The organism is Enterococcus hulanensis (assembly GCF_005405485.1).
GTDB classification, from domain to species: Bacteria; Bacillota; Bacilli; order Lactobacillales; family Enterococcaceae; genus Enterococcus_A; species Enterococcus_A hulanensis.
Genome location: NZ_BJED01000021.1, coordinates 1 through 57,671, shown reverse-complemented (window position 1 = coordinate 57,671; position 57,671 = coordinate 1). Strand labels below are relative to the sequence as shown.

58 protein-coding genes, 2 pseudogenes and 1 other annotated feature (1 of these 61 running past the window's edge) are annotated in these 57,671 nt (G+C 39.4%); of the genes and pseudogenes, 40 read left to right on the top strand and 20 right to left on the bottom strand.

Features of this window, described 5'->3' with window-relative positions:
* A protein-coding gene (locus FFR60_RS19265) for a DEAD/DEAH box helicase (RefSeq protein ID WP_137665400.1) crosses the window boundary here: on the top strand, positions 1-1,800 show its 3' portion. The gene continues 1,380 nt to the left of window position 1, outside the view; only the last 1,800 of its 3,180 coding nucleotides appear in the window; its start codon lies beyond the left edge, outside the window; its stop codon occupies positions 1,798-1,800.
* Positions 1,801-1,829: 29 nt separating this feature from the next.
* On the opposite strand, the gene FFR60_RS19260 is transcribed toward FFR60_RS19265, so the two are convergent.
* A complete protein-coding gene (locus FFR60_RS19260; RefSeq protein WP_137665399.1) occupies positions 1,830-2,549 on the bottom strand; it encodes an HAD family hydrolase in 720 nt (239 codons plus the stop codon).
* A gap of 780 nt (positions 2,550-3,329) precedes the next feature.
* Here FFR60_RS19260 and spxA point away from each other — a divergent pair.
* Both spxA and FFR60_RS19250 read left to right on the top strand, forming a co-directional pair.
* Positions 3,330-3,728 carry a transcriptional regulator SpxA gene (gene spxA / locus FFR60_RS19255; RefSeq protein WP_137665398.1) on the top strand — a complete coding sequence of 133 codons (399 nt, stop codon included), beginning with the start codon at positions 3,330-3,332 and terminating at the stop codon, positions 3,726-3,728.
* Positions 3,729-3,859: 131 nt separating this feature from the next.
* A pseudogene (locus tag FFR60_RS19250) lies at positions 3,860-4,267 on the top strand (transposase zinc-binding domain-containing protein); the annotation flags it as partial.
* 1 nt (position 4,268) lies between these two features.
* Here the strand turns inward: FFR60_RS19250 and FFR60_RS19245 are convergent.
* The gene (locus tag FFR60_RS19245; protein ID WP_137665397.1) at positions 4,269-4,874 is read right to left on the bottom strand and encodes an HAD family hydrolase; all 606 of its coding nucleotides are present in this window, start codon (positions 4,872-4,874) and stop codon (positions 4,269-4,271) included.
* 262 nt (positions 4,875-5,136) lie between these two features.
* Here FFR60_RS19245 and FFR60_RS19240 point away from each other — a divergent pair, with 262 nt between their 5' ends.
* The 5 genes from FFR60_RS19240 to FFR60_RS19220 all read left to right on the top strand — a co-directional run bounded on the left by FFR60_RS19240 (position 5,137) and on the right by FFR60_RS19220 (position 11,533).
* Complete coding sequence (locus FFR60_RS19240) at positions 5,137-5,781, top strand: adaptor protein MecA (protein ID WP_088932046.1); 645 nt, start codon at positions 5,137-5,139, stop codon at positions 5,779-5,781.
* 105 nt (positions 5,782-5,886) lie between these two features.
* Positions 5,887-6,885 carry a competence protein CoiA gene (locus tag FFR60_RS19235; RefSeq protein WP_137665396.1) on the top strand — a complete coding sequence of 333 codons (999 nt, stop codon included), beginning with the start codon at positions 5,887-5,889 and terminating at the stop codon, positions 6,883-6,885.
* A gap of 152 nt (positions 6,886-7,037) precedes the next feature.
* Positions 7,038-8,855: an oligoendopeptidase F gene (gene pepF, locus FFR60_RS19230; RefSeq protein ID WP_137665395.1), complete on the top strand. Its 1,818-nt coding sequence runs from the start codon at positions 7,038-7,040 to the stop codon at positions 8,853-8,855.
* A gap of 319 nt (positions 8,856-9,174) precedes the next feature.
* Positions 9,175-10,353, top strand: coding sequence for a class C sortase (locus FFR60_RS19225; protein ID WP_137665394.1), 1,179 nt, complete (start codon positions 9,175-9,177; stop codon positions 10,351-10,353).
* Position 10,354: 1 nt separating this feature from the next.
* Entirely contained in the window at positions 10,355-11,533 is a 1,179-nt protein-coding gene (locus FFR60_RS19220; protein ID WP_137665393.1) for a class C sortase, read from the top strand.
* Positions 11,534-11,564: 31 nt separating this feature from the next.
* Here FFR60_RS19220 and FFR60_RS19215 read toward each other — a convergent pair whose 3' ends face one another.
* Both FFR60_RS19215 and FFR60_RS19210 read right to left on the bottom strand, forming a co-directional pair.
* Positions 11,565-12,212, bottom strand: a complete 648-nt coding sequence (locus FFR60_RS19215) for a DsbA family protein (protein ID WP_088932051.1) — start codon at positions 12,210-12,212, stop codon at positions 11,565-11,567.
* Positions 12,209-12,817, bottom strand: a complete 609-nt coding sequence (locus tag FFR60_RS19210) for a CYTH domain-containing protein (RefSeq protein WP_137665392.1) — start codon at positions 12,815-12,817, stop codon at positions 12,209-12,211. Before FFR60_RS19210 ends, FFR60_RS19215 begins: the two co-directional genes overlap by 4 nt.
* Before the next feature lie 205 nt (positions 12,818-13,022).
* On the opposite strand from FFR60_RS19210, the gene yjbM reads away from it, so the two are divergent.
* From yjbM to FFR60_RS19185, 5 genes are all read left to right on the top strand, one after another.
* Positions 13,023-13,688, top strand: coding sequence for a GTP diphosphokinase (gene yjbM / locus FFR60_RS19205; RefSeq protein ID WP_088932053.1), 666 nt, complete (start codon positions 13,023-13,025; stop codon positions 13,686-13,688).
* Entirely contained in the window at positions 13,660-14,463 is an 804-nt protein-coding gene (locus tag FFR60_RS19200) for an NAD kinase (protein WP_137665391.1), read from the top strand. Before yjbM ends, FFR60_RS19200 begins: the two co-directional genes overlap by 29 nt.
* A 4-nt stretch (positions 14,464-14,467) precedes the next feature.
* Positions 14,468-15,361, top strand: coding sequence for an RluA family pseudouridine synthase (locus tag FFR60_RS19195; RefSeq protein WP_137665390.1), 894 nt, complete (start codon positions 14,468-14,470; stop codon positions 15,359-15,361).
* Between the two features lie 408 nt (positions 15,362-15,769).
* Complete coding sequence (mgtE, locus tag FFR60_RS19190; protein ID WP_088932056.1) at positions 15,770-17,140, top strand: magnesium transporter; 1,371 nt, start codon at positions 15,770-15,772, stop codon at positions 17,138-17,140.
* 42 nt (positions 17,141-17,182) lie between these two features.
* Positions 17,183-17,626: an NUDIX hydrolase gene (locus tag FFR60_RS19185; RefSeq protein ID WP_088932057.1), complete on the top strand. Its 444-nt coding sequence runs from the start codon at positions 17,183-17,185 to the stop codon at positions 17,624-17,626.
* Positions 17,627-17,707: 81 nt separating this feature from the next.
* On the opposite strand, the gene FFR60_RS19180 is transcribed toward FFR60_RS19185, so the two are convergent.
* The gene (locus FFR60_RS19180; protein WP_137665389.1) at positions 17,708-18,343 is read right to left on the bottom strand and encodes a copper homeostasis protein CutC; all 636 of its coding nucleotides are present in this window, start codon (positions 18,341-18,343) and stop codon (positions 17,708-17,710) included.
* 195 nt (positions 18,344-18,538) lie between these two features.
* On the opposite strand from FFR60_RS19180, the gene FFR60_RS19175 reads away from it, so the two are divergent.
* From FFR60_RS19175 to recD2, 4 genes are all read left to right on the top strand, one after another.
* Positions 18,539-19,366 carry a methyltransferase domain-containing protein gene (locus tag FFR60_RS19175; RefSeq protein ID WP_137665388.1) on the top strand — a complete coding sequence of 276 codons (828 nt, stop codon included), beginning with the start codon at positions 18,539-18,541 and terminating at the stop codon, positions 19,364-19,366.
* Positions 19,367-19,595: 229 nt separating this feature from the next.
* Entirely contained in the window at positions 19,596-20,102 is a 507-nt protein-coding gene (trmL, locus tag FFR60_RS19170) for a tRNA (uridine(34)/cytosine(34)/5-carboxymethylaminomethyluridine(34)-2'-O)-methyltransferase TrmL (protein ID WP_137665387.1), read from the top strand.
* Positions 20,103-20,129: 27 nt separating this feature from the next.
* Positions 20,130-20,786 (top strand): histidine phosphatase family protein, encoded by a 657-nt coding sequence (locus FFR60_RS19165; RefSeq protein ID WP_137665386.1) that lies wholly within the window; start codon positions 20,130-20,132, stop codon positions 20,784-20,786.
* 17 nt (positions 20,787-20,803) lie between these two features.
* Positions 20,804-23,206: an SF1B family DNA helicase RecD2 gene (gene recD2 / locus FFR60_RS19160; protein ID WP_137665385.1), complete on the top strand. Its 2,403-nt coding sequence runs from the start codon at positions 20,804-20,806 to the stop codon at positions 23,204-23,206.
* Between the two features lie 34 nt (positions 23,207-23,240).
* On the opposite strand, the gene FFR60_RS19155 is transcribed toward recD2, so the two are convergent.
* Both FFR60_RS19155 and FFR60_RS19150 read right to left on the bottom strand, forming a co-directional pair.
* The gene (locus FFR60_RS19155; RefSeq protein ID WP_137665384.1) at positions 23,241-24,230 is read right to left on the bottom strand and encodes a diacylglycerol/lipid kinase family protein; all 990 of its coding nucleotides are present in this window, start codon (positions 24,228-24,230) and stop codon (positions 23,241-23,243) included.
* A 135-nt stretch (positions 24,231-24,365) separates the two neighbouring features.
* Positions 24,366-24,665 (bottom strand): hypothetical protein, encoded by a 300-nt coding sequence (locus tag FFR60_RS19150; protein WP_137665383.1) that lies wholly within the window; start codon positions 24,663-24,665, stop codon positions 24,366-24,368.
* A 193-nt stretch (positions 24,666-24,858) separates the two neighbouring features.
* Between FFR60_RS19150 and FFR60_RS19145 the strand changes: the two genes are divergently transcribed.
* Positions 24,859-25,362 carry a QueT transporter family protein gene (locus tag FFR60_RS19145; protein WP_371853789.1) on the top strand — a complete coding sequence of 168 codons (504 nt, stop codon included), beginning with the start codon at positions 24,859-24,861 and terminating at the stop codon, positions 25,360-25,362.
* A gap of 47 nt (positions 25,363-25,409) precedes the next feature.
* Here the strand turns inward: FFR60_RS19145 and cbpA are convergent, their stop codons facing one another.
* Positions 25,410-26,051, bottom strand: a complete 642-nt coding sequence (gene cbpA, locus FFR60_RS19140) for a cyclic di-AMP binding protein CbpA (protein WP_088932066.1) — start codon at positions 26,049-26,051, stop codon at positions 25,410-25,412.
* Between the two features lie 296 nt (positions 26,052-26,347).
* Between cbpA and rpmG the strand changes: the two genes are divergently transcribed.
* The 8 genes from rpmG to efaA all read left to right on the top strand — a co-directional run bounded on the left by rpmG (position 26,348) and on the right by efaA (position 32,289).
* The gene (gene rpmG / locus FFR60_RS19135; protein WP_010739830.1) at positions 26,348-26,500 is read left to right on the top strand and encodes a 50S ribosomal protein L33; all 153 of its coding nucleotides are present in this window, start codon (positions 26,348-26,350) and stop codon (positions 26,498-26,500) included.
* A 24-nt stretch (positions 26,501-26,524) separates the two neighbouring features.
* The gene (gene secE / locus FFR60_RS19130; protein ID WP_010746478.1) at positions 26,525-26,695 is read left to right on the top strand and encodes a preprotein translocase subunit SecE; all 171 of its coding nucleotides are present in this window, start codon (positions 26,525-26,527) and stop codon (positions 26,693-26,695) included.
* A 96-nt stretch (positions 26,696-26,791) separates the two neighbouring features.
* Positions 26,792-27,334 carry a transcription termination/antitermination protein NusG gene (gene nusG, locus FFR60_RS19125; RefSeq protein WP_088934600.1) on the top strand — a complete coding sequence of 181 codons (543 nt, stop codon included), beginning with the start codon at positions 26,792-26,794 and terminating at the stop codon, positions 27,332-27,334.
* A 209-nt stretch (positions 27,335-27,543) separates the two neighbouring features.
* Positions 27,544-28,413, top strand: coding sequence for an alpha/beta fold hydrolase (locus tag FFR60_RS19120; protein ID WP_137665382.1), 870 nt, complete (start codon positions 27,544-27,546; stop codon positions 28,411-28,413).
* 122 nt (positions 28,414-28,535) lie between these two features.
* The gene (locus FFR60_RS19115; protein ID WP_137665381.1) at positions 28,536-29,636 is read left to right on the top strand and encodes a lactate oxidase; all 1,101 of its coding nucleotides are present in this window, start codon (positions 28,536-28,538) and stop codon (positions 29,634-29,636) included.
* Positions 29,637-29,776: 140 nt separating this feature from the next.
* Positions 29,777-30,526 (top strand): metal ABC transporter ATP-binding protein, encoded by a 750-nt coding sequence (locus tag FFR60_RS19110; protein WP_137665380.1) that lies wholly within the window; start codon positions 29,777-29,779, stop codon positions 30,524-30,526.
* Positions 30,516-31,370 carry a metal ABC transporter permease gene (locus tag FFR60_RS19105; protein ID WP_088932070.1) on the top strand — a complete coding sequence of 285 codons (855 nt, stop codon included), beginning with the start codon at positions 30,516-30,518 and terminating at the stop codon, positions 31,368-31,370. The genes FFR60_RS19110 and FFR60_RS19105 overlap by 11 nt, the downstream gene beginning before the upstream one ends.
* Complete coding sequence (efaA, locus tag FFR60_RS19100; RefSeq protein WP_137665379.1) at positions 31,360-32,289, top strand: Mn/Fe ABC transporter substrate-binding lipoprotein EfaA; 930 nt, start codon at positions 31,360-31,362, stop codon at positions 32,287-32,289. Before FFR60_RS19105 ends, efaA begins: the two co-directional genes overlap by 11 nt.
* Positions 32,290-32,330: 41 nt before the next feature.
* Here the strand turns inward: efaA and sdaAA are convergent, their stop codons facing one another.
* Positions 32,331-33,215: an L-serine ammonia-lyase, iron-sulfur-dependent, subunit alpha gene (gene sdaAA, locus FFR60_RS19095; RefSeq protein WP_137665378.1), complete on the bottom strand. Its 885-nt coding sequence runs from the start codon at positions 33,213-33,215 to the stop codon at positions 32,331-32,333.
* Positions 33,216-33,288: 73 nt separating this feature from the next.
* Positions 33,289-33,963, bottom strand: coding sequence for an L-serine ammonia-lyase, iron-sulfur-dependent subunit beta (gene sdaAB / locus FFR60_RS19090; RefSeq protein WP_088932073.1), 675 nt, complete (start codon positions 33,961-33,963; stop codon positions 33,289-33,291).
* Positions 33,964-34,259: 296 nt separating this feature from the next.
* On the opposite strand from sdaAB, the gene rplK reads away from it, so the two are divergent.
* The 4 genes from rplK (at position 34,260) to rplL (ending at position 36,634) form a co-directional block, all read left to right on the top strand.
* A complete protein-coding gene (rplK, locus tag FFR60_RS19085; RefSeq protein ID WP_088932074.1) occupies positions 34,260-34,682 on the top strand; it encodes a 50S ribosomal protein L11 in 423 nt (140 codons plus the stop codon).
* A 112-nt stretch (positions 34,683-34,794) separates the two neighbouring features.
* Positions 34,795-35,484, top strand: coding sequence for a 50S ribosomal protein L1 (gene rplA, locus FFR60_RS19080; RefSeq protein ID WP_088932075.1), 690 nt, complete (start codon positions 34,795-34,797; stop codon positions 35,482-35,484).
* A gap of 55 nt (positions 35,485-35,539) precedes the next feature.
* Positions 35,540-35,666: a sequence feature (ribosomal protein L10 leader region), on the top strand.
* A gap of 42 nt (positions 35,667-35,708) precedes the next feature.
* Positions 35,709-36,209, top strand: a complete 501-nt coding sequence (rplJ, locus tag FFR60_RS19075) for a 50S ribosomal protein L10 (RefSeq protein WP_088932076.1) — start codon at positions 35,709-35,711, stop codon at positions 36,207-36,209.
* A 56-nt stretch (positions 36,210-36,265) separates the two neighbouring features.
* Positions 36,266-36,634: a 50S ribosomal protein L7/L12 gene (rplL, locus tag FFR60_RS19070; protein WP_016181529.1), complete on the top strand. Its 369-nt coding sequence runs from the start codon at positions 36,266-36,268 to the stop codon at positions 36,632-36,634.
* A 112-nt stretch (positions 36,635-36,746) separates the two neighbouring features.
* Here rplL and FFR60_RS19065 read toward each other — a convergent pair whose 3' ends face one another.
* Entirely contained in the window at positions 36,747-37,370 is a 624-nt protein-coding gene (locus FFR60_RS19065) for a hypothetical protein (protein WP_137665377.1), read from the bottom strand.
* A gap of 192 nt (positions 37,371-37,562) precedes the next feature.
* Here FFR60_RS19065 and FFR60_RS19060 point away from each other — a divergent pair, with 192 nt between their 5' ends.
* Positions 37,563-37,964, top strand: coding sequence for an organic hydroperoxide resistance protein (locus tag FFR60_RS19060; RefSeq protein ID WP_137665376.1), 402 nt, complete (start codon positions 37,563-37,565; stop codon positions 37,962-37,964).
* Between the two features lie 224 nt (positions 37,965-38,188).
* On the top strand, positions 38,189-38,842 hold the full coding sequence (locus FFR60_RS19055; RefSeq protein ID WP_371853787.1) for an MIP/aquaporin family protein: 654 nt from the start codon (positions 38,189-38,191) through the stop codon (positions 38,840-38,842).
* 98 nt (positions 38,843-38,940) lie between these two features.
* Here the strand turns inward: FFR60_RS19055 and FFR60_RS19050 are convergent, their stop codons facing one another.
* The 3 genes from FFR60_RS19050 to FFR60_RS19040 form a co-directional block, all read right to left on the bottom strand.
* A complete protein-coding gene (locus FFR60_RS19050; protein WP_137665375.1) occupies positions 38,941-39,369 on the bottom strand; it encodes a hypothetical protein in 429 nt (142 codons plus the stop codon).
* A gap of 2 nt (positions 39,370-39,371) precedes the next feature.
* Positions 39,372-39,569: a helix-turn-helix transcriptional regulator gene (locus FFR60_RS19045; protein ID WP_088932080.1), complete on the bottom strand. Its 198-nt coding sequence runs from the start codon at positions 39,567-39,569 to the stop codon at positions 39,372-39,374.
* 139 nt (positions 39,570-39,708) lie between these two features.
* Positions 39,709-41,043, bottom strand: a complete 1,335-nt coding sequence (locus FFR60_RS19040) for an amino acid permease (protein WP_137665374.1) — start codon at positions 41,041-41,043, stop codon at positions 39,709-39,711.
* Positions 41,044-41,499: 456 nt separating this feature from the next.
* Between FFR60_RS19040 and FFR60_RS19035 the strand changes: the two genes are divergently transcribed.
* Positions 41,500-41,742 (top strand): GlsB/YeaQ/YmgE family stress response membrane protein, encoded by a 243-nt coding sequence (locus FFR60_RS19035; RefSeq protein ID WP_137665373.1) that lies wholly within the window; start codon positions 41,500-41,502, stop codon positions 41,740-41,742.
* Positions 41,743-41,852: 110 nt separating this feature from the next.
* Here FFR60_RS19035 and FFR60_RS19030 read toward each other — a convergent pair whose 3' ends face one another.
* Positions 41,853-42,794, bottom strand: coding sequence for a 2-dehydropantoate 2-reductase (locus FFR60_RS19030; RefSeq protein ID WP_137665372.1), 942 nt, complete (start codon positions 42,792-42,794; stop codon positions 41,853-41,855).
* A 301-nt stretch (positions 42,795-43,095) separates the two neighbouring features.
* Here FFR60_RS19030 and FFR60_RS19025 point away from each other — a divergent pair, with 301 nt between their 5' ends.
* The 4 genes and pseudogenes from FFR60_RS19025 (at position 43,096) to FFR60_RS19010 (ending at position 47,439) form a co-directional block, all read left to right on the top strand.
* Positions 43,096-44,148: a DUF871 domain-containing protein gene (locus tag FFR60_RS19025; protein WP_137665371.1), complete on the top strand. Its 1,053-nt coding sequence runs from the start codon at positions 43,096-43,098 to the stop codon at positions 44,146-44,148.
* Complete coding sequence (murQ, locus tag FFR60_RS19020; protein WP_137665370.1) at positions 44,148-45,038, top strand: N-acetylmuramic acid 6-phosphate etherase; 891 nt, start codon at positions 44,148-44,150, stop codon at positions 45,036-45,038. The genes FFR60_RS19025 and murQ overlap by 1 nt, the downstream gene beginning before the upstream one ends.
* Positions 45,039-45,050: 12 nt before the next feature.
* Positions 45,051-46,993 (top strand): annotated as a pseudogene (locus FFR60_RS19015) (glucose PTS transporter subunit IIA).
* Positions 46,994-47,121: 128 nt separating this feature from the next.
* The gene (locus FFR60_RS19010; RefSeq protein WP_212741910.1) at positions 47,122-47,439 is read left to right on the top strand and encodes a DUF1905 domain-containing protein; all 318 of its coding nucleotides are present in this window, start codon (positions 47,122-47,124) and stop codon (positions 47,437-47,439) included.
* A gap of 44 nt (positions 47,440-47,483) precedes the next feature.
* On the opposite strand, the gene FFR60_RS19005 is transcribed toward FFR60_RS19010, so the two are convergent.
* Positions 47,484-48,335 (bottom strand): MurR/RpiR family transcriptional regulator, encoded by an 852-nt coding sequence (locus tag FFR60_RS19005; RefSeq protein WP_088932087.1) that lies wholly within the window; start codon positions 48,333-48,335, stop codon positions 47,484-47,486.
* Between the two features lie 145 nt (positions 48,336-48,480).
* On the opposite strand from FFR60_RS19005, the gene FFR60_RS19000 reads away from it, so the two are divergent.
* Entirely contained in the window at positions 48,481-49,116 is a 636-nt protein-coding gene (locus FFR60_RS19000) for a VTT domain-containing protein (RefSeq protein ID WP_137665369.1), read from the top strand.
* A gap of 48 nt (positions 49,117-49,164) precedes the next feature.
* Here FFR60_RS19000 and FFR60_RS18995 read toward each other — a convergent pair whose 3' ends face one another.
* From FFR60_RS18995 to mdxK, 4 genes are all read right to left on the bottom strand, one after another.
* On the bottom strand, positions 49,165-49,959 hold the full coding sequence (locus tag FFR60_RS18995; protein WP_137665368.1) for a metallophosphoesterase: 795 nt from the start codon (positions 49,957-49,959) through the stop codon (positions 49,165-49,167).
* 85 nt (positions 49,960-50,044) lie between these two features.
* Positions 50,045-51,052, bottom strand: a complete 1,008-nt coding sequence (locus FFR60_RS18990; RefSeq protein WP_088932090.1) for a LacI family DNA-binding transcriptional regulator — start codon at positions 51,050-51,052, stop codon at positions 50,045-50,047.
* Between the two features lie 24 nt (positions 51,053-51,076).
* Positions 51,077-51,736, bottom strand: a complete 660-nt coding sequence (gene pgmB, locus FFR60_RS18985; protein ID WP_137665367.1) for a beta-phosphoglucomutase — start codon at positions 51,734-51,736, stop codon at positions 51,077-51,079.
* A complete protein-coding gene (gene mdxK / locus FFR60_RS18980; RefSeq protein ID WP_137665366.1) occupies positions 51,729-54,014 on the bottom strand; it encodes a maltose phosphorylase MdxK in 2,286 nt (761 codons plus the stop codon). The genes pgmB and mdxK overlap by 8 nt, the downstream gene beginning before the upstream one ends.
* A 231-nt stretch (positions 54,015-54,245) precedes the next feature.
* On the opposite strand from mdxK, the gene FFR60_RS18975 reads away from it, so the two are divergent.
* A complete protein-coding gene (locus tag FFR60_RS18975) occupies positions 54,246-56,420 on the top strand; it encodes a PTS transporter subunit IIBC (RefSeq protein WP_137665417.1) in 2,175 nt (724 codons plus the stop codon).
* Positions 56,421-56,468: 48 nt separating this feature from the next.
* Positions 56,469-57,260 carry an endonuclease/exonuclease/phosphatase family protein gene (locus tag FFR60_RS18970; protein WP_171004980.1) on the top strand — a complete coding sequence of 264 codons (792 nt, stop codon included), beginning with the start codon at positions 56,469-56,471 and terminating at the stop codon, positions 57,258-57,260.
* Positions 57,261-57,671 lie beyond the last annotated feature (411 nt).

Here is a 57,671-nt window from a genome sequence, read left to right as displayed (position 1 = left end):
TTCAGACGCTATGCCGAAGTACGGATGGGCAAAAAACTGCGCCAGCTATTTTTAGACGGAGAAGAATTCCAGCCAACCCTTGAAGTTAATCAAGAGGGCTCGTGGCTGGATATCAAATTTGATGTTACAGGCATCAAGGATAATGAGATCGATCAAGTACTGAACAGCCTACTGCGAAAAGATCGCTTCTACACTTTGGAAAACGGGGAAGTCCTCTCGCTTGATTCAGAGGTCTTTCAGCAAACTAGCGAGATGATCAGCCAGCTGCGGGAAAAAATCAGTGCCAAAGACGGCTTGATTCGTTTGCCGAAAAGCCAAGGAATTATGCTGGAACAGCGGCTAAAGGACAATCCGCAAGCGCAGTTCAGCGAAAGCTTCACTACGATGGTAGAAGATTTGACCCACCCCGAAGACTATCAGGCGGAGATGCCGGACAATCTTCAGGCAACATTGCGGCCTTATCAGGAGGCCGGCTTCCGCTGGTTGAAAATGTTGAGTGATTATGGCTTCGGCGGAATTTTAGCGGATGAGATGGGGCTTGGGAAAACGATCCAGGTCATCACCTTCTTATTAGCTGAAAAGGTACAACAGCCGATCAAAGCGGTGATCGTCACTCCTGCGAGTCTGGTTTATAACTGGCAGGCTGAGATCAAGAAATTTGCTCCAAGTCTGGAAGCTGTCGTTATTTCTGGAAATCGCAGCGAACGCGAGCAACTTCTTGCAGATGCTGGAGAAATCGTGATTACATCTTATGCCAGCCTGCGACAAGACATTGATCTGCATGAAGAAATGGGCTATCAATACATGATTCTTGATGAAGCGCAGATGGTGAAAAATGCTTCGACTAAGACATCCAGCGCTCTAAGGAATTTATTGATTCCGCATCGTTTTGCATTAAGCGGTACACCAATCGAAAATAATTTGGAAGAGCTGTGGTCACTGTTCCAAACAGTAATGCCGGGCTTTTTCCCGCCGATCGGACGCTTCCGTCAAATGGCCGTCTCAGAGATCGCCAAGATGATTCAGCCGTTTGTGTTGCGTCGCGATAAGGATACGGTCTTGCAGGAATTACCGGAACGAATCGAATCCAACGTGTTAAGCAGCTTAACGGAAGAACAAAAAACTGTTTACCTAGCGTATCTTAAACGAATGCGTCAAGAGGTCGATCAAATGGATTCTGCGACATTCCGGAAGCAGCGTGTGAGCATCTTAGCCGGACTGACTCGCTTGCGTCAAATCTGTGATGATCCGCGTCTCTTTATTGATGGCTACGAAGGCGGTTCAGGGAAATTGGAACAAGTAAAGGATTTGATTCATGCAGCGAAGGAAAACGGAAGACGCGTTCTGCTGTTCTCCCAATTCACCAGCATGCTGTCAATCATTGAAGAAGAATTTGCGGAAGAAGGAATTACCAGCTTCTACCTGCGAGGCAGTACGAAAGTCTCAGATCGTCTGAAAATGGTCGATGCCTTCAATGAAGGTGAAAAGGATGTCTTTTTGATTTCGCTAAAAGCCGGCGGAACAGGTCTAAACTTAACCGGAGCAGATACGGTCATTTTGTATGACTTGTGGTGGAATCCGGCAGTGGAGGAACAAGCAGCCGGACGAGCTCATCGAATCGGTCAGAAGAAGGTCGTCGAAGTTTGGCGTATGATCGCTGAAGGAACGATCGAGGAACGAATGAATCAACTACAGCAAGAAAAACGTGAACTGTTCCAAAAGGTTATCCAAGGAAATGAAGAACAAACAAGTAAACTTACGGAAGAAGATATTCGCTTGATCTTGAGTTTAGGCGAATAGAATCTCAAAGCAAAAAAAGTTTGCAGCGCTTAGCGTTGCAAACTTTTTTCGTTAGTCAGAGCAGTATTCAGAGCAGTAAAACTAGTAATTTCTTTTTCAAAAAGCGCTGTTTGACCAGCCGGAATTTCTCTGGCCTGATGGTTGAACCACCAGACGGACCAGCCAGCGGCCTTGGCACCAACTACATCATTGTCAAAGCTGTCTCCGATGTACAAAAGTGATTCGGCAGATAAATCTAACCGTTCTTCCATTAGCTTGAAAATTCGCGGATCAGGTTTTTGAATCTGAACACCATCAGAGATCAAAATCTTTTCTGGTGCAATCCAACGCGTCAATTGCAGTGCCTCAAGCTTATCAGTCTGACGCTCCACGGGTCCATTCGTAATAATGCCCAGCGGAATCTCCTGCTGGACTAATGAGTCTAACGCGGTACTAATTTCGACAGGCAGTGTGATCGTCTGCAATGCTCGGTCATACGCTGTCTGAAACGCATCTAAGTCAGCATCGGCTGGGGCAAAATCAAAGTCTGCCAATGCTAGCCGAATTCGCTCGTAGCGCATTTTCTCCAAAGACCATTCACCAGTGATCGATTTCATGTAGTGGAAATCGCTATAGTAGCGAAAACGAATGAATAATGCGTTCATCTTATCAGCTGGAAAGGTTGGAAAGAGTGTGTTGATTGCGGCTGCAAAGGGGGCTTGCTGTTCATATAGGGTGTCATCTAAATCAAATACAATTCCTTGGATCATCGGCTCACTCCTAAATTATGGATGGATTCATTATACCAAAAAAGATAAATTTTTATCTGCAATGAGCAAAATAATAGCATATTTAGATAATTCTTGTTATGTTATCCTAACGTTGTCAAATTGAAAAAAACACGATTGTCAATCAATCAAAAATATTCACGCAAAAAAAAATAATGATTGAAACGAGAAAAAGGCGCGAGTTTTTAAGGTTCACCATTTTTTGAAAAGTCTATAAAAATTTTGGTATTTTTTGCTTTTTTGAAAGCTGTATCTGTTTGATGAGATTATTTTAGTCGGAAAATTTGATACAGAAGAGCGCTTTAGAAGGCAGGATAAAATAACTATAATATAATATGCAATATATTTTATTGAATCAACTATTTTAAAATAATTCTAAAAAAGGCTTGTAAAATAGAGTTCCAGTGATACCATTTTTAAATATAAAAACAGAATTTAAATGATTTGATACAATAAAAAAATATTTTACACAAAAAAACTTCAAATTTTTTATAGAATACACATGCGTACTAGTACAGTTTTTACGATTGTTATAACACTGTGTAAAATGAGAGTTAAGCCACGGTTCTCTCATCTTAATAAGTCAGTATTGTCGTGACACCTTCTATTGCGTCGGAATAAATTAAATAACATTAATATTTGTAAAGAAATTGTGGAGCTCCTCTTTTTTTTGTTACCTTTTTTTTGTATAATAGAAACAGATAGCAGGAAGCTAGTTTTACCTGTTACAAAATTTGAGAGTCAAGAAAAGGAGTGATATGCATGTTAACACTATATACTTACCCTAGTTGTACATCATGTCGGAAAGCACGTGCTTGGCTACAGGAACATGAGATTCCTTATGTTGAACGAAATATCTTTTCTGAGCCATTGAACATTGATGAGTTGAAGGCCATTTTACAAATGACTGAGGACGGAACTGAAGAGATTATTTCTACTCGTTCGAAAGTTTTCCAAAAGTTGAACATGGATTTAGATGAATTGTCACTGAAAGAATTGTTGGACTTAGTGAAAGAAAACCCTGGATTGTTGCGTCGTCCGATCATGATCGATGAGAAACGTCTGCAGGTTGGTTTTAATGAAGATGAAATTCGTCGCTTTTTACCTCGTGACGTTCGCCAATATGAATTACGCCAAGCCCAATTAATGGCTGGATTATAGAATAAGTACCCCGCTTACGCGGGGTATTTTTTTGACATTAAAGGAAGTATAAAATTTTAAGCGGCCAAAGAATTGATGTATCAATCTTTTAGACGCTTTTCAATTGGTCCTTTTCCTATTAAACTAGAGACATGAAACCCAATATTTTACACGCTATTTTCTTTGATGAATATCAGAACTGGGAGAAGTTCAATCAAAGGTACACGAGAAGGATTCGATCCGTTGTGAAAAGAGAAGTGAAGAAGTTTCGCGATTGTGGTGACCTAAAAAAAGGCTACCGTCTATTTGTCTGTGAAGGATGCCATGATGTAAAGAAAGTCGCTTTTCGCTGTAAAGGAAAATTTTGTCCAACTTGTGCAACCGGAGAAAGCCAAAGATGGGCAGAGATCGTGGCGAATGATCTGTTTACAGTGACGCATCGACACGTCATCTTCACGATTGATGAAGGCTTGCGGGAGATTTTTCTGAAGGACAACTATCGTAAGGAGCTTTTAAAAGGGTTAATGGATGAAGCAGCCCGAATCCTATTAGATTTTTTTATTATGGAAGTTTAAACTGTGATAATTCTTTATTCAATGAGTCAAAATTTTTCTTAAAATGAAAGCCTCGCATTCCAGTTTCTTCGGCTGCTAGAATATTTGCTGCATTATCGTCAATAAAGTAGCACTCGGCCGGATTCAATCGAAAGTGGCTATAAAAAGTGCGAAAAATCTCATGTTCGGGCTTAGCAAGCTTCCAATCTGAGGAGATAAAGATACCGTCGAAAGAGTGATGACTAGGTACTTTGTCTTCATATAAGTAATAATCTTGAGGCGCATTAGAAAGAATATAAAGGTTGAAGCCTTTTTCCTTCAGTTGTTGTGGCAGTTCAGCCATTTGCGGCAAAGGGTGCAAATCATTGTACCAAGTTGCCAGTAAATCATCAGCGATCATATGCAAATCTTCCGGCAGGCGAGCTTTTACGGCCAAGGCCAGCTCATCTCTGGTCATCGTACCTTTATCAAAGCGCAGCCAATCTACTGAACCAAAAATTTCCGATCTAAGCAGTTCCTGCTGCTGGTCATTTACGTTTTTTTCACGAACAAAGCGCACGGGATCAAAATCGACTAAAACGTTACCTAAATCAAACACAATATTCTTGATCATCAAAAAACCTCCTTAAGTCAAATTATACTTTAGTCTATCACTCAAACAAGAGGGCGTTCATTTTATTTATACATAAACAAAATATGATGGACGGTAATTTCGCCTCTTCAAAGGAGAAAAAAAGAGCTTGATTCTTCGGTTAGAGGGCAAGGTTGTCTGCATTGTTTATAGGAATTTAATAAAATTCGTCGGCTTTCTTTACTTTTAAACGGAATCAGTTACAATGAACATATAATCTATCTTTAAAGTGAGGTGTGCCAAGATGGAGATGGAACACATCAATGAGAATACGATCCGCGTCATCATCGAGAATGAAGATCTAGCTGAACGGGGAATTACTTTTTTAGATCTGCTGGGAAATCATCGGGAAATCGAATCTTTCTTCTATAGTATTTTAGAGGAAGTCGATATTGAAGATGAGTTCAAGAGCAGTGAGGCTGTCACTTTCCAAGTACTTCCAAAAAATGACGGATTGGAACTATTTATTAGTAAGAACCTGACGCCTGAGGATATCAATAAAATGAACAACTCAACAGATTTTGAAACCAATGATTTCGATCAATTGATTCGTCAGCAGATTTTAGCTAATTCTGAGAATCTGGAAGATGATGGAAAAGTAAATCGCTTAAGAGTTTTTCAATTAAATAGTTTTGAAGACATGATTGAATTAGCGAGCTATCACTTTTTAGATGAAGCCTGGTGTGATTTATACCTATTGGATGAGACATATTATTTACAAGTTTATTTTGACCCTGAGGTTTTCGGTGAGTTTGGCTTAGCCGACGTCATCGCTGAAATTTTAGAATATGCTCAAGATTCCGCTGTTTCTACAGAAATGTTGGAAGAGTATGGAAAGCTTCTGATGCATCGTGATGCAATCGAAATTACGCGTGCTCATTTTAATTAGCGTGTTCAATACCACCGTTCGTTGGAATGGTGGTATTTTTTTGCCTTGCGGGGCTTATTCAATAAATATTAAGCAAATTGCGTATTTTCTTTCGAGGTGAGGAAAATGCTGTTTGCTTATACAAATAAAAAAGAAATGATCAGCGCTTCTGAGGTCAATAACGATGAGAACTATTTTTGTCCAGATTGCGGCGAGCAACTGATCAGAAAAGCGGGGAAAATAAAAATTCCCCATTTTGCACATAGCACCAATGGGAATTGTTTTGGCTTAAGTGAAGGAGAGACACCGGAGCATCTTCAACTAAAGCAGCTTATTTTCAAGTGGGGAAATCAATTTGAAGGAGACTGGAAAATGGAAGCTCCTCTGCCAGACTTAGCACAGCGACCGGATCTACTGCATGATCGGTTAGCCGTAGAGATTCAGTGTTCATCCATCAAGGGAGGACGACTAGCTGAACGAATAGCAGGTTATTCTCAGCAGAATTATCAAGACTGGTGGCTGTTAGGAAAGAAATTATGGCCCACAGAAAAAATCACTCAGCTGCAAAAACAATTTTGTTCCTTTGATAAGGAGAAAGGAATTCACCTGTGGCTATTGGAAAGTGAACAGATACGTTTGCTTTATCACATCCACGAACTTGATCGCTTGGTCTATTGTGAAGAACGCTGGCCTAAGGGGTCTCTGTCATTGAGTGAGATTCTCAAAACATCCGTAACTAAACGACCGCCCCATCTTTTTCCTACTATAGAAAGTGTGAATGAACGCAAACTATCCCTGAGTCTTAAACTCGTCCAAAGCAATCGTAAAATCCGCGGCCTGCAGCATTACTTTTATCAAGAGCGAAGACATCTCCTGTACTTGCCGGATTGGATGTATTTTCCAAGTCGTTATTTCTTTTTCTATCAAGAGGATTTATTGGTCTTTCGTTATTTGTTTCAAAAAGAGGCGAAAAATGCTTCGTTGATTTTTGAGAAGTTCTTGGACTATCGAGCAGCAAATCAGCGAGAATGGTTCTTCCATCGAATTGATCAGCGAGAAATCTTGGAGCGGCTTTACCTTGAAGCGATCTTTTGTCAAAGAAAGGCTAAAGTTTCGTCAGCCTAACAGCTTTTGAAAATACTTTTTGCTAATTTATGGTAAGATTGAGGATGATTAATAGATGAGCAGTCATTTTTTCTTTCTATTTTTTAAATGAACTAGATGTGGTTCATTTGTTTGGAAAGAGAAATACCTCAAAACAAGTTAGGAGTGTTTTTATGAGTGAACCAAAGCAATTGCCAAAACGGCAGGAAGTACCCACTGAACTGACTTGGGACTTAACTAAAATTTTTACTGATGACGCTGCCTTTGAAGAAAAATTTCAAGCTTTATCTGCTGAATTAACTGAAGTGGATAAAATCAAAGGAAGTTTAGGCCGAGGCGCAGCAGAATTTTTAACAGCGATCGAATATGTCTTAGATATTTATCGCAAAGCGGAAGTCATTTACGTCTATGCCCATTTGAAAAATGATGAAGATACCGCAAATACAACGAATCAAGCACTATATGCACGTGCATCCAGCTTGATCGCACAGGTCAGCGAGGCTGTTAGCTGGTTCGAACCAGAAATGCTGCAGCTTTCAGATGATGAGATTTGGGCGTTTTTCGAGACAGAGCCGAAACTAGAATTGTATCGTCATTTCGTTGAACAGATCATTTCTGAAAGAGCGCACGTTTTACCGGCTGAACAAGAAGCGTTATTGGCTGGAGCTAGTGAAATTTTCGGAAGCTCTGCTGATACCTTTTCAGTCATGAACAACGCGGATTTGAAATTCCCAGTAGTAAAAAATGAAGCCGGAGAAGATGTTCAATTAACCCATGGCGTCTACGGACAATTATTGGAAAGTACGGATCGAAATGTCCGAGAACAAGCTTTCAAGGCTTTGTACTCTGTCTATCATCAGTTCCGAAATACATTTGCTTCCACATTAAGTACTCATATCAAGAGTCATAACTATAAGGCCAAAATTCGCGGTTATGCATCCGCACGGGCAGCTGCCTTGAGCGGAAACCATATTCCAGAAGATGTTTATGAAACATTGACTTTAGTAGTCAACCAATATTTACCACTGCTGCATCGTTACGTGGAATTACGTAAAGAATTATTGGGCCTAAATGAATTGCATATGTATGATCTTTATACACCGCTATTGGCGGAAGCTCCAGTTAAATTCACTTACGAAGAAGCACAAGCTAAAGCGTTGGAAGCATTGAAGCCATTAGGCGAAGAATATTTAGATGTTGTGAAAAAAGCTTTTGCCGAACGCTGGATTGATGTAGTAGAGAATCAGGGCAAGCGCAGTGGCGCTTATTCTTCTGGTGCTTATGACACGCAGCCATATATTTTACTGAACTGGCACGATCGCCTAGATGAACTTTATACGTTGGTTCATGAAATGGGCCACAGTGTTCACAGCTACTTTACTCGTCATACGCAGCCCTATGTTTACGGTGATTATTCGATCTTTTTAGCTGAGATTGCTTCGACGACGAACGAAAATCTTTTAACCAGCTACTTACTAGAAACTGAAAAAGATCCTAAGATTCGCGCATATATCATCAATCATTTTCTTGATGGCTTCAAGGGGACGATTTTCCGTCAAACACAATTTGCTGAGTTTGAACATTTTATCCATACAGAAGATGCCGCAGGAAATCCATTGACGAGCGAACACTTAAGCAAGTTTTATGGCGAGCTGAATGCGAAATATTACGGACCAATCGTGATTAACGATGAAGAAATCAAAGATGAATGGTCAAGAATTCCGCATTTCTACTATAATTACTATGTTTATCAATACGCGACCGGCTTCTCAGCAGCGAGCGCTTTAGCAAAACGGATCGTTGAGGGAGAACCAGATGCATTAGAAAAATATCTAGCTTACTTGAAATCCGGCAGCAGTGATTATCCGATCGAAGTCATGAAGAAGGCCGGAGTTGATATGACGCAACCGACGTATATTGAAGACGCGATGGAGATTTTCGCTTTACGTTTAGATGAGTTGGAACAATTGGTCGAAGATTTAAAAGCTTAATTGATGAAAAGACAGGAGCTAAGGCTGCTGTCTTTTTTTTGCTCAATAACGGGAGCAAAAATCATAAGAGCTCAGAGCTTATAAACAATGAAGAAAATATTTATTTTTATTAAAGATTGGATTCTTTTTAACTTCTTTATGAAACAAGCGAGGCACTAAACATGAAATTTAATAATTAGGTTTAGCCTTGGTGTTATGCAGAAAACTCTACATTTACCTGATTTTTTAATTCAAATATTTGAAAGAAATTATACAATTGGAATTTCTCTTTTATTAATTATTGTGCGAGAATTAGCATAAGTAGAGGGGGTGGATCATAATGACTAAACCAAATAAAAGGGACAAAATTGATTTGTTCTTAAAATTATCAATTGCTGTTATGTTTATTACCGGTTTTTTGATTTTTATGTATCCATTCGTAGTTGATTCAATCAATAATTATGTCGATCAGCAACGCCTCGAGGAAGTCCAAGAAAAAATGGAGGCCCGTTCTGAGGCGGATAAGAAAAAACGACTCGAAAAGCTTGAAAAAGAAAATAAAAAATTAAAAACAATTATTCCGGGTGCAGGAAGCTTTGATGATCCTTTCGAATCTTCTTTGCGAGGGACGAAAAGTCCTAAAAAGGAATATTATGAAAAGCATATGATCGGCGCTGTCTTTATTCCCAAAATAAAGGTCAGCTTGCCGGTTTACGATGAGACCAATGACTTTTTATTGGACAAGGGAGCGACAGTTTTGCAGGGAACCTCTTTTCCGGTAGGAGGAAAGGGCACACATTCAGTCATTACTGGTCATACCGGGCTACCAGAAAAAAAGCTGTTTACAGATTTAGAGCTGCTTAAAAAGAGGGATAAGTTTTACTTACATATAGAAGGAAAAAAATTAGCTTATCAGGTTGATCGCATAAAAAAGGTTGAACCTGATAAGTTTGACGCGCTTAAAATTGAATTGGATCGTGACTTAGTAACACTGTTGACATGTACACCGTATGGGGTAAACAGTCATCGTCTGTTAGTCACGGGTCACCGAGTCGCTTATCCTGTAGAAGCAGCGAAGAAAATCAAAGAAACCGAAAAATACCATCGTCGACGTGTGTACTATCTAGTTGACGGCTGTCTATTCTTCGCACTGATTTTTGGTTACTTCGTGTGGCGCAAGATCATTCTTTATCAATCGAAGAAGCGCGATTACAATTTTGTCTTCTATCTATATGTGAACGGTGAGCCGTTGCCGGGAGTACGTGCGCTACTTACTCAAAAGAGAGATGTTGTACGGATCGACGGCAAACTAGTTCATACAGTTAGTGATGCTTATGGGAAAATTGAGTTCAAACAAATCCCCGGCGGTGTTTATCGTGTAGAAACTGAAAACGGATTGAGTGTAAAAGGCAAAGTATGGCGGCTGAAAGATCGAAAATTCAAGATTCTTAAACGCCGCGGCTACAAGAATATCAAACAAAAGATCAAGCATTTTATTATTGAAAGTAAGGTGAACTAGTGTGAAGAGGTCGCCTAAACCAAGAAGTGCCAAACGACAAATGATCAGCAAGATTTTTATGATCTTAGTCTTTTTGGCCGGGGTACTTGTCATGATGTATCCTTTTTATATCAATGCGGTCAATGACTTTGTTGATCAAAAAAGAATGGAGGAAGTTCAAGAGCAAAATAAACGACAAAATAAAGAACAAGTTCGCAAAGCAAAGGAACGAATGAAAAAGCGCAATGAAGAATTGAAAAAAAATGGTCTGGTACCAAAGGCGCCTAAGTTCACGAATGACAATGAGCGTAAGATCGTCAGTGATGACTATATCCGCAAACATTTGATCGGAGCTATCAGTATTCCGACGATCGAAGTTACACTGCCGCTATTTGATACAACCAATGAAAAGCTTTTACAAGAAGGGGCGACGGTTTTACAAGGCACATCTTTTCCAACCGGAGGAATCAATACTCACTCAGTTATTTCTGCCCATAGCGGCCTGCCTGAGAAAAAGCTTTTTACTGATTTAGAGGATGTAAAAAAAGGTGAGATCTTTGTGATAACGTTGTTTGAGAAAAAATTGGCTTACGAAGTGGAAAAGATTGATGTGGTCGAACCTCGAGATACCTCAGTAATCAATATTGAGCCTGGCCGTGACATTGTTACTTTATTGACTTGTACTCCATACATGATCAATAGCCATCGCTTATTAGTGACCGGACACCGAGTGCCATACACAGAAGATATGGCAAAGGCAATAAAAAAGGCGGACGATTCGCGTAAATTAAAAGAGATATTAATTCTAGTCGGGGTTGTTCTAGCTGTATTGCTTTTACTATTTGGAATTTATCGTGCGATTCACACGTATCTTTTGAGAAAGCGTCTGTTCAATCTAAATATTCTGAGAACCGACCAAGCGGGAAATGCTATAGCAGGAAGAGAAATAGCCATGTACACTAAAAATGGCAAACAGCCAGTTCAACGAAAAGGCATTCCATTAATGGCAGTGACGGATGAAGAAGGTCGAGCACGTTTCGAGAATATTCCCGGCGGTGTTTACTGTATCAAAGATAGTGAAGAACTTGGCTTTAAAGTCGGCATTAAGAAATTGCGTCAAGATAAAATAAATCTCTATTTAACCAAACAACAGAAAGCTTACATCTTTACGAAGGATAATGCTGTTCAAATCAAAAAATAAAGCGTCATTGCCTCACGGCAATGACGCTTTATTAGATTAGCGACAAGTGATTATCCATATCTGATTGTCTGATCGGAGTATTTTTACTTTGCGATTCTAAGAATGCTATCAAGGATTCTTTAGTATTATATGTATCTAAAATGTGATGGATCGTTTCACAGCCTTCAATCCGAATGCCAGCGTCACAATCACTGCCATAATTATAAATCACAGCGGAAGGGTGTGAAGTAATCTCCATTTCATGGGCGATCTGCTGATCGGTTAGAAAGGCTTCTTGGACAAATGCCGATTGACGGTCTTCCAGGAACATTTCTAAATCACCGCCAACTTTGGTAAAGAGCTGGATCGCCAGTTTCTTTGAATAAGGCTGCTTCTGTTCGCCGACCGTTTCTTGTAGTTCGACTAAAAAATCACGCCCGCGTTTTTTACCTTGGAGATGAGCTGCCTTAACGTCTAACGCTGCTGAATGAATCTCCTGAGATAATTCTGTTCGTAATTCAATGTCTTTTTCGGAGGCGCCGATTCTCTGCATGAATTCCGAGACGGTTTTTAGATTCATGATGGGAACCAAACGTAATTGAATTTTCATGTCATACTCTTTGATCAAATCAATGATCCGTCGCTCGATCGATAAACATTTTTGCCCAATCGGGTTAACAAACAAATAAATCTCGATCATTGGAGCCCCTCCATTTCTTTATTTCGCTCTTGCTGTTCAGTTACAGCGCGGGCAATTTTATTTTGTGTTTTTCGGTAAGGTAAATCGAATTTCTTTAACAGTTGGTTAAAATCTTCTTCTCCATAACTAGAATCACTGACCTCTAGTTCCAATTCAAAGTCATGCTGCTGTCCATACCAACTTTCATCTAATGCAAGTTTTCCTTCTGGAATTGTAAATTCTGCACGTCTTGTGATTAGTTTCCCAATTAGGGACAAGTCTAATAATGAAATATTTAATTGTTTCAAGCGGGCTAAAATTTCAGCAGCTCCTGAAGCGAACTGTTTTTTATCTAGAGCCTGTTCTACTTCAGTAATCGTGAGCGCATCGGTGACCTCTAATAGACCAACTGATTGCGGAATTTTTAGAGTCGCTTCCGCTTTAGTGTCAAAACGGCGTATTCTAAGGCCCATGCCATGTTTCTTTAATTGAAAATCCGCTGTGTCGAAGTAAAGATTTGTTTGTATTACAAATTGGTCATCCGTAATATTGTAGTAACGTAACAATTCTTCATACTCATTTTGTATCAGCATGCTCTTGAATTCGATTTCAATTTCTTCGCTCAATCTTATTCTACCTCTGATTCTAGAAATTTCCTAATATAAGACATCCTCACATAGAATAACCTAGATAGTCAAACAATTAGAGCTAATTCCATAAAAATGTTAGTATTTTGTAATATTTGTTAAGCATCAAAAATATGATAATTCTTTCTGTGGAGGGTTTGTGATAAGATAAGAAAGAATGGAAAAATGAAGCGAGGGATATGCGATGGAGAGAGACTGGGATTCATTTCTTGCTCCTTATGAATTAGCAGTAGCAGAGTTAAAGATAAAATTACGGGGATTGCGTAAGCAGTACCGTACGAGCGGGGATCACGTGCCGATCGAGTTTGTAACCGGTCGAGTTAAACCAGTAGAAAGCATCCTTAATAAAGCAGAGCTGCGAGGGATTCCGCTAGACCGTTTAGAAGATGAAATGTCCGACATGGCAGGAATGCGCATCATGTGTCAATTTGTTGAAGACATTCCTTTGGTCGTGGAAATTTTGCGGCGCAGAAATGATATGAAGATCATTCAAGAACGAGATTACATAACAAATCGAAAAGCCAGCGGGTATCGTTCTTATCATTTAGTCATCGAATATCCGGTGCAAATGTTAGAAGGCGAAAAGAAACTTTTAGCAGAGATTCAAATTCGGACCCTATCAATGAATTTTTGGGCAACGATCGAACACTCAATGAATTACAAATATGAAGGACAAATACCTGAAAATATCCAGAAGCGGTTATTCCGTGCTGCCGAAGCGGCTTATCAATTAGATGAGGAAATGTCCAGCATTCGTGGTGAGATTCAAGAAGCGCAGCATGTATTTAATCGCAAGGAACAAAAAAAGGAAGTGGGACAACGTGGGACTACGGATCGGAATCATTCATAATCAAGAAGAAAAATCAATTCGAGTATTGCAACGCTTACGTGGTTTATTGGCGGATAAGGATGATTTAGAAATCGTGGAGCGTGATCCAGAATTAGTGATCACGCTCGGCGGCGACGGCACACTGCTATCGGCATTTCATCGGTATAATCATCGTTTGGATGAAGTTCGCTTTCTCGGAGTCCATACGGGACATCTGGGATTTTACACTGATTGGCGCGACTATGAGCTTCCTGAATTGGTAAACAGTTTAAGCGCTGAGCAGGGAAAGAGTGTCAGTTATCCTCTTTTGGATGTTGTTTTGACAACGACAGATGGGGAACAAAAGCACTTTTTGGCATTAAATGAGTCTACGATTCGTAAAGGCAGCCGCACGATGGTGGCGGATGTCTACATCAAAGAAGAATTATTTGAACGGTTTCGTGGCGACGGCTTAGCTATCTCCACGCCTACAGGTTCAACGGCTTATAATAAAAGTGTCGGCGGCGCGGTGGTTCATCCAAGTATCAATGCGATGCAATTATCGGAAATTGCTTCATTGAATAATCGTGTTTTTCGGACGTTAGGCTCTCCAAGTATTATCGGCTCCCACGAATGGATCGATGTGCGGCTGAAAAGCAGTGAACAACATTTAATTACGATCGATCAGCTTGATATCAATCGCAAAGGTATTACGTCGATCAAATATAAAATCGCCGAGGAACGAATTCATTTCGCTTCTTATCGACACATGCATTTTTGGCATCGGGTTAAGGATGCCTTTATTCGAGAGGATTAATCTTGTGGAATTTAAATGGACTTATCAAGAGCAAACCAGCTCGCTTGTACGAACTTTTTTAAAACGCCAAGGAATCTCAAAAAAATTACTAGCTAAAATTAAATTTCACGGTGGAAAAATTTTAGTAAATGAGACTGAACAAAACGTCTTGTTTTCTTTAAAAGCCCATGATATTGTAACTGTTGTGATTCCAGACGAGGAACCGCATGAAACCTTATTGGCTGATGAAATTCCGATTGACATCGTTTTTGAGGATGAACATTTATTGGTCGTCAATAAGCCGGCGGGGATCGCTTCGATTCCAGCGCAATATCATCCGCGCGGAACGATGGCGAACCGCGTCAAGGCCTATTATGTAGCCCAAAATTATGCCAATCAAGTTGTTCATGTCGTTACACGTTTGGATCGAGATACGTCAGGGTTGATGCTGTTTGCAAAACACGGCTTTGCCCATGCGAAGCTGGATCAAGGACTGCAGCAAAAGCAATTTGTCAAAAAATACCAGGCATTGGTTTCAGGTGAAGTTGATACTCTGCAATCGCACGGAAACATATTGCTGCCGATCGGGCGTGATTTATCTTCATTATTGAAACGTCAGGTCACTGAAACGGGGCAAAAAGCCGAAACAGAATACTGGTTAAAAAAACGAAATCAAGTATGTGCTTTAGTCGATATTCAGCTGCATACAGGCCGGACCCATCAAATTCGAGTCCATTTTTCAGCAATCGGCTGCCCATTGCTAGGTGACGACCTTTATGAAGGCGCGATGGATTTAGGTATTGAGCGACAAGCCTTACATTGCTACTCCTTAACTTTTCCCCATCCATTTAGCAGCGAGACGATGCATTTTGAATTACCATTAGCGGATGACATGGCGAAAATAGCAGAAGCAATTTAGATAGGACCACTAAAAAGAGCAGAATGATATCCGAACCGAAAAACGAACTAATTTTTCTGTTAAGAAAAATTAATACATAAAAATGAGGTAGGTTGTCAGTACTGCTTTTCGCAGTGATTCAAAGTTGAGAAAGACCAAAATGACTTTAGCTGAAAAAAGCACAAGCAGTTTAGCAGGATGATATCCGAACCGAAAAACAAACTAATTTTTCTGTTAAGAAAAATTAATACATAAATATGAGGTAGGTTGTCAGTACTGCTTTTCGCAGTGATTCAAAGTTGAGAAAGACCAAAATGGCTTTAGTGGAAAAAAGTACAAGTAGTTTAGCAGGATGATATCCGAACCGAAAAACAAACTAATTTTTCTGTTAAGAAAAATTAATACATAAATACGAGGTAGGTGAGATTGATGGATGAGAACCAAGAAGAGCTTGAAATACATTTCCAACAATTACGGGAGGAACTAGGTCAGAATGATATACAGGCGTTTCGTGATCATTTCCTGGAAATGCATTTTTATGATCAGGGGCAATTTTATCAATCTTTGAACCAAGAAGAACGACAACTCGTTTATTCTTATTTATCTCCTAAAGAATTAGCTGACATGTTTGACGTTATTGAAGAAGACGATGAACATATGGACGAATATCTGAATGAGATGCGCCCGCAATATGCGGCGGATATGTTATCTGAAATGTATACCGATAACGCGGTGGATCTACTTAACGAGTTAGATAAGAAGCCGGTAGCGAAATATTTAAGCTTGATGGATTCTGAGCATGCGAATGAAATTCGAGATTTGCTTCATTATGAAGATGACACAGCTGGGTCATTAATGACAACGGAGTATGTTTCGATCGTAGCAAATCAAACTGTTCGTTCTGCCATGTACGTTTTGAAAAAAGAAGCCCAAATTGCCGAGACAATCTATTATACTTATGTAGTGAACGATGACAATCAGCTAGTTGGGGTTATTTCGCTGCGTGATTTGATCGTCAATGATGATGATACAATGGTTTCAGATGTAATGAGTGAACGGATGATCTCTGTTCACGTTGGGGATGATCAAGAAGATGTGGCGCAGACCTTCCGTGATTATGATTTCCTTGCTTTGCCGGTTACAGATTATGATGACCATTTGTTGGGGATCGTGACAGTTGATGATATCATTGATGTAATCGATGATGAAGCGGCTAGTGACTACTCTGGTTTGGCGGGGGTCAATGTCGAAGAGGTCAATGAGAATCCTGTCAAAGCTGCTTCGCGGCGGTTGCCTTGGCTGATTACGTTGCTATTTTTAGGAATGACAACAGCAACATTGATCAATCATTACGAAGAATTAGTCAGCAAGGCCAGTATCTTAGCAGTCTTTATTTCATTGATCACTGGGACTGCCGGTAATGCCGGCACACAGTCTTTAGCCGTAGCAGTAAGAAGGTTAGCCGTTTCAGATGACAATGAAAAGAATTTCGGGAAACTGATTATCGGTGAAGTGTTGACTGGACTGGTAACGGGGCTTGTAACTGGAGTGACGATTTTCTTCATTGTCGGTATTTGGAAACATAATTTTATTTTAGGCTTTGTCATTGGTGCGGCCATGATGGCGGCAATCACAGTAGCGAATTTAGCCGGAAGTTTTATTCCCATGCTGATGGAAAAGTTAGGCTTTGATCCGGCTGTTGCCAGCGGCCCGTTTATTACCACCCTGAGTGATTTGACCAGTGTATTGATTTATTTCAATATTGCTAGTCTCTTTATGGAACGATTTATTGGTCAATGATTAATACTTTAAAAGACATACGCTGAAAGTAGTGAGAAAATTTTGAAAAAAGCTTATGCCGTTATTATCCGCAATGGACTGATTCTTTTAGTCCGGCGGCAGGGAATGCCTGTATGGGATTTGCCTGGAGGAGAACTCCTCCCAAATGAGAATGAACGAGATGGAATGCAGCGTCTGATCAAAGAGCTGCTTTCTTTCGACAGTAAAGTAGAGGATCTAATAGGAATTTATACAAAAGAGTATCATGATGAAGAGATCACGTACGTCTATAAGGTCCAAGAAACGGTTTCGCAAAGTAAGATGGAATCGCATGAGTATGTGGCGTTCAATTTTTTTGATCTCCAAAATTTGCCACTGAATGTTTTTCCTGATCGACTTCGTCAGATTAAGGATTATAAGACCGGGCGGTATCCAGTGCGCTTGCGATTAAAGGAAAACAGATGGCTGTTCAAAATAAAAACCTTCATCAAAGAAAAAAGAAAATGATTCGCAGTGATCGCGAATCATTTTCTTTTTTTGTCTAGGCTGAGATAGCGGCGAATGAGACAGTCGAAGAAGTAACGATGGTTAAAATTGAACAACTTTTGTGCCATGAACTTCGGTGACGCCTAAACGCTCAGCTATTCTTTCTGCATTTTCTGCATTGATTCCGCCGCCAGGCAAGATGATGATCCGACCAGCTGCGTAATCGATCAATTCTTTTAGATGAGGCAGATTTTCTTCGATGGAGGTCGATAAAGGACCACCATGGGTCAAGATCCGATCAATTCCTAATTTTACGAACCAATCAATTGTTTTGAACTGCTCTTCTTTCGAGAGTTCATCAAAGGCCATATGAAAAGTCGTCAGTAAGCCTTCACTGTTGCCGACTAACATTTCTATGGCTTCTTCATCTACTTCGTTGTTTTCGGTCAAACAACCAAAGACCACACCATCAGTTCCAGCATTTTTCGCATGGATCAAATCATTCTCCATGATCTTTAATTCAATATCGTTGTAAACAAAATTTCCGCCTCGTGGACGAATCATTGTCATAATCGGTACATGTTTTTCACCGGCGTAAGCCAAAGCTTCTTCGATCACACCTATACTAGGGGTTGTTCCGCCAGCAGCTAAGTTATCACATAGTTCGATCCGACCAGCACCTGCTTGGATTGCTTTTGGGATGTCGGTATAATTTTCTGCGCAAAATTCTTTAATCAAGATTGTATCCTCCAATTTTGTCCTAATGTTTGAAAAAAAGTCTAAGATGCGGTTTCTTTATCAGCATAACGATTTCACCGGATACAGTAATATTCGTCCTGATGAAGTGACATCTCGCGTATAGTTTAGCACATCTCAACGATAGTAGGAATAGAAGAACTATGCTATGATAGATTAGCGAAAAGGAGTGGAAAGATGCTTAAAAAAATTGATCGGGGAGCTTTATTTTTGGCCGAGCAGCATAAGTTGTTTCGTTGTCCAAAATGTCACCGAGAAATGACACTGCAAGATAAAAGTTTGACCTGTGTGAATGGACATCGCTTTGATCTAGCGAAAAAAGGAACACTTTACTTTTTAGATCATCAAATCAAAACGGAATATGATAATGAGATGTTTGAACCGCGAGGAAGAATGATCCGCTCTGGGATGTATCAGCCGGTAATAGAAAAAATTTCACAATTGATGCACACGGGGAACCTTTTGGATGTTGGTTGCGGAGAAGGAAGCTTTTTGCAGCAGGTAAGTCAGCTAAAAGAAAATCCTGTATCAATTGGTTTTGATATTGCTAAGGAAGGAATCTATCTGGCGAGTAATCAGCCGATCGAAGCCTTTTGGTGTGTCGCTGATTTGACGAACCTGCCTTTTGCTGATGATTCTTTTGATACGATTCTAAACATTTTTTCGCCTTCACAGTATCGTGAATTCAAGCGTGTGTTGAAGCCAGATGGCTGTGTAATCAAAATTGTTCCTCAATCGGGCTATCTGCAAGAATTACGAGCAGTCTATCATCCTGATGGTGAGGCTTATTCGAATGAGGCAGTTATTCAACGTTTCACGAAGGAGCTTACACTCGATCATCGCGAGCGAGTGACGTATGAGTTTGAAATACCAGCAGAAAATCGTTTAGATCTTTTGGAGATGTCACCATTGGAATGGAAGGTCTCAGCGGATATAAAGAAGAAGTTAGCTGAGAATCCTCTGAGGAAAATAACTATTGATATCGAAATATTAAAAGGTCATTAGAGAAATCGTTTTCATTCAAATTACTGAAAAGAGAAGGTTGCATTTGTGACTTCGTGATGTTATAGTACAAACAAGTTGTTTTTCATTGGTTTTTATCAGGTTCCTGTTCTGATAAAAGTTAGTGAAAAGTGCTTCACTAACGTAGCGACTCGCCGTGCTTGACACCGAGTTGGTACGTTTTTTTTTTGTTAAAAAATATATATTGAGATAAGAACGAGGGGAAACTATCATGACAAACCATATCGTATTATTTGAACCGCAAATTCCGGCGAACACGGGTAATATTGCGCGAACGTGTGCGGCAACCAATTCACCACTGCATTTGATTAAGCCCTTAGGTTTTTCTACTGATGATAAGCATTTGAAGCGAGCAGGCTTAGATTACTGGAATGATGTGAATATCACATACCATGAAAATTTGGCTGCATTTTTAGATTATTTGGGCGATCAGCCATTACATTTGATCACAAAATTTGCTAATGCTACGTATTCTGAGATTGATTATACAGATGGTGCGGACCATTTCTTTATGTTTGGAAAAGAAACAACGGGCTTGCCAGAAGAATTTATGCGGGAAAATGAGGAAAAATGTTTGCGTATCCCAATGAACGACGAACATGTTCGTTCGTTGAATCTTTCTAACACGGTCGCTTTAGTTGTGTATGAAGCATTGCGCCAACAAAATTTTCCTAATTTGGAATTGACGCATCACTACGAACACGATAAGTTAGACTAGATAATAAGTAGTTGGAAAGGGATTTTTATGAAACTTTATTTTACTCGTCACGGAAAAACTCGGTGGAATCAAGAGAAACGTTTCCAAGGGATGATGGGAGATTCTCCTTTACTGCCTGAAAGTTTAGAAGCAATCAAAGCACTAGGAAAAGAATTGAAAGATGTTCCATTTGAAAAAATTTATACCAGTACATTGAAGCGTGCTTACTTAACGGCGGAAGGTATCAATAAGCAATTAACTCACCCAACTGAAATAATTCGTTCAGAAGACTTGCGAGAACTTGGCTTAGGAACTTTAGAAGGACAGTTAATTCCTGTAATTCAAGAACGTTATCCCAAAGACATGGTTAATTTACGCCATCATTTAGAATTATATGATCCAACTCCATTTGAAGGAGAGAAGATCGAAGATATGCTGAAACGAATCAATGATTTAGTTGAAAAGGCAGTGGCTGAAGCTAAAGAAGGTCCGCTTCTTTTTGTCGGTCATGGGGCGGCCTTAACAGCAGCCATCCAAGCCTTAACAGGAAAACCCTTGAGTGAGTTAAGAGAAATGGGCGGTTTATTTAACAATAGCTTGACGATCTTAGAGGCAGACAGCAACAAACCACCGTATCGAATGATTCAATGGAATGATGTTAGTTTTCTAGAAGGTACAGGATCAAAGCCAGATTCATTACTCTAATCGAAAGGAGGAGCGAAATGTCGGAAGAACAGTTATACATCGTGGGAACATTAAAAGTAATCTTTTTTCAAAATCCCAGCAATTTTTATAAAGTCTTACTGATCAAGGTCACGGATACAAATAGTGATTATCTGGAACAGGAGATTGTTGTTACGGGAAGTTTTGGCGATATGCAAGAAGATGAAGACTATCGCTTCTTCGGACATTTTGTCGATCACCCTCGCTACGGCAAACAATTTTTAGTGGAAAGCTATGAACAGGCGCATCCAACTTCGGCAAACGGTTTGATTAATTACCTTTCTAGTGAAAAGTTTCCCGGGATTGGAAAGATAACTGCCGAGAAAATAATTGAAGTTCTAGGTGAGGAAGCCATCGATCAGATTATGGAAAATCCTGCGGTATTGGCAAAGGTTCCAAATCTAAACGTGAAAAAGCAGAAGGTAATTGTCGAGACGATTCGACAAAATCATGGGATGGAGCAAATCATCGTCGGCTTGAGTCGTTATGGTTTTGGAAGTCAACTTTCGTTTGCGATTTTTCAAACCTATCGAAATGAAGCATTGGAAGTAATCGCGGAAAATCCTTACCAGCTGGTAGAAGATATTGAAGGTATTGGCTTTAAAAAGGCGGATAGCTTAGCTGAACAACTGGGGATTGCCGCGGACAGTCCGCAGCGGATTCGAGCAGCGATCTTTCATCAAGTTAATGAGGATGCGAATCAGAGCGGCGACACTTATGTGGAAGCTCAACAATTGTTGACAGAAGTCTTGCAGCTTTTAGAAACGACGCGGCCTGTTGAAATTGCTCCCGATCAAATCGCCAATATGATCATTCAATTAGTTGAAGAGGAAAAAATTCAGCAAGAAGCGACAAAAATCTATGAGAATACATTGTTTTATAGTGAGTGGGGGATCGCTTCTTCGATCGAACGATTACTGGCTCGTAAAAAAGAGATCAACTATCCGCAAGAAACGATTGATAAAAAACTGCGAATTATCGAGAAACAATTGAAGATCACATATGGCGATTCGCAAGATCAAGCAATCAAAGAGGCAATTCGTTCGCCTTTATTTATTTTGACTGGCGGACCTGGTACGGGGAAGACGACTGTCATTAATGGAATCGTCAAATTATTCGCAGAGCTGAATGATTTGTCTTTAGATCCAAAAGAGTATACGAACGCGGTTTTTCCCATTTTATTAGCAGCACCAACTGGTCGGGCAGCAAAACGGATGAACGAGACGACCGATTTGCCTGCCAGCACGATCCATCGATTACTAGGATTGAATGCCAATGATGACACTCCAGATATCGAAGCGAAAGAATTAGATGGCGGTTTATTGATCGTTGACGAGATGTCCATGGTGGATACTTGGTTGGCTAATACCTTACTAAAAGCGATTCCTAATAATATGCAGGTGATTTTTGTCGGGGATAAAGATCAATTGCCATCGGTTGGACCGGGGCAGGTTTTTCATGATCTATTGCAAATCGAAGATATTCCAAAGATGGAGCTGACCGATATTTATCGTCAGGGCGATGGTTCGTCAATCATTCCGTTAGCACATGAAATCAAAGACGGAAAACTGCCGCAGGATTTTCGAAAGAATCAGCAGGATCGCTCATTTATTGCCTGTCATGCTTTTCAAATGGAAGAAGTCGTGAAGCAGATTGTGGAACGGGCGAAGAAAAAAGGCTACACTGCTCAAGATGTTCAAGTTTTAGCACCGATGTATCGTGGTCCAGCCGGAATCGATGCCATCAATAAAATGATGCAGGAAATTTTTAATCCCAACGATGGACGGAAAAAAGAAGTTCAGTGGAACGATGTTGTGTATCGTATTGGGGATAAAGTTCTACAATTAGTCAATAATCCGGAACTAAATGTTTTCAATGGAGATATGGGAATGATTGTTGGGATCATTCCTGCGAAAGAATCGGAAGATAAAGTGGATGAACTGGTGATCCAGTTTGACAGCAACGAGGTCAGTTATAAGCGTTCGGAATGGAATAAGATCAAACTTTCTTATTGTTGTTCGATCCATAAAGCGCAAGGAAGCGAGTTTAAAATGGTGCTCCTGCCGATGGTCAAGCAGTATTCTCGGATGCTTCAGCGGAACCTTTTATATACAGCTGTGACACGTAGCAGAGAGCTGCTGATTTTATTAGGTGAGGAAGAAGCTTTTCAGGCTTGCGTAAATCGTGAATCAGCGGTTCGCAAAACGACCTTAATCGAGCGAATCACCAGGGGGACAGAAGTTGTACCGGTACCGCCAAAGGTAGAACCTTTTAAAGCCGCAGAAGACAAACAAAAACCAGCGATGAACGAACCAACTATTTTGACGCCAAAATTGGTTGCTGGGCAAACGATTGATCCTATGATCGGCATGGAGAATATCACACCGGCAATGTTTATGTAACAATAAAAAAGGACTGAAAAATAAATCCGCGGATTTATTTTTCAGTCCTTTTGTCTGCATACCAGATGTATTGTGTAGCGGTTGAGAAATTCATATCAAAAGATCTTTCTCCCATGTTTTCACCATCGGCTTGACCATGCTGCGGGACAACGGAGACGATCCGTATTTTACTGCTGGTAAAATGCTTGTAATGTTTATTATCGGTATGTTTCTTTCGCAAAAGCTGGATTAGAAAACGCAAGATGGCTGGTAGATTTGGTTTTTCTACAACGACGAGATCAATCGTATCTTTTTTCGGATCAGCCATTGGAGCAATTGCTACGCCGCCGCCAAAATAAGGAATATTTGTAGTAGTACATAAGAAAGTTCGTTCAAAACTCAATGTTTGACCATTTAGCTCAACAAGAATTGGAAAAGTTTTTTGAGTAAAAATAGCCTTCACCAAATATATTGCGTAAGATGCTGAACCTAAATGATACTTATTCAACACTTTTTTTGAGGTAGATGCATTTGTTGTAGCAACGATCAGTGCGTCCAAACCAATCCCGACATTGTTTAAAATGACGCCTTGCTCTTCACGGATTTTTTCCTCATAGTGAAAAACATTGATCGGTTGTGGTTTCAATGCAGAGGTGATTTGCTCAAACGCTTTTTCTGGCTCACGAGACAGACCAATGCCGCGGGCAAAATCATTTCCTGATCCAGCAGGGATATAGCTGACCGGAAGTTGATAATCCAAAGCATAAATTTGATTCACAACTTCGTGTAACGTTCCATCGCCGCCAATCACTACCAACAGGTGAAACGAATTATCGACATGGTCCTTTTCGCAAGTTTCTGACCAAGGGCTGAGTAAGTCTACTAGACGCCCTACGATCTCTCTTTCGTCACCAGGCTGCTCGGTGTAATAAGGAGTGTATGTATAATCACCGTCATCAAGTAACTGGATGATTTTTTCTGCTGCTTTCGCCGCGTTGCCGCTGCCGGCTGCGGGATTGATTAAAATATGATAATGAAAATTCATGTCCTCGATCCTTTCAAAGACTGATTATAACAGAGTAATGAAAGGAACTGTAGAAAATTGAATCAAATTTTTTCGAATCGCGCTAATGAAAAAATCCCCCTTCAATATGAAGAGGGAGGAGTTACCATGGAAGAGTTATGCTTTTTTTGATTTCTGGATAAACCAATCGATAACTTTTTTGTCGTAATTTGAAGCCTGATACTCATTGTTTACAGTAGTTGTTTTAGTTGTCTGATTCGTTGTAACGACTAAGGTTCCCCAAATGTAAAACAAGGAATTGTTCTCATTAATTTCAATTTTATATTTTTCTACTAGTGGCGCCTGCGTGCTGCAACAGCCATAATTTCCAGAAGTCCAACGGTCTTTGATGACAGCTTCACCATCATGTTGTGCTCGTATATACAATTGCTCCAACTCATTGTCGATACCTATCATGGTTAACACCTTTCTTTGGCTAAAAGAATTGCTTACAAATTGATTGTATCATTAGAGGTTTAAAAATTTCAATTTTAGAAGACTTCAAAAAAGAGCCGGAGTTGACTTACATTCTGAAAAAACGTATGCTGTAAAAGGTTTACAGCGGTTCATCAACCATCCCGCTTTAAAAAAACTCGGAGAAAGAAGGAAAATTATGAATATGGTAGAAAGAAAGCGAGTCAATGTCATGGTGACTAACGGAATCATTATGGCGCTTTATTTGGCTCTGACGATTTTAGTTTCGCCGGTGGCTTCAGGGGCGATCCAATTTCGTATCTCAGAAAGTTTGAATCACTTGGTCGTATTTAATCGAAAATATCTATGGGGGATCTTTGGCGGAGTCGTTGTATATAATGCGATCTTCGGCATGGGTTGGCTAGATGTCATTTTCGGTGGAGGCCAGACACTCTTAGCATTATCCTTAACGGCAGTTTTACAAAATATTGTTAAGAATACGAAGGTTCGGTTAGCCTTGAATGTGGTTTTCTTTAGTGCAAGTATGTTTCTGATTGCGCTGATGCTGAATTTAACAGCACAACTGCCTTTTTGGCCGACTTATGGCTGGACGGCATTGAGTGAAGCAATCATTATGACGATCTCAGCACCAATCATGTATTATTTAAATGAACGATTGCATTTCGCAAAACAAATATAAAAAAATGGCGGTCCTAGTTTTCTAGGATCGCCATTTTGCTTGAGAAATTAGTCTTGCATCGATAAAGATTCTACTTCTTGAATCTCAAAATGTTTACGCTCAAGATAATCGATGATTTGATTCAATTTATTTTCATCCACGCCAGCAGGCAAAGTGAACAGGGTCCGACGTCCTTTGAAATCTTGGCCGACATCTAAGGTGATGCAGCTTGCGATCGGGGTGAATTTAGAAATGATCTTCGACATAACGGCTAAGTCACCGCGTTTTCCAGTAGAAACAACGGTTATCACATAGCTGCCAGTTTGGATATTCCAAGATTGAGATAACATATTTAATAAAGTACTGTGGGTTAAGATACCATAAAAATGGTGATCCTCATCTAAAACAGTGATGTATGGTAATTCTTTAATCGTAAAAAAGATTTTAAAAAATGAAGTGTCTAATGAAATGAATTTCGTTGCATTTTTTAGCAAATGAGTAACTGGCAGATCCATATCGCCGCCATTTGCTTTGTGCCGGTAAATGTGCATTTTGTAGATATTGCCTCGGAAAATCTGATCACTTTCATCAAGGATCGGAACACAACGAAAGCCCGTGCCTTCTAAAATGTCCAACGCCTCTTGCAATGTCGTCGATTCATTGATCGTCGTCAAATTCTCTTTGGGATAAACGAGACTTTTTAATAACATCCAATAACCCTCCAATAAAGCTATTCATTCTTTCATCATATTATCATATTCTCCTAGATAAAGAAATTCATTTTAGAAACAATTCAAATAGACTTTACGAGTGCTAAAGAAAGAATTACAGCTGCAAGGAAAGATTGACAGGAAAAAGGATAGATGATAATGTTAGTCTGTGACTTTCTGAGGTTGCCAATCGATTTTTTAATGGTTTGGTTACTGCCGAAGTTTTATGCAACGACAATCAAATCATTTTTCTTTAGAAGGATGATTATATCAAAAGGAATTAGGAGTAGATCGCTATGGCAACAAAAAAAGCGGCTCTGGCCTGCACTGTCTGTGGTTCTAGAAACTACACGAAATCAGTGAGTGAAGGCAAACGCGGCGAGCGTTTAGAGATTAATAAGTTTTGCAAACATTGCAATCAGTACACGATACATAAAGAAACAAAATAATTAACAAACTAGGGGGATATTCAGTTGAACTTTTTACGCAGTGTCAGAGAAGAAATGAAACTTGTTTCATGGCCTTCAAAAAAACAATTGCGCCATGACTCGCTGGTCGTAATCGAAACAGCAATCATTTTTGCTTTGATGTTTTTCATCATGGATACAGCGATTCAAGCATTGATCAATTTGATCATTCGTTAGTAGCCAATTCAAAAAAAGCATGTTATACTATTTGAGAGAAAAAGCCTTGGTACTACTGAGGTTTTTTTATTTTAGAACGAGGAGCCGATGGCGAAAATGGAATCTTTTGAAAAACAATGGTATGTGCTGCATACCTATTCCGGCTATGAGAACAAAGTAAAAGCAAACATAGAATCACGTGCACAAAGTATGCGGATGGAAGACTATATTTTCCGTGTAGTTGTCCCGGAAGAAACTGAAACAGAAGTTAAGGGCGGTAAAGAAAAAGAAATCGTCCACAAGACTTTCCCTGGGTATGTGTTAGTAGAAATGGTCATGACGGATGATTCTTGGTATGTTGTTCGTAATACACCAGGTGTAACTGGCTTCGTTGGTTCACACGGTGCCGGAAGCAAACCAGCGCCATTGATGCCAGAGGAAATCAACCACATCTTACGCTCTTTAGGTATGAGTACTCGCCAACACGACTTAGAAATTGAAGTGGGCGAAACAGTAAAAATCATCGAAGGTGCTTTTGCAGGACTTGAAGGTGTTATCACTGAAATCGACGAAGAACGTGACAAAATCAAAGCTAATATTGATATGTTCGGTCGTGAAACAAGTACTGAATTAGACTTTGATCAAATCGATAAAATTTAATTAGCTGTTCAAGCCGAGACGATTTGTCTCGGTTTTTCTTTTTGTCTATTGAAGGTATTTCAAAATAGTAATAGGAATGAGTGTCTAAACTTTCAATATTTAATCTCCTTTAGGTTGAGTTGACGCTCCTATGTGCCTATAGTAGAGGATATAAAAGCAAAATGACTATTGTTGATTTTTTTATAAAAATAGAAATGAGGTTGTAAGGCATGAAAAAAATATGCTTAAGTTTATTGGCTATCGGGGTGATTTTCGCCCTTGCAGGTTGCAGTTCAGGCGAAACAAAGCAAACAGACAAAACAGAAAAGTCTCAAACAACAGCAACATCAAAAGAAAAAAGTGTTTCAACTAAAAGTGCAGTACCAACAGTTTTTATTCATGGGTATGGCGGCACGATTAATTCTTTTGGCGGGATGATTCAACGATTGTCCAATGAAGGAAAAACGAAAAAAGAAATGCTGATTACTGTCCAAGCAGACGGCACATTGAATGTGGATGGCCAATTAAGCAAAGAAAAAGATAATCCCAGCATCCAAGTGCTATTTGCTGCCAACAAAGACAATGAATGGAATCAGACGGAATGGATCTATAACGTCTTGAAATATTTGAAGCAGCAAGGTGTGGACCAAGTGAATTTAGTCGGTCATTCAATGGGAGGCGTCAGCTCGTTACGCTATTTGACGACATATGGGCAACCCAATGATGCGTCCGCAATTAAAAGTTTTATTGCCATTGGCGCGCCATTTAACGATTTCGATGATACTGCGAATAATCAATCAATCGACGATTTGCTGCAAAACAGTCCAAATACGCAAGCGAGCCGTTATGTCGATTACAGTAATGGCATTAACAATGTGCCAAATAAATTACCGGTATTATTATTGGCAGGAAAATTGAATGAGAATGATATGACAGACGGAACAGTGCCGCTGTCCAGTGCCTTGGCGGCCTATTCATTATTGAAGACTCATGGCAATCCGATCGATTACCAAATTTTCACCGGATCAAATGCTCAGCACAGCCAATTACACGAAAATCCTGCGGTAGATAAGGCTGTTGCAAACTTTTTGTGGAAATAAAAAATTTTAAAGCTCTTTTCTCTAAGAAGGGAATTTTAGGCTGAAAGAGAAGACGATTCCCTTGCTTACTTTTTGTAAGAGTATTAATATACTCTTGTATTCAAAAGAAAGAAGGCTTTATTATGACATATCAAGCAAGCAACGAAGAACATCCGATCGAAATCGTAAATATCGCTTCACTAGAAGGCCGTGTAAAAGAACACATGGACAAAGGTGCGTTTGGTTATATTCGCGGCGGCTCTGAGGACGAATGGACAATGAAGGAAAACACTTCTTCATTTAATAATAAAACGATCATGCCTCGTGTATTACGTGGAATAGATCACGCTGATTTAAGCACAAAGTTATGGGATATCGACTTGGCTACACCGATCATCCAAGCACCATCAGCAGCACAAGGTTTAGCTCATGAAAAAGGTGAAGCTGACACGGCTAAAGGAGTTGCAGCGGCTGGTTCAATCTTTTCGATCAGCACATATGCCAATACAACAATCGAAGATGCTGCCGCAGCGGCACCCGATGCCCCTCAATTTTTCCAATTATATATGAGTAAAGATGATGGATTTAATGAATTTATTTTAGAAAAGGCGGTCAAAGCGGGAGCAAAGGCAATTATCCTGACTGCTGACTCAACACTTGGCGGTTATCGAGAAGAAGATATCATTAATAAGTTCCAATTTCCATTACCAATGCCCAACCTAGCAGCCTACAGTGCCAAAAGCGCCAGCGGTGATGGTGAAGGAAAAGGGATCGCAGAAATCTACGCAGCGGCTAAACAAGGTTTAGTCCCTGAAGATATCAAGAAAATCAAGGATTTAACTAATTTACCCGTCTTTGTCAAAGGAATTCAATCACCTGAAGATGCCGAAGTAGCGATTGCAGCAGGCGCAGATGGTATCTGGATTTCAAATCATGGTGGTCGTCAACTAGATGGCGGACCTGCATCCTTTGATGTCTTGCCATTAATTGCCGGCGTTGTAAATAAACGTGTACCGATTGTTTTTGACAGCGGTGTTCGCCGTGGTGAACATGTTTTCAAAGCTTTAGCTAGTGGCGCTGACTTAGTGGCAATCGGACGTCCAGTTATTTATGGCTTGAACCTTGGTGGTGCTGAAGGTGTGAAATCAGTCTTTGATCATTTGAACAAAGAACTTTCCATTACAATGCAACTTGCAGGGACAAAAAATATTGATGAAGTTAAGAACACGAGATTAAACGACTAAATATTTAGCTAATAGAAGCTTCACCAAGAAGATATTTTTCTTGGTGAAGCTTTTTTCTCATTTTTCTTGCGTACGCTTTCTTTTTAGTTTATTATTAACTTGTAATTTAGGGCAGCCTAAAATAGAAAAGAGGGATAGCTGTGGAAACGATTCGTGTAGAAAATTTATCAGTTGCGTATCGCGGAAAAATTGCATTACAGCATGTGAATTTGGAACTATCCGCTGGGAAATTGACTGGTATCGTTGGTCCTAACGGTGCTGGTAAGTCCACCTTGATGAAAGGGATTCTGCAATTAATAAAAACACAATCAGGAAAAATTTTTTATGGTGAAGAGCCGATTAATAAGCAACGGCAGAAAATCGCTTACGTCGAACAACGGCAGGATATTGATTTGAGTTTTCCTATAGATGTGCTCGGCGTTGTGTTGTTTGGGACATATCCGCATTTGAGAATGTTTCAACGACCAGGAAAGCAGGAGAAAAAGCTCGCGGCAGAATGCTTAGAAAAAGTGGGTCTATCGGAGTTTTCAGGTCGACAAATTAGCGAACTGTCTGGCGGTCAACTGCAACGTGTGTTCATCGCACGCGCATTAGCACAGCAAGCAGAGTGGATTTTATTGGACGAACCTTTCGCCGGAATCGATGCAACCAGCGAAAAAATTATTATTGATCTGTTAAAGGAATTGCGAGATGAAGGAAAGTCTATCGTGATCGTTCACCATGATCTTCATAAAGTCACTGATTATTTTGATGAAGTGATCTTGTTGAACAAAGGCTTGATTGCTTCAGGACCAGTTGCTCAAACGTATACGACGAAAAATATGGAGAAAACGTATGGCAGCGAAATCGCACAAACAATGAGAGTAGGAGGTGTCGACTTTGCTACATGATTTTTTTCAAGGATTGGTTGATTATCAATTTTTACAAAATGCTCTGATCACTTCGATTATGGTAGGAATATCGGCTGGAGTTATTGGTTCATTTATCATTTTACGCGGAATGTCATTGATGGGAGATGCCATCTCTCATGCAGTCCTACCGGGAGTAGCGATCTCTTATATGTTAGGCAGCAGTTACATTATCGGGGCAACTTTTTTCGGAATCTTTTCTGCAGCGCTGATCGGATTTGTTGGCAAACATAGTCGACTCAAAAACGATACAGCAATCGGGATCGTGTTTAGTTCCTTCTTTGCATTAGGGATTATCTTGATTTCTTTTGCTCGGAGCGCCACGGATCTTTACCATATTCTCTTTGGAAATGTTCTAGCTGTTCGAGATTCAGATATGTACCTAACAGCGATCGTAATGGTGATTGTTTTGTTAGCTGTTTTGCTTTTTTACAAACAACTAAAATTAACATCCTTTGCTCCCACAATGGCGCAGTCATATGGTTGGAATATCAGTTTGATCAATTACGGTCTGATGTTTCTGCTGACATTAGTCGCAGTGACATCGTTACAAACAGTTGGGACGATTTTAGTTATCGCCATGTTGATCACACCTGCGGCTACTGCTTATCAGTTAACCAATAAGCTTTCATTAATGGTGGGCTTGTCAACATTATTCGGTGTTTTAAGTGCGATCATCGGGTTGTATTTCAGTTACAGTTATAATCTTCCTTCGGGGGCGACAATTGTAATGACGGCAGCAGTGTTTTTTATTGCGGCTTTTCTGTTTTCTCCAAGCAAAGGATTGATTCAACAATTAAGAAAGGAGCGAATGTATGAAGCATAAAAAAATTATTTTTGCTGGAATTATTAGTATATTAATTCTGGCTGGATGTGGAACAAAAACCAACGAGAGTTCAACTACTAATGATTCAAAGAAACTAGCGGTGGTCGCGACTAACTCTATCATTGCAGATATGGTCAAAGAAGTCGGAAAAAATAAGGTGAGTGTCCATAGTATTGTTCCAGTTGGGACGGATCCCCATGAATATGAACCGTTGCCCGAAGATACTAAGAAAGCTAGCGCAGCAGATGTTGTTTTCTATAATGGCTTGAATTTAGAAACTGGGAACGGCTGGTTTAATAAATTAATGGAGACAGCAAATAAAAAAGAAGACAAAGATTATTTTGCGGTGAGTAAAGAGGTTGAACCTATTCATTTGACTAGCAATAGCAAGCAAGAGGACCCTCATGCTTGGCTGGATATTTCTAACGGTATTCTATATGTTAAGCAGATTCAATCAGTTTTAAGTAAAAAAGATCCAGACAATCAGGCTGAGTACAAGAAAAATGCAGAAGCCTATATCAAAAAGCTGGAAGAGTTGGATAAATCCGCAAAAGAAGAATTCGCGGATATTCCAAGTGAAAAAAAATTGTTGGTTACTAGTGAAGGAGCCTTTAAATATTTTTCTAAAGCTTATGATTTAACGGCAGCTTATATCTGGGAGATCAATACAGAAAGTCAGGGAACACCGGATCAAATGAAGCAGATTGTTGAGAAGGTACGAGATTCTAAGGTTCCTTCGCTGTTTGTAGAAACGAGTGTCGATAAACGCAGTATGGAACGTCTATCAAAAGAAGTCGATTTACCGATTTATAGTGATCTTTATACAGATTCGTTAGCTAAAAAGGGCGAGTCGGGGGATAGTTACTATAAAATGATGAAGTGGAATCTTGATAAGATCCACGAAGGCTTGATGAAATAGTAAAAAGCAGCTGATCGAAAATCAGCTGCTTTTTAGCATGCTTAAACAGTTGCTTTTTCAGGTTTGCCAAAGACTTGGCGTTGTAACCGTAATCCAGTTGGTGTAGTAGCTACACCGCCTTCAGCAGTTTCTTTGAAGATTTGCGGCATTGCGCGGCCGACTTTGTACATTGCTTCCACGACTTCATCAGGCGGGATAACACTGCGAATCCCAGCTAAGGCCATGTCCGCAGAAATAAATGCTTGAGACGCGCCCATCGCGTTACGCTTCACACAAGGAACTTCCACCAGACCAGCAACAGGGTCACAAATCAGTCCCATAACATTTTTTAAAGTAATCGCTAAAGCATTTGCGGCCATTTCTGGTGTGCCGCCGTTTGCGGAAACTAAAGCTGCGGCTGACATTGCACTGGCAGAACCAACCTCGGCTTGGCAGCCGCCCTCTGCACCAGAGATTGAAGCATTGTTTGCCATAACTAAACCAAAAGCACCAGCAGTAAACAGAAAGTCGATTTGTTCTTCATGGCTTAATTCTAATTTCTCGCGAGCTGCCATTAGGACACCTGGTAAGACACCAGCACTGCCAGCAGTAGGAGTAGCACAGACTAATCCCATTTTCGCGTTGACTTCATTAACAGCGATCCCGTTACGAACGGCTTTTAAAATCGTTTCACCGCTCATGAATTTACCGCTTTCGATATAATCATTCATGCGCTTGGCATCTCCGCCGGTGATTTTTGTTACAGAAGTTACCCCTTGAATGCCTTCTTCGATTGAGCTTTCCATTACTTCTAAATTGCGTTCCATCAACGCAATGATTTCTTCACGTGTACGGTCAGTCAACTCCATTTCAGTTGCAATCATCAATTCACCGACAGTTGGATAATCCTTTGCTTGTTCCACAAGCTCTTGGATCGAGTAAAACATGACAATTCCTCCTCATTAAATAATACATATCAATGCAATCATTTTTATAAAATGATGGTTATCTTTTAGTGAGCTATTTAAAATACGTAACGCTCAAGACATCATCTTCACGTTTGATTTCTTGCCTTAAACCTTCTGGATCATCTGGTGTATCATCGATTTCTAAAAGAACGATCCCATTTTCACCTCTGGTTTTGCGAGTCATGGTTACTTTGCCGATATTCAGACCGTGCTTCATAAAGATAGTAGAAACACGCGAAAGCAGACCAGGAACGTCTTTATTAATAATGATATATGTTGGATTTCCCATACCAAGTGAAATGCTGTACCCATTCATCTCGGTAATTTGGATATTTCCACCGCCGATTGATACGCCGGTGATAGACATTTCTAAGTCGCCTTTGATCATGCGTAAGGTGACAGTGTTTGGATGATCTGCGATCTCTTTTTTCGGCACAAAGAGAACTTCCATGCCTTGTTCGTGAGCAATTTTCAATGAATCGGATAAACGTGGATCATCTGGTTCCATCCCTAAAATACCGCCAACTAAAGCAATATCCGTTCCATGGCCGCGATATGTTTTGGCAAATGATTCGTACAAATCAAACTCTACTGAATCAGGCCGTTCCCCAAAGATCATGCGGCAAACTTTTCCGATTCGTGCAGCACCAGCTGTGTGTGAACTGCTTGGGCCCACCATTACCGGACCAATAATGTCAAAAACACTTCGATATTTTAATACTTCCATTATTTTAAACCTCCCCAATTTATCCGATGAAAATCCTCATCAAGTCGACCATAGTGTAACATATACGCTTTCTGAAAATAGTAAGATTAATAATTTATTTTGTTATTCTCATAGTAGTTAAAGAGATTGTGAAGCGTTTTATTATTGTCAAAAAATTTCAACATTAAGAATACTGTCTTGCATTAGGCTAAATAATCTGCTATGATACCAAAGTGTGTCTTTGTACACACGGTTTTAGTGGGAGGAGAAATATTGATCTCCATTAACCACATCACGGACTCAAGGAGGTATGTCTCGTGGCAAAAAAAGTAGAAAAATTAGTTAAATTGCAAATTCCTGCAGGTAAAGCAACACCAGCTCCGCCAGTAGGTCCTGCGCTAGGTCAAGCGGGTATCAACATCATGGGCTTCACAAAAGAATTTAATGCCCGTACTGCTGATCAAGCAGGTTTGATTATTCCAGTTGTGATCTCTGTATATGAAGACCGTTCATTTACATTCATCACAAAAACACCACCAGCTGCAGTATTATTGAAAAAAGCTGCCGGTGTTGAAAAAGGTTCAGGCGAACCAAACAAAAACAAAGTAGCTAAAGTTACTAGCGATCAAGTAAAAGAAATCGCTGAGTTGAAAATGCAAGACCTAAACGCTGCTAACGTTGAGTCAGCAATGCGCATGGTTGAAGGAACTGCACGAAGCATGGGTATCACTGTCGAATAATTTTATTATTATCGATGAACCCAAGAAAGTAGCTTCTCAGTTGGCTCCCTATCTAAAGATACGGAACACGTGGGAGGTTCTACCGTTATAACCACATCAAGGAGGAAACAAAATGGCTAAAAAGAGCAAAAAAATGCAAGATGCATTAAAAAAAGTTGATACTACTAAAGCTTACCCAGTTGCGGAAGCAGTAGCACTAGCAAAAGAAATTAACTTCGCGAAGTTTGACGCAACGGTTGAAGTTGCTTACAAATTGAACGTAGACCCTAAAAAAGCAGACCAACAAATTCGTGGAGCAGTTGTGCTTCCAAACGGAACTGGTAAAACTCAAACTGTTTTAGTATTCGCTAAAGGCGAAAAAGCAAAAGAAGCAGAAGCTGCTGGCGCTGATTTCGTTGGCGATGACGACATGGTTGCAAAAATTCAAGGTGGATGGTTCGACTTTGACGTTGTTGTAGCGACACCTGACATGATGGCTACAGTAGGTAAATTAGGTCGTGTGCTTGGACCAAAAGGTTTAATGCCTAACCCTAAAACTGGTACTGTAACTATGGATGTTACTAAAGCTATTGAAGAAGTTAAAGCTGGTAAAGTAACTTACCGTGTTGACAAAGCTGGTAACGTGCATGTTCCAATCGGTAAAGTATCATTCGACGATGCTAAATTGGTTGAAAACTTCAACACTATCAATGAAACTTTAGTAAAAGCAAAACCTGCAACTGCTAAAGGTCAATACATCAAAAACATTTCAATGACTACAACATTTGGACCTGGTATCCATGTTGAACAATCTGCTATCTAATTAATTTTAGAAAAGCACTTGACTCGGCTAGCTTATCTATGGTAAGTTAGTCGAGGTTAATTTATTAACTGTACCGAAGACAGTAGGTGACGCGAGTCTTAATTTCCTACCGAGGACGTTTATTGAGAACATTCAATAGTCCCTCTATGTCTACGGTGGCATGGAGTTTTTTTGTGTCCATCACAAGAAACTCTCCCCATCAAAATCAGGAGGTGAAATATATAATGAGTGAAGTAGCAATCGCTAAAAAAGCCGCTATCGTTGATGAAGTCACTGAAAAATTCAACGCCGCAGCTTCAGCTGTTATCGTCGATTACCGTGGTTTAACTGTAGAACAAGTGACTGAATTACGTAAACAATTACGCGACGCCAACGTTGAAATGAAAGTTATCAAAAACTCTATCTTAGTTCGTGCAGCTGAAAAAGCTGGTTTGAACGGATTAGAAGAAGTATTCTCAGGACCTACTGCTGTTGCATTTAGTAATGAGGACGTAGTTGCCCCAGCTAAAATTATCGATGAATTCGCTAGTAAAGCTGAAAAACTAGAAATCAAAGGCGGTATCATTGAAGGAAAAGTAGCTTCTATCGAAGAAATTACTGCTCTTGCAAAACTACCGAACCGCGATGGACTTCTTTCTATGCTATTATCTGTTCTTCAAGCGCCAGTCCGCAACGTGGCTTACGCTGTGAAAGCAGTCGCAGAAAAAGAAGAAGAAGTAGCTTAATCGCTGCATAAAATATAAAAAATAAAAAAAACTTACCTAAACGGAGGAAATTTAAAATGGCATTGAACATTGAAAACATTGTTGAAGAGCTTAAAGGCGCAACAATCTTAGAATTAAACGACTTAGTTAAAGCTATCGAAGACGAATTTGGCGTAACTGCTGCTGCTCCTGTAGCTGCTGCTGGCGCTGTTGCAGGTCCTGCTGCTGAAGAACAAACTGAATTTACAGTTGAATTAACAGCTGTCGGCGACCAAAAAGTTAAAGTTATCAAAGCAGTTCGTGAAGCAACTGGCTTAGGCTTGAAAGAAGCTAAAGCTGTAGTTGATGGCGCTCCTGCACCAGTTAAAGAAGATGTATCTAAAGAAGATGCTGAAGCACTTAAAGCTGCTTTAGAAGAAGTTGGCGCATCTGTAACATTAAAATAATCACTTTTGATTATTCCAACAGAGATCTGTTTTCAGATCTCTGTTTTTTTGTGTAGCTTTTAAACGAAAAAAACCGAGCAACTAAATCTTGCTCGGATAATACATATTTTTTTTATTGCAAAACTTCAATCATGACATCGGTTTGATCCTCAGGAACATTTCCAGCGTAATTCGGTGTTGCTAAAGACAGGCCACCTTGTTTATTGTGGAACAGGTATAAATCTCCAGATTGATTATTTGAATTTATGGCACCAGAAATTTGTTCGCCAACAGTGAGTGTAGTACTTACTTTAACCATTCGGATCTCATTCGTGTTAGCTGAAAAGACACGAATGGTTTTGGCAGGCAGATTTTGCATCGTGAGAGTATAAATAGCTTCACTGTGAGTATCAGCATTAAAGGTAATTTGATTAGTATTTGTATTAATATTTATCGAGTCGGGTACATTCATACCGTTGAAATAGAAAGTTGCATAACCGCCAAATTCATTACTTGATACGGTATCAGCTGTTTGTTGCGCAGTCGAAGCTGTTGTCTCAGTAGAAGAATGATTGGTTGAAACATCAGACGAAGATGATGTCTGAGGAGCACTTGACGAATTTTGGCTGGGATTTGCTGAACTTTCTGTGGTGATTGATTTACTTGTTGATGTGTCTGGTGAATCGTTTGACGATTCTTGATTACATCCAGCTAATAAGAAAGATGCAACTAAACATAGCATAAAAATTTTTTTCAAAGACAATCCCCCCTTCGTAATAGATTATAGCAAAAAAACAATCATTTGTAATCGTTTGCACAAAGTTGCTAAAAGTCATACGATAAAATGATTTTGTCTGAACGCTAGCTTTTATTCGTGAGCAATATCTTTGTATACTTAATTGATAACGCGTAGACTATTAATCAAGAAGAAGAAAAGGACTGATTTAATTTGAAGAAAATGTATGAGACAGCTATGATCAACCACGGTGGGCGAACTGGTGATGTGCAAGCACCGAATGGAAGTATGAAAATGAAAATCGAACCACCTTCAATTCATGCGGAAGGAACGAATCCTGAACAATTATTTGCGGCAGGCTATGCATCATGTTTTAATGGGGCGGTACATCATATGCTAAAAGAGCATAATTTAGAATCTGATGCGGAAGTTAAAGCGCGTGTGTCTTTGTATCAGCTTGAAGATGGCGGCTATCAAATCGGAGTGATCCTAGAAACCTCTTTACCAGGTGTAGAAAAAGAAGAAGCGCAAAAAATCGTAGAAGAAGCTCATGAGTTCTGCCCATATTCAAAAGCTACTCGCGGAAACATTGATGTTGAAGTTGAATTGGTATAGCCTATAAATCCCTCAAAATACTGAGGGATTTTTTCTTTTGACTATTTAGTGTAATGAAATGAAAATAGAATTTATTTTTATGATAACATTCTTTATTTGGGAAAATATTTCTATCAATTAATAAAAAAGAGAAGAAAATAAGAGCAATTGCGTATTGCTTTACAAAAAATAAAGATTTAACTAAACTGGAAACTCAATTATTTTGTAAAGGATGTGCAATGAAAATGAAAAAATATTTGGCAGAATTTCTAGGTACCTTTATGCTTGTTTTTTTAGGAACTGGTACAGTAGTTGTTGCTAAAGGTGGTACGTTAACAATAGGTTTAGCATTTGGTTTAGCGATCACGATCATGGCTTATGCGGTAGGAGGTATTTCTGGCGGCAACTTCAATCCTGGTGTCTCTATTGCCATGATGATTAACAAACGGTTAGCAGTGAAAGATGGGATTTTTTATATTATCGCCCAAGCGCTAGGGTCAATTGCAGCTTCAGCAATTATATACATTTATGTTCATGCGCTAAAATTACCTAGCGACGGCTTTGGTCAAACAGATTTCCCTAAAATCAGTGCTGCTCAAGCATTTGGTGTCGAAACACTGATCACTTTCTTATTCGTATTCATCATTTTGATGGTAACCAGTGAAAAATTTGGTAACGCGCAAATGGCTCCGCTAGCGATCGGTATTTCGTTGGCGTTCTTGATTATCGTAGCATTAAACTTAACAGGCGGTTCATTAAATGCAGCCCGCAGCTTAGGACCAGCGCTCTTTGCTGGCGGCAGTGCATTATCTCACTACTGGGTTTACTTATTAGCACCAACAGTGGGTGCGATTATTGCAGCTTTTGTTGCTAAATTTATGGGCAGCGAAGAAAAATAATTTTTAAACGAAGACGGTCAATGTGATCGTCTTTTTTGATTATAAAAAAATTGAATAAAAAAAGGAGCAGAGTGATCTGCTCTTTTTTCAAAGATAATTTAGAGTGCCTTCTCAATTTTTGAACGATGATAAATAGAGTATCCGACGATAAATAAGTAAGCTACGACTAAAGGAATTAGGACGTTAAAAGAAACTTCCATCAGTGCAAAAGTCAGCAGTAAAGCGGAGTACACATACAGCATCATATCAAATCCTTTTGCTTTAGCCATATTTCCAATCATGACGTTTCGTTCATCTTTTGTGTCAATTTCAATTTGTTTAACTAATTTAGGATTGTTTTCAATCGATTTTTTACTGACATATTCACCAAAACCATTTCCAAATAACCCGCATCCTAGACCGATGCAAAGGTAGGGCAGTGTTCTCATGATGTTTTGTGGATCATCAATCGCTTTTATTAAGTAAAATCCTATGAGTACTAATATCAAACCTAATATGGCAATAAGCAGCTCTTTTGTTTTTTTCATTTTTAATCCTCCTCGTAAATAAAAATTTCCTCGATCGTCATATCAAAATACTTGGCAATTTTAAAAGCTAGCACAATAGACGGGTTGTAACGATCATTTTCCAGAGAACCAATTGTTTGTCGCGATACTTCTAAGGCAGTCGCCAAATCTTCTTGTTTGATGCCTCTTTCTTTGCGAATTTCTTCTAAACGATTTTTCATTTGGGACCTCCTTACGGAAAGCATGCTTTACATATACAGTATAAAGGATAAATCCGATCATGTAAAGTAGGCTTTCCATTTCCGAAAAAAGCAATAAAAAAAAGATCGAATCAACCTATTTTGTGATTCGACCTTGATTTTAAAGTTGTTCTGAAACTGTATCGGTTTGTTTCTTACGATAGCTGAAGAGAATAACTAAATAAATACATGCAGTGAAAAGTGTTACACCAATCGGGTTATTCATGAGGATTCCGACAAAAATCAACCCTAGTACTAGAATTACTAATCCGCTGAAGAATCGCTCCACCTTCGTTCCTTTCTTCATAGCTAAAACAAATGCTGCTACACTGATCAATAACCATGTTAATAATACTGAGTATGACAACGAACCGACTAAGTAATTAAATAGTTTGTTTCCTAGAAAGTAAGACAAAATGACACCAAGATAAAGCGTGCCGGTACAAAACAAGACTGCTCGTTGCGGAACCTGATGTTTGTTCAACACAGCAAGTTTAGCAGTGAAGCCAGTATTCTCTTTTACTCGGAAGTATAGCGTTCTAGAGGATGCATAGACTCCCGAGTTAATAGAAGAAAATAGCGCCAATACAATAACGAAATTCACAATATCAGTAGCAAAAGGAATGTGCATTTTTTGAAAGACCATTACAAATGGACTGGCTGTTGTTGCAGCTAAAGTATCCCAGCGATAAATAATCAAAAGCAGGATCATTGGCACGATATAAAATGAGATGATTCTTCCCATAACACCTTTGATTGCTTTAGGAATCGCGGTTTTAGGATCTTCTGTTTCACTAACTGTAATAGCGATCAATTCTGATCCGCCGTAGGAATAAATCACGACTAAAAGAGAATTCACCAGACCTTGCAGACCGTGGGGAGTAAAACCGCCATGGCTATTCATACGAGCGATCGTATCTATCCACCCAATGTTAAAAATTTCATGTCCAACAAGATAAGCGCTAAAGACGATCAGGATAATAATGACTGCGATTTTGATAAATGCCAGCCAATACTCTGTCTCAGCGAACAAACGAACTGAATACAGATTAATGAGAGTGGTTAATACTGCTAGGATCAAAACAAAGATCCAAGAAGGGACATGGGGGAACCATAATTGTAAGAAGCTGGCAGCAGCCACGGCTTCGGCGATAATGTTTACCATCCATAATGACCAGTACAACCAGTCAATAAAGTCTGCAGTACGTTCGCCAAGAAATGGTTTGATGATTCCAGATAGACCTTGAACATTGTCGCTGTTTAAAACTAAGCGGCCCAAACCATTCATCACGATGAAAAGAACCAATCCGCCAAGCAAAAAGGCGAGGATAACAGAAGGTCCAGCAATGCCGATTGCTTCACCGCTTCCTTTGAATAGGCCAGCACCGATTGCACCTCCAAGCGCCAACATCATAATGTGGCGTGAAGTCATTTGTTTTTGTAATTTATTTTCCATAGAACTGCCTCGTTTCTAAATTGAGCGAATAATTTGTAGATTTGAAATATTCTGATAATTATTCGTCAATAATAGCAGAATGTTCTGACAATTCAATTATCGTGAAAAACTTTTCATTTAGTTTTCATTAAAAGTCTAGAATTAATTAGCCTTTGTTATTTTAAAGTATGTTTTTCTTGTTTAATGACAAAAAAGAGTAAAAAACAAAATTCATTAATCATATATGGTGAAAGTATTTTTTTGCTAGTAAAATAGTGTTTTTTTAACTTCATAAATTTCCTTATCCGAGAAATTTTTGAAGTCCTCTTAATATCAACTGTAAATGCTTATGTAACAGTGTTTTTTGTCTGAATGATCAGGACTTATTGACAATAATTAAGCAGAATAATAGGAAAAAAGGAAGAATATTTGTAACATGATAATGTAATTATTTTATATAGAAAGAGGGAGAATAGAATGAGTTGGTTATGGACTTTAATCATCGGTGCGTTGATCGGTGTAATCGCAGGTGCGATCACTAACAAAGGTGGATCAATGGGCTGGATTGCAAACATTGTTGCTGGTTTAGTTGGTTCTGCAATTGGTCAAGCGTTACTTGGCTCATGGGGCCCTAGCTTAGCAGGTATGGCATTAGTTCCTTCTATTATTGGTGCTGTGATTGTTGTTGCAGTGGTTTCATTCTTTATTGGAAGAAAGTAAAACCTTTATCCTTAAATAAAGAAACGAATCAGATAAAAAGACATCCCAAACTCAAATTACGAGTTTGGGATTCTTTTGTCTACAGTCTGAAAAGCGACTATGCGCTTTTTTTATTTTGCATTTAATAGTTCTTCTTTTCCGTGGATTAATTGAGTTAAGAAAGCACAATATGGTGTAGCAATTTGATAATTCTTTCCTTTTTGCCACACGGCTCCGTTGATATAGTCGATCTCGGTTTTTCGATGATTGCGAATCAAGTCTTGATACATGGAAGGAAAATGCAACCCTTGTGTCTTAACATCGTAAGTAGCCTCTATTGCTTGAATTACTTGAGATTGATCAAGTTCAATTCCTTCTACTTTAGCAACTGAGGCAAATTCTCCAACGATAGTCTCAATCAGATTTCTGGCTACATTCAAAGACCCAAAATCAGCGATGTTACAATCTAAGATCGTACATAAACCATTCAGTGTGCCATTAATACAAGCCTTTTTCCAAATTGAGTATCTTACGTTATTGCTGTAGATGGGATTTAATCCAGCTTTTTGGAAGACTTCTAGCACTTGTAGCGTAAATTCTTTGCCTTTTGGATCTAAATTCTCCATTTCAATACTGCCTGTGCCGACTAATTTTGCATGACCAGGTCCAGATAAACTAGCAGTCCAAGTCGTTGTACCAAAAATAATATTTTCTTTCGGGACAAATTTTGACAAAGTTTCCTCATGTCCCAATCCATTTAATAGACAAAATACAAAAGTTTTTTCACCGATGATGGGTTTAATATCCTGAAACATTGCTTCAAGTTGCATAGACTTGGTCAACGCAACGACTAAATCAACGTTAGCATGATCCTCCACGATCTCTTCTGGCGAGTAGATCGGCAAGTTTGCGACTACCTCGCGGTCTTCAAATTCTCCAATCAAACCGTTCTCACGAATAGCTTTGATATGATCAGGCCAACGATCGATCAGAATAACTTCATTGCCCGCTAGATGAAGCATTAATCCGATGCGGCTTCCCATTGCACCCGCTCCGGCAATTGCGATTTTCATATGGACGATTCCCCTTTCAAGTTCCATTAAACAGTATACATAAAAACCAGTAAAAACACGGCTTACCTGCTCATGGAAGAAATGATATTTCATATATAGATAAAAATATATGAAATAATGTTGCAATTTTGTTCTTCAGCGTTTATAATCATCTCGTAAAGATGAAATGGTTTTCATTGATAGCTTTACTCCTTGTTTTTTGCAGATTCGTAATTTAGGACTGCTTGCCCCAGAAAAAGACAATGGAACAGTACACAAATAAGAATGAAAGTATTTTTTAATTCGTGGAAGGAGGAAGAGCATGTTTGGATTTTCAATTTTTTTAAATGAAGGTTTAACTAACGAAAGAAAAAGTTATATAGAAGAAATGTCGCAACATGGTTTTTCTGGTATCTTTACTTCCTTGCATATACCAGAAGATGATGTAGATCAGTATCGTAAGCGCTTGACTGATCTTGGCTCTGTTGCAAAAAAATGTCATTTAGAGCTGATGGTTGATATTTCAGGCGAAGCATTAGAACGCGCCGGCTTTTCTTTTGATCGAGTGGATGAGCTTCTCGAGGTTGGAGTGACTGGGTTACGAATGGATTATCACATTAGTAATCAGCAGATTGCAAAACTATCCCGAGAAATGCCGATTGCTTTGAACGCTTCAACGATTACAGAAATGGATATTCAAGAACTGCAGAAAGCAGATGCGAACTTCAAGCATTTAGAAGCTTGGCACAATTATTATCCAAGACCTGAAACCGCTTTAGATAAAAAGTGGTATCACGAGAAAAATTTATGGCTGAAGTCATATGGTTTTACGATCCAGGGATTTGTTCCGGGAGATGAAAAACTGCGCGGACCTTTATTTAAGGGATTACCTACGTTAGAGGAGCATCGTGGCACCCATCCTTTGGCAGCGGCCTTAGATTTACTGGCTGATACGGATAAAGTTTATATCGGTGATAGCGGCTTATCAAAAGAAGTGTTAGAGCAATTTTCTTTCTATATTAAAGAAGAAACGTTAAAACTGAGGGTAGAAGCTTTTGACAAGCAAATCAAGTATGTTTTAGGCGATCATATCAATCGTCAAGATGAAGCGCGCGATGTGATTCGCAGTGCGGAAGCACGTTTCAAAAAAATCCCCAATGTCGTGCCTTTACCGGCAAAAGATCGGAACGTTGGTGCTGTAACGATCGACAACATGAATTATTTGCGTTATATGGGTGAGATTCAAGTAATTAAGCGAAATCTACCAGCCGATGAAAAAGTCAATGTTGTCGGACAGGTAATCGAAAAGGATCAAGCGTTGATCCAGCATATTAGAGCAGGACAGAAATTTAGTTTAGAGAGTGTGGAAAAATAATGGTCAATTTAGAAAATTTAACAACAGAACGACGGAATGAAACAACTTTTGGTTTAGATGAAATGAGTGTAGCGGAAGCTGTGAAACTAATGAATCAGGAAGATCATAATGTGCCGGATGCAGTAGCAGAACAATTACCGCAAATTGAAAAAGTCGTTGAAGCTACGATTGCCGCGTTCAAAAAAGACGGTCGATTGATTTATATGGGTGCTGGGACAAGTGGCCGCTTAGGTGTTTTGGACGCAGCAGAATGTGTGCCAACTTTTGGTGTGGAGCCGGAGATGGTAGTCGGTTTGATCGCAGGCGGCGAACAAGCAATGACCGTGGCAGTAGAAGGTGCGGAAGATGATGCAGAACTAGGTGCTCAGGATTTGAAAGATTTAAAATTAACTGAAAATGATATGGTCATCGGAATCGCAGCGAGCGGACGTACGCCTTATGTAATCGGCGGATTAGATTACGCTCGTTCAATCGGTGCCGCAACTGGGACGATCTCATGCAACAAAGATGCTGAAATCAGCAAGCATGCGGAACTGCCGATCGAAGTTGATTGCGGACCGGAGTTCTTAACGGGCTCGACCCGCTTGAAATCAGGTACAGCTCAAAAATTGATTTTGAACATGATTTCTACTATCAGCATGATCGGAATCGGGAAAGTTTACAATAATTTAATGGTAGATGTTAAACCTACCAATGAGAAACTTGTTGAACGGGCAAAACGCATTATCATGCAAGCAACAGATGCTGATTATGAAACTGCGGCCCATTATTTTGAAGCAGCTGAGCAAAATGTTAAATTGGCAATCGTGATGATTTTGACGAACAGCAGCAAAGAAGAAGCTAATGAAAAATTAATCCAAGCCGATGGATTTGTTAAAAAGACAATTTAGGAGGGAAGCACAATGGCGAAAGAAGAATTAACCTTAAATCAAATTGCTAAAGAGATTTATGATGGTGCCGGAGGAATGGAGAACGTCCAAAGCGTCGGACGCGGGTACGGATGAGTGTTCGTGATGATAGTAAAGTCGATCAGGCGAAATTAAAAAGTATCCCGGGTGTACTCGGTGTCGTCGATGACGAACAATTGCAAGTTATTATCGGACCCGGTAAAGTAAACAAAGTTGCCAAAGAAATGGTCGACATTGCGGGTGTTGGTTTAGGAGAAGAATTGCCTCATGGCTCTGGTAAAGATAAAGTCAATGCTAAAGCTGCCGAGATGAAAGCTGCTCAAAAAGCTAAACAAAAAAGTTCACCATTCAAAGCAATCTTAAAGGATATTTCGAATATTTTCGTACCAATGATACCGGCTTTTGTAGGTTCTGGCTTAATTGCAGGGGTTGCGGCAGTCATGGCAAACTTGATTACGGCAGGTACAATTGATGCCGCTACCTGGCAACAGTTTGTCGATATTTTGAACATCTTGAAAAATGGGATGTTTAGTTACTTGGTCATCTTTACAGGTGTGAATGCTGCACAAGTTTTTGGTGCTAACCCAACTCTTGGCGGTGTTATCGGAGCGGTTGTTCTATTAACGGGTATGAATCCAGAAGCGCCGATTAAAAACTTGTTTACTGGGGATGCGTTAGCCGCTGGACAAGGCGGGATCATTGGCGTTATCTTCGCCGTGTGGCTATTATCGATCGTTGAAAAGAAATTACATCAAATCATTCCAGATGCAGTGGATATTATCATTACGCCGATGCTCTCCTTATTAGTGATCGGGTTACTGGAAATCTTTTTGATCATGCCAATGGCAGGTTTTATTTCTAATGGTATGGTAGGCGGAATCAACTGGGTATTGTCAGTTGGCGGGGCGTTCTCTGGTTTTGTCTTAGGTGCGTTATTCTTACCAATGGTTATGTTTGGTCTGCATCAAATCTTGACACCGATTCATATTCAAATGATTGGTGAAACCGGCAAAACGTTATTGTTACCAATTTTGGCGATGGCTGGTGCGGGGCAAGTTGGTGCTGCTTTTGCCCTTTGGATCAAATTACGCAAAGACAAAGAATTGACGGAAATGATTAAAGGCGCGTTACCAGTCGGAATCTTAGGAATTGGGGAACCATTAATTTATGGAGTAACGTTGCCATTAGGGCGTCCATTTATTACTGCCTGTGTTGGCGGCGGTATTGGTGGTGCTGTAATTGGTGCTATCGGTGGAGTTGGAGCGATTGCGATTGGCCCTTCAGGTGCAGCTTTGATCCCTTTGATTGCTAACGGTCGTTGGTGGGGATATGTCCTTGGACTGTTAGCAGCATATATCGGCGGATTTATCGCAACTTACTTCTTTGGTATTCCAAAAGATAAATTAGCAGAGCAAGAATTAGCAGAAATAACGGCTGCTGATTCGACTGAAACAGTGACTACTTCAGCAGCTTCACACGCGACGAATATTTTTACAGCTGTAGCAAAAGGTTCAGTACATCCATTAGAAGAAGCAGCAGATCCTGTTTTCTCTGAAAAAATGATGGGTGAAGGCTATTTTGTTGAACCCACGGACGGTGCGATCTTCGCTCCTGTAGCCGGCAAAGTTTCAACTATCTTCCCGACAAAACACGCGATCGGTATCACAACAGACAGTGGATTGGAAGTTTTACTTCATATGGGAATTAATACGGTGGAGTTAGATGGCAAGCCTTTCGAGGTGCTTGTATCAGAAGGGCAACATGTTACACCAGAAACACAGGTAGCAAACGTTGATTTAGCGGCAATTAAAGAAGCTGGAAAAGATACGTCGATGATGGTGTTAATCACCAATATGAACGATGTGGAAACACAAGTGCTTGAAAAAACAGGAGCAGTCAACGCTTCTGAAGAAGTTTTTAAAGCGACAACAAAATAATAAAGAAAAAGAGCGGTGCCACTTTGGTCCGCTCTTTTTTTTCTTGATGCAAGATGAAAGACTGGAGATTTTACTTGGTTCATCTGTGATACAATTTATGAAAAGCTCATGGATGAGGAGGGGAAAAGTTGGATAATAAAGAGGTGGAGTATAAATTTTCAGCCAAAGTTTATCATTATTCTTCATCGCCCGAGATGGTCGGTTGGACAATGGTCTCACTCCCTAAAGAACTTTCAGCAGCCATTCGAGATAATTTTAAGTCATTAGAGGAGGGCTGGGGCAGAATGAAAGTTACGGCTAAAATTGGTAAAAGTGAATGGCAGACGGCTATTTGGTTTGACACTAAGCAAGATACCTACTTGCTCCCACTCAAGGCGGCAATCAGGAAGAAGGAAAAGATTGAAACAGGATCGGATGTAACAATGTCTATTTGGTTAGCAGAGTAATCAAAAGAGGAGCTGAAAGAAATAAAATCTTTCAGTTCCTCTTTTTAAAAGTATTTTTTTCGGTATTCTTGAACGATCGCTCGCGTTGTATAAATTTTTTCAGCATTATCCTTATTACGACTGATATAGACATAAAATAATAAATCGATCGTAATGAATTGGGCCAAGATCGAATCTGTCGCAGCACTGCGATACGTTGCTTCTGTAGGCCGAGAGGTTTGCAAGCTGACATCTGATAGTTTTGCCAATGGGTTTTGTCCGAATTGAGTTAAGGTAATAACTGGAATTCCTAAATCTTTTGCCGTTTCGGCTAGCGCGATCAATTCAGAAGTTAAGCCAGAATTAGAAACTAACCAAATGACGGATTCTTTTTGATGCAAAACCAACTGCGGTAAGATGGTATTATAATCTGGTTCGCTAATGACATTTTTTCCTAAGCGGCTCCACTTTTGAACAATATCCGTGGCAGCTAGACTAGATGCACCAATACCTAAAACATAGCAGAATTCTTTTTCTTCTAACAGTTTGCAGGCTTTGAGAAATTCTTCTTCATTGAAAAGGGCAGTCGTTTCATCAATTGTATAACGAGCGTTGCCGGCTAATTTGTTTTTTAAACTGTGGAATGACTCGTCGTGATCAACGTCACTGTAGGTATTATTACTGCGCTGCTGCATTGTTTCGGCAGATAGTTCAATTTTGAAATCTGTTAAACTGTTAAAACCCATTTTTTTTGAGAATCGCACGACTGTCGGTGCACTAGCTCCGGAGGCCTCTGCGATTTCATTAGCCGTCATACTGGCGGCTTTTTCACTATTGTCGCGAATGAAGCAGTAAATTTTTTTTTCGGCTGCAGACATTTCCTTCTGCATGCTTTTCATATGAGAAAGTACGCTCATAAAGTACTCCTTTTGATCTTTTTTTCTATTATACCATTTTCCGAATAAATTTTATTTTTTCTATAGAACGACAGATCGTTCTTTCTTTTTTTGCGAAAAGTCGTATGATAAGAAAGGAATCTTATCAGAAGGAGTATTAGAGTAGATGGCTTTGATTGATTTTATTTTACATATTGATGCGCATATGGTGTCGTTGGTACATCAATATGGCGTGGGAATTTATCCGATTTTATTTGCAATTGTTTTTATTGAAACAGGAGTAGTCATTTTTCCCTTTTTGCCAGGTGATTCATTTTTATTTGCAGCCGGGGCATTAACGGCTTTAGGCGGGAATGTTCTTCACTTGCCTTATGTAATTGGAGTTTGTGTGATTGCGGCGATCTTAGGTGACATGATGAATTATTGGATTGGTCATACAATTGGTGTTCGAGCGTTGTATCATAGTCCAATTTCACGTTTTATTAAAGAGGATAAAGTACGTGAAGCGGAGAATTTCTTCAATGAGCGTGGAAAGTGGACGATTTTCTTAGGGCGTTTTATGCCGTTTGTTCGAACGTTCATTCCGTTCATTGCCGGCTCCAGTAAAATGAATTGGGGGATTTTTTCAAGCTTTAATATTTTTGGAGCGATTGTTTGGGGAACAGTTGTCAGTGCAGCTGGTTATTTCTTGGGAAATATCCCGATCGTCAGTGAACATTTTTCATTAATCATGCTTTTGATCGTTTTTGTTTCGTTAGTTCCCATCATGGTTCCATATATTAAGAAAAGAGTTCACGCATAAAAAGAGTTTGAACGTTCTGCTTCAGAAGCGAACGTTCAAACTCTTTTTCTATAGATGGAAATATAAAATTTCAGGGGTCACTCTAAAGCGTAGTGGAGGTCCCGTAGTTCCTAAGCCAGTGTTGACGACTAGGCTAGTTTTAGATGTCAATTCGTAAATTCCTTGATCATAAAGTTTAGATCCAAAATTTTTATAAGGAAAGAGCGGAAAGCGGATTTGTCCTCCATGGCTGTGTCCAGATAAAATCAGATCAAATTGATCAAGCTCAGGTAAGTGCCTGACCTGATCGGGTTCATGAATCATTAAGATAGAGAAGTCTGCTTTTTTTGGAAGAGTATTATAATCAGGCTGACCTTCTTGTCCATCGTCGATTCCTGTTAAGCTTATCTGATCCACTAATGTACTTTGATTATTCAATAGAGTAAAACCTCCATCAGCTAGTATTTGACTAACTGCTGTGCGACCGTTGGAACAGTAATCATGATTACCTAAGATCGCGAATTTTCCTTTAGGTGCATGGATTTTTGCCAATTGCTGACTGATGGCGTTGCAGTCTCTTGTTTGCCAATAGCGATAATTTTCAATCAAATCACCAGTAAATAATACAATATCAGGCTTTGCTTGGTTCAGTTTATTAATGATTTTATCAAATCGCTTAGGGGAATAAAATGGTGAAAAGTGGCTATCGCTAATTTGGGCGATCGTTAAACCTGTCTTTTCACCAGTTTGAATAATCAGTTGTTCATCCTTATTAATTTGAAAGTGCTTTTCGATCAATTGATAGGTTGAGTAACGACAATAGAACAGAAAGAGCACTAGGAGTAGACCTAAGATTAGAACCATCTATACCACTTTCTTTCTGATTTTTCGCAAGTATATACAAAATAACGACCTGTCACAAGTTGGACAGGTCGTATTTAATGATAACTTAAATCGTACGAACAGTTTCTCTTTGGATCAGATGATGTGGTACGACTAATTGAACACCACTCGATTGTTTTTGCTCAATTTGTTCTATTAATTTCTGTGTCCCTAGACGACCAAGGTCAGAAATATCAATGTCAATCGTCGTCAAGTAAGGGTGGACGAGCGTTGCAAAAATTGAATTATTAAAGCTAATGACCGAAAGATCATCGGGAACCTTATAGCCGTGCAGCGTTGCTAATTGAATCATACGTAAGGCAAAAATATCATCGATCACAACCAGAGCAGTTGCCCCAGTTTCTTTGATTACTTCAGGAAATTGCGTGTAGTCTTCAGGTTTCAGCATTGTTAAAGGTGAATGGGTAGGATAGCCCTTTAACATCATAGCCTCTTGATATCCAAAATAACGTTCAAAGAAAATGACTTCTTGATTAACATTTGAGACGAACAGGATATTTTTATGTCCTTTCTCAATCAAATGCTCAGTAGCTTGTTTACCGAGCAATTGATTATCGTTATCGACATAAACAATGTCAGCTTCTCTTTCAGGCGGACGTCCGATTAAGGTAAAGGGGACGTGATTCTGATAAAGATATTCGGCAACTGGGTCATCCTTTTCTGAATAAGCTAAGATGAAGCCATCCACTTGTTTTTGCCGATGCATCCGAGTTACATTTTCCAAAAGGGTCTTACTATTATTAGCTGAGGCAACAGCGGTGGTAATTTGAAATTCCGCAGCAGTTTCGTTCACTGCGTTTAGTAATTCCAAATAAAGCGGATTGCCTAAGCGTTCGCGAGAATCAAGAGGTGGCAAAATGACACCAAAAGAATTTGCTCGCTGTTTTCCAAGATTTCGTGCAGTGACGTTTGGAAAGTATCCCATTTCATCCATGATCTTCCGAACCCGCTGTTTTGTTTCAGCGGAAATACTAGGATGATCGTTAATCACACGGGAAACAGTAGAAGGAGAGACTTTTGCTTTTTTAGCCACGTCTTTAACTGTAGATACCATTTTCGCTCTCCTTTCTCTGTAATATTAGTTACTCCATTGTTTTTCTAAAAAATTTAAGGTAAGTTCAGCAGTCGAAGCGACGATAGCAATATCATCACCTAATTGCTTCGCGCTTCCCACACCAACAGGTAATGCGCCGCTTGCTTTGATGGCGGTGATTCCTGCTTGAGCATCCTCAATCCCAATGCATTCGTTAGGAGCTAGTCCCACCACTTCAGCAGCTAGAATAAAAATATCAGGAGCAGGTTTTCCAGCACGTACGGCTGCCGGATCAGCGATACCATCGAAATACTCGGTCAATTCCATCTGTTTTAATAAAAAAGGACCGTTTTTACTTGCTGACGCTAAAGAAATTTTGATGTCAGCATTTTTCAATGCTTTCAGCAATTCTAAAATACCAGGGTAGACATCTTTTGGCGAAACAGCTTGAATCATTTCTACATAATTGTCATTTTTTGATTTTGCTAATTGATTGAACTCAGTTTCGGAAAAGTCTTTTTCACGACCACCATGTTCGAGGATCAGCCGTAAAGAATCTTCGCGGCTAACGCCCTTCAATTTTTCATTAAACTGCCGATCAATTGAAATATCAAGATCATCAGCTAATTTTTTCCATGCCAAGTAATGATATTCAGCAGTATCAGTGATGACACCATCTAAATCAAACAAAACGCCTTTAAACATTTGATTCCTCCTGTTCCAGTGGAACTGTCATTGAATCGCTCAAAGAAATTTCCTTTCCATAAAGCATCATAGCTAAGGCAGGTCCATCTTTCAAGTCAATTTGCACTTCTTTTTGATTTACTGAAATTGCTAACAAGCGTCCACGGTAATTAATATGGAAAGAATAGTGATTCCATTCTTTTGGCAGTAACGGCGCAAAGCTTAATTGGCCGCTTGTTGTTTTCATTTGTGCAAAGCCTTGGACAATAGCTAACCAACTGCCGGTCATTGAAGTAATATGCAAACCATCGTCAGTGTCATTGTTATAGTTGTCTAAATCTAACCGAGCCGTTCGTTGATACATTTCCATAGATTTGTCGATTAAACCAAGCTCTGCCGCTAAAATAGCATGGATTGAAGCAGACAGTGAAGACTCATGAACAGTCATTGGTTCGTAAAACTCGAAATTTTTACGTTTCTCTTCTTTAGTGAATTGATCTCCGAAGAAGTAAATTCCTTGCAAAACATCTGCCTGTTTAATGAAACAAGAACGCAGGATTTTGTCCCAAGACCAGTTTTGGTTTAACGGGCGATCTTCCGGAGCTAAGTCAGCAGCCGACATTAAATCTTTATCTAAGAAAGTATCATGTTGAACGAAAATGCCTAACTCTTCATCTGCAGGAAAGTACATATGCTCAATAATATCTTGCCACTTGGCCTGTTCCTCTGAAGATATTGAAACGGTCGCTTGGTCTTGATATTTTTGATAATTTTCTAATGTATATGATAATACCCAAGTTGCTAAATAGTTAGTATACCAGTTGTTATTGATATTATTCTCATACTCATTAGGTCCGGTCACACCATGAATCATATATTTTTGCTGGCGTTTTGAATAATGTACCCGGTCAGCCCAGAAACGAGCAATCTCAGTCAGAACTTCCAAGCCTTCATTCTTTATATAGCTGTCATCACCGGTATAGGTCGTGTAGTTATAAATTGCATGAGCAATCGCGCCATTTCGGTGAATTTCCTCGAAGGTGATTTCCCATTCATTGTGGCATTCGACACCGGTAAAGGTAACCATCGGATATAAGGCGCCTTGTAAACCTTGCTGGCGAGCATTGTGCTGTGCCTGCGGTAATTGATTGTGGCGATATTTCAATAAGTTTTTAGTTACTTCTGGATCAGAGATTCCTAAGTACATTGGGACAGCATAGGCTTCTGTATCCCAATAAGTCGCACCGCCATATTTTTCACCAGTGAAACCTTTTGGTCCAATATTCAGACGCTCATCTTCACCATAATAAGTTGAAAAGAGTTGGAAGATGTTGAAGCGAATACCCTGCTGCGCCTCGTCATCTCCATCAATCAAAACATCCGCTAAAGCCCAACGATTTGCCCAAGCTGCATTTTGTTCAGCCAACAGATCTTCGAAGGAATCATTGTATTTCGACAGTAATGCGACAGCCTTTTCGCTTTGCTCGGATTCTGGGACATCGCGACTAGTTAATATAACTACTCGTTTTTCTAATTGAACTGATTGATTGACTTTTAAGTTATAAGAGAATGTTTCAGCAACTTCTAGAGTATCATCTTGTTGCAGTCCGATTGTAGAACTGATATGTTTCATTGCGCCAGTCACCGAAAACTGTTCGATTCCAAAATTATTTGGGATAGTCTGAGTTGTTAAGAAGCTAATGTCTTCTCGGTGTCCGCGATCTTTTTCTAACCAGAACATTTCTTCATAATTGCTGTCTTCATTCTGTACGTTATTATCTAATTTAGATACGACTTTTAATTCTGCATCGCCAACTAAACTTTCAGCAGTAAGTCGAATGACAGCAAGCTCCTGTTTTACAACACTTAAAAAGCGTTCAAAAGTAAAACGAACTTTTGTATCGTCGATTGTCACGGTAAAGGAGCGGGTAAGGACCCCGTTTTCCATATTTAATTCTAAATCAAAATCTTCATACTCAGTGACTGCTAGATCAATCTCATGATCATTTACAAATAATTTCATTTGAATAAAATCAAGCGCATTGATGACTTTACCGAAATACTCAGGATAACCATTCTTCCACCAGCCGACACGAGTTTTATCAGGATACCAAATTCCGGCAAGGTAAGTACCCTGATGGCGATCGCCGCTATAGCTTTCCTCAAAATTACCACGCATTCCCATATAACCATTTCCTATACTAGTCAAAGATTCCTGAAGCCGCCGGTTTTCTTTATCTAATTTAGTAGTTCGAATTTTCCAAGGGTCGATTTCAAAAAGACGTTGAACATTTTTCATGATAGTCCTCCTTATGTTTTCTTAGCACTATCATATACGCAACCGATTGCGTAAGTCAAGCATTTAAGGGAAAGTTTTTATAGTTAAGTCTACATAGAAGAAATAATGATTTTTAAAACAAAACACTTGAAAGAGTTTACAAAATAAAAAAATGAGTATATAATGCAAATCAGCGAAACCGATTGCGTAAAATCTTCGCATCAAAAATTAGGAGGAACAAACATGAAAGGAATCAAAAAGATTTTTAGTTTTGAGTTTTGGCAAAAGTTCGGGAAGGCGCTGATGGTGGTAATTGCAGTAATGCCGGCAGCAGGTTTGATGATCAGCATCGGAAAGTCTTTACCATTGATTAACGAAAATCTAGGGTGGTTAGTCACTACAGGTGGCGTTGTTGAAAATATTGGTTGGGCTATTATTGGTAATTTGCATTTACTTTTTGCATTGGCAATTGGTGGAAGTTGGGCGAAAGAACGAGCGGGTGGTGCATTTGCAGCAGGGCTATCATTCATTTTGATTAATCGAATCACAGGCTCGATCTTTGGTATTACTTCAGAAATGTTAGCTGATCCAAATGCGATGACTCATACACTATTCGGTCAAAAAATTATGGTCAATGGATATTTTACGAGTGTGTTAGAAGCTCCGGCATTGAATATGGGAGTATTTGTTGGGATCATCGCGGGTTTCGTGGGAGCGACGGCTTACAATAAATACTACAATTTCCGGAAGCTGCCAGAAGTGTTGACCTTTTTTAATGGAAAACGATTTGTTCCTTTTGTAGTAATTTTACGTTCAGTTATTGTAGCTTTGGTATTAGCCTTAATTTGGCCAGTTATCCAAACAGGAATCAACGATTTTGGTAAATGGATCGCGAATTCTCAAGATACTGCACCAGTATTGGCTCCATTTTTATATGGAACACTAGAACGATTACTTTTACCGTTCGGGCTGCATCACATGCTGACAATTCCAATGAACTATACGCAATTGGGCGGAACTTATGATATTTTGACTGGGGCACAAGCAGGAAGTCAAGTATTCGGTCAAGATCCGTTATGGTTGGCATGGGCAACTGACTTAGTTAATTTAAAAAATGGCGGCGACATGTCTCAATATCAACATGTGTTAACTCAATGGACACCGGCGCGTTTTAAAGTCGGACAAATGATTGGTTCGTCTGGTATTTTGATGGGGTTGACTTTAGCAATGTACCGCAACGTCGATCCTGATAAAAAGAAAAAATATAAATCCATGTTCCTTTCTGCAGCAGTAGCGGTATTCCTCACAGGAGTAACGGAACCTTTAGAGTTTATGTTTATGTTTGTTGCGGTACCGCTATATGCTTGCTATGCAGTAATTCAAGGGGCTGCTTTCGCTATGGCTGACTTAATCAATTTACGAGTTCATTCATTTGGGAATATTGAACTGTTGACTAGGGTACCTATGGCATTAAGAGCAGGATTAGGCAATGACTTACTTAATTTTGTTTTAACAAGTATCGCGTTTGGAGTGTTCACTTATTTCTTTGCTAATTTCATGATCAAGAAATTCAATTACGCAACCCCAGGAAGAAATGGGAATTATGAAGTTGATACTGAAGAAGCCGCTAGTGGAACAAAGGATGGCTCAGTAACGGCAGATTCACAAATTGTAAAGATCATTAACTTATTAGGTGGTCCGCAAAACATTACTGATGTTGACGCATGTATGACTCGATTACGAGTAACAGTTGCAGATAGGAATATTGTCGGCGGTGAAGAAGATTGGAAAAAAGCTGGTGCAATGGGGCTTTTGGTTAAGGATAATGGCGTGCAAGCTGTTTATGGTCCGAAGGCAGATATCCTTAAATCTGATATTCAGGATTTGTTAGATTCAGGCGTACAAATTCCTGCGAGTGATTTCCAAGAAAGTTCTCTCGAATCTAAAAAAACCACTACAGCCTTTAAAGGACTACATGCTGATTTTGTTGCACCAGCGAACGGAGAACTTATCCCAATTGATCAAGTGCAGGATGAAGTTTTCTCACAGAAAATGATGGGTGAAGGCTTTGCGGTGATACCAGAAAATGGAGAGGTAGCAAGTCCAGTTTCGGGTACTATTGTTTCCGTCTTTCCGACAAAACACGCTATTGGTATCAAAACAGAAGATGAAATCGAAGTGTTGCTTCATATGGGGATCGACACGGTTAACTTAGGCGGCGATGCATTTGAAATCAAAGTTCATGAAGGTGAAAAAGTAAAGGCAGGTAAAATTGTTGCAACTGCTGATTTAGCAATGATTCAAGAAGCTGGAAAATTGACTACGATGATTGTAGTGTTTACAAATGGTGACAAGATCGAGAATTACCATTATGATAAAACAGGACTTGTTTCTCGTGGGGAAACGATTGGGTCAATTGATTACTAAAGTGGGGCGAAAACAATCAAAGTATTAACTCTAAACACTCATAGTTGGATGGAAGCGGACGATCAAAAGCAATTAGAAACTTTGGCTAACCAAATCGCTAAGGAAGAATACGATTTTATTGGTTTGCAAGAAGTAAACCAACTTATGACTAGCCCGTTAGCAAAACTGGATAAGTATTTTCAACCGACATCGAAACAACAAACAGTTCATCAAGACAATTTCTTGTTTTGTTTGGTTGAAAAATTAAAAAGCTTAGGTTGTTACTATTATTGGAGTTGGAGCTATAATCATGTTGGCTACGATATCTATCATGAGGGCACTGGCTTGTTGTCGAGGACGCCAATGAAAGCAGAGAATTACTTAATCTCTGAAAGTTCTGATCCGACAGATTATCATACGCGAAGAGCAGTGATTGGAGAGACTATAATTGACGGACAGGAAATAATAGTCGCTAATGGTCATTTCTCTTGGTGGCAGAATGATAAAACAGCTTTTGCATTTGAGTGGGGTGCATTAGAGAAAGTATTGTCAGAAAAACAGGGATCTCTTATTATTATGGGTGATTTTAATAATGACGCAAAAATAAATGGTGAAGGTTATGCCATGGTCAAAGGGAGTTCATTGAAGTTGCAAGATGCTTTTATTGCTGCAAAAAGTAAATTTGATGAATATACAGTAGAAGAAGCAATTGATGGTTGGTCAGAAAATGCTGAGAAACTCCGAATTGATTACATCTTTACTTCTCAAGATTTTAATGTTGTAAGCTATCAAATCGTTTTTAATGGCAAAAATGAGTGTATAATTAGCGATCATTATGGAGTAGAAGTTATGATGGACTAGCGATTTGCTAGTCCATTTTCTGTTTCGCTGAAATTTAAATGAAAAAAACTGAAAAACATTTGACATTCTTTTTCAATATGATATTATCAATAACGTTGCTGAAACAAGTTGATACAACAATAAGAAATACTTGTGGACAAGCTATTTCCTAGATGATATTATTTCAAAGTTGTCAATTGAGTTTCAAATAATTTTCATAATCGAATGAAAATTATTGTTGACAATCACTCAGTAACCTGTTAAGATATAAAAGTTGCTGAAACAAAGCAACAAACCATGTAGACCTTTGAAAACTGAACGAATAAAACAAACCAAATGTGTAGGGCGTTTCTATTTAATAGAAACAAACAACATAGCAAGCAATATGCTAGCAAGTCAATTAACAAATTGAGCTTAACAGTTTAACGACTG

Coding starts and splice junctions, on each gene's coding strand:
- FFR60_RS19260 (WP_137665399.1), bottom strand. CDS start 2,549: ATGATCCAAGGAATTGTATTTGATTTAGATGACACCCTATATGAACAG.
- spxA (WP_137665398.1), top strand. CDS start 3,330: ATGTTAACACTATATACTTACCCTAGTTGTACATCATGTCGGAAAGCA.
- FFR60_RS19245 (WP_137665397.1), bottom strand. CDS start 4,874: ATGATCAAGAATATTGTGTTTGATTTAGGTAACGTTTTAGTCGATTTT.
- FFR60_RS19240 (WP_088932046.1), top strand. CDS start 5,137: ATGGAGATGGAACACATCAATGAGAATACGATCCGCGTCATCATCGAG.
- FFR60_RS19235 (WP_137665396.1), top strand. CDS start 5,887: ATGCTGTTTGCTTATACAAATAAAAAAGAAATGATCAGCGCTTCTGAG.
- pepF (WP_137665395.1), top strand. CDS start 7,038: ATGAGTGAACCAAAGCAATTGCCAAAACGGCAGGAAGTACCCACTGAA.
- FFR60_RS19225 (WP_137665394.1), top strand. CDS start 9,175: ATGACTAAACCAAATAAAAGGGACAAAATTGATTTGTTCTTAAAATTA.
- FFR60_RS19215 (WP_088932051.1), bottom strand. CDS start 12,212: ATGATCGAGATTTATTTGTTTGTTAACCCGATTGGGCAAAAATGTTTA.
- yjbM (WP_088932053.1), top strand. CDS start 13,023: ATGGAGAGAGACTGGGATTCATTTCTTGCTCCTTATGAATTAGCAGTA.
- mgtE (WP_088932056.1), top strand. CDS start 15,770: ATGGATGAGAACCAAGAAGAGCTTGAAATACATTTCCAACAATTACGG.
- FFR60_RS19175 (WP_137665388.1), top strand. CDS start 18,539: ATGCTTAAAAAAATTGATCGGGGAGCTTTATTTTTGGCCGAGCAGCAT.
- trmL (WP_137665387.1), top strand. CDS start 19,596: ATGACAAACCATATCGTATTATTTGAACCGCAAATTCCGGCGAACACG.
- FFR60_RS19165 (WP_137665386.1), top strand. CDS start 20,130: ATGAAACTTTATTTTACTCGTCACGGAAAAACTCGGTGGAATCAAGAG.
- recD2 (WP_137665385.1), top strand. CDS start 20,804: ATGTCGGAAGAACAGTTATACATCGTGGGAACATTAAAAGTAATCTTT.
- FFR60_RS19155 (WP_137665384.1), bottom strand. CDS start 24,230: ATGAATTTTCATTATCATATTTTAATCAATCCCGCAGCCGGCAGCGGC.
- FFR60_RS19150 (WP_137665383.1), bottom strand. CDS start 24,665: ATGATAGGTATCGACAATGAGTTGGAGCAATTGTATATACGAGCACAA.
- cbpA (WP_088932066.1), bottom strand. CDS start 26,051: ATGTTATTAAAAAGTCTCGTTTATCCCAAAGAGAATTTGACGACGATC.
- rpmG (WP_010739830.1), top strand. CDS start 26,348: ATGGCAACAAAAAAAGCGGCTCTGGCCTGCACTGTCTGTGGTTCTAGA.
- nusG (WP_088934600.1), top strand. CDS start 26,792: ATGGAATCTTTTGAAAAACAATGGTATGTGCTGCATACCTATTCCGGC.
- FFR60_RS19120 (WP_137665382.1), top strand. CDS start 27,544: ATGAAAAAAATATGCTTAAGTTTATTGGCTATCGGGGTGATTTTCGCC.
- FFR60_RS19115 (WP_137665381.1), top strand. CDS start 28,536: ATGACATATCAAGCAAGCAACGAAGAACATCCGATCGAAATCGTAAAT.
- efaA (WP_137665379.1), top strand. CDS start 31,360: ATGAAGCATAAAAAAATTATTTTTGCTGGAATTATTAGTATATTAATT.
- sdaAA (WP_137665378.1), bottom strand. CDS start 33,215: ATGTTTTACTCGATCCAAGAGCTTGTGGAACAAGCAAAGGATTATCCA.
- sdaAB (WP_088932073.1), bottom strand. CDS start 33,963: ATGGAAGTATTAAAATATCGAAGTGTTTTTGACATTATTGGTCCGGTA.
- rplA (WP_088932075.1), top strand. CDS start 34,795: ATGGCTAAAAAGAGCAAAAAAATGCAAGATGCATTAAAAAAAGTTGAT.
- rplJ (WP_088932076.1), top strand. CDS start 35,709: ATGAGTGAAGTAGCAATCGCTAAAAAAGCCGCTATCGTTGATGAAGTC.
- rplL (WP_016181529.1), top strand. CDS start 36,266: ATGGCATTGAACATTGAAAACATTGTTGAAGAGCTTAAAGGCGCAACA.
- FFR60_RS19055 (WP_371853787.1), top strand. CDS start 38,189: ATGAAAAAATATTTGGCAGAATTTCTAGGTACCTTTATGCTTGTTTTT.
- FFR60_RS19050 (WP_137665375.1), bottom strand. CDS start 39,369: ATGAAAAAAACAAAAGAGCTGCTTATTGCCATATTAGGTTTGATATTA.
- FFR60_RS19045 (WP_088932080.1), bottom strand. CDS start 39,569: ATGAAAAATCGTTTAGAAGAAATTCGCAAAGAAAGAGGCATCAAACAA.
- FFR60_RS19040 (WP_137665374.1), bottom strand. CDS start 41,043: ATGGAAAATAAATTACAAAAACAAATGACTTCACGCCACATTATGATG.
- FFR60_RS19035 (WP_137665373.1), top strand. CDS start 41,500: ATGAGTTGGTTATGGACTTTAATCATCGGTGCGTTGATCGGTGTAATC.
- FFR60_RS19030 (WP_137665372.1), bottom strand. CDS start 42,794: ATGAAAATCGCAATTGCCGGAGCGGGTGCAATGGGAAGCCGCATCGGA.
- FFR60_RS19025 (WP_137665371.1), top strand. CDS start 43,096: ATGTTTGGATTTTCAATTTTTTTAAATGAAGGTTTAACTAACGAAAGA.
- murQ (WP_137665370.1), top strand. CDS start 44,148: ATGGTCAATTTAGAAAATTTAACAACAGAACGACGGAATGAAACAACT.
- FFR60_RS19005 (WP_088932087.1), bottom strand. CDS start 48,335: ATGAGCGTACTTTCTCATATGAAAAGCATGCAGAAGGAAATGTCTGCA.
- FFR60_RS19000 (WP_137665369.1), top strand. CDS start 48,481: ATGGCTTTGATTGATTTTATTTTACATATTGATGCGCATATGGTGTCG.
- FFR60_RS18995 (WP_137665368.1), bottom strand. CDS start 49,959: ATGGTTCTAATCTTAGGTCTACTCCTAGTGCTCTTTCTGTTCTATTGT.
- FFR60_RS18990 (WP_088932090.1), bottom strand. CDS start 51,052: ATGGTATCTACAGTTAAAGACGTGGCTAAAAAAGCAAAAGTCTCTCCT.
- pgmB (WP_137665367.1), bottom strand. CDS start 51,736: ATGTTTAAAGGCGTTTTGTTTGATTTAGATGGTGTCATCACTGATACT.
- mdxK (WP_137665366.1), bottom strand. CDS start 54,014: ATGAAAAATGTTCAACGTCTTTTTGAAATCGACCCTTGGAAAATTCGA.
- FFR60_RS18970 (WP_171004980.1), top strand. CDS start 56,469: ATGGAAGCGGACGATCAAAAGCAATTAGAAACTTTGGCTAACCAAATC.